This window comes from Armatimonadota bacterium, from assembly GCA_016125185.1.
GTDB lineage: Bacteria > Armatimonadota > Fimbriimonadia > Fimbriimonadales > Fimbriimonadaceae > Fimbriimonas.
Map to the genome: position 1 here is coordinate 1 of WGMG01000006.1, position 57,671 is coordinate 57,671.

Here is a 57,671-nt window from a genome sequence, read left to right on the forward strand (position 1 = left end):
CCTGCCATTCCCATTTCGTTCGAACCTTTTCGACGCCAAAACCCTCTAACTAATGGGGAATGGCGAACCCATTTTGCCGAAACTCTGGTTCCCACTCCCACGTTATACTGAGTAACGACATGAGCGACGGCGGCTATAGCAGGATCGAGAAAGACTTTCTCGGCAACGAGCGAATGGTCCACTACGATGGGAGTGGAAACATGATCGGCGCATCCGATGTCGTGCGCGAACCCGACGGCACCATCCGCATCCCCAACGATCCTGTTGACGCCATACCTACCGCTGCGGCAGCGCCGACTCCCGCCACCGATCCGACCGCCCACATCCCCAACGACGCCGGAAAAGACATGGCCAAGACGCCCAAGACCATGCCGACCAGCCAGGCGGTCACCTACTTTATTGCCGTCTTCGTCGTCACCATGCTCCTCGGCCTTGGCATCATGTCGGCCATCAAGGCTCGCGGCGGGAACTCCGGTGGAACTACCTCAGCCGTCACGCACGACATGCCGACTGTGAATAGCACGACGCCCCCGACGTATGCCGATCCGTACCCGCATCGGAGTGACGATCTTCCTCAGGATCCAAAGCCTCGCAACGACGAGCAGCCCGACTACGATCCTGCCATGCCAGACCGCGGACCTCAAAACGACGGCCGCCCTCGCATCAACCCCGAAGACGGTCCCAAGCCGAGCGACGACACGAATTCCGTCGAGCCAAGCGATGCCAAGCCGGCCAAGACCAACGAAACGCCTCCAGCCAAGAACGGCGACGGAAGCGATCCCATCGACCTAAGGGGCGACAACGACCCCAAGCCCGATCCGTCCGCCAAGCCCATCGACATCCACTAAACTAACTAACATGATCAGCGCACTCCCTCTTCTCGTCGTCGCTTCGTTGGTGCAAACCGCGAAGAAGTCCGAGGTAAGGTTGGTCGATCTGACTCCCGTTACCCAAATCGCCCAGTCCACCGTCTTCCAACTCTCTCGCGAGTTCTCTATTGGCGGCATCGTTCTGGCCGAGGGAATCCAACTCCTCCCCCAAGGCGATGGACCCGAGCGAACCGGTCGGTTGGTCTACTCCGTGCCCAAGGGCTCCGAATTCTTCAAAGGCAAGTTCGGCATCGCCGATTCCGACGCCGGTCATACGGGTGAGTCCAAGCTCCAAATCGTCCTCGACGGTGAAACCGCCCAAGAACTGAGTGCGTCCACCGGCGACAAGCCCACCGATTTCCAAGTCACCGTCAAAGACTCGAAGTCGATCATGCTCGTCTTCAAAGGCACGTCGGCCATTGCCGATGCCGTTTTCACTCCCGAGACTGAAACCGCCAAGCCGACTCCGAAACAACCTCAGCCCGCCGAGCCGGTCGAGACCCCCAAACAGGCTCCGGGCGAACTCGTTCGCATGAATCTAACTGCGCCGCAAAACGGCGAGGTCGCCAAAAACGACGTCACGTTCAAGTGGGATCCGGTCGACGGCGCCATCAGTTATGGCGTCGAAATCGTGATGATCACCAACGCCAATCCCAAAAAGATTCCCAGCCGCTTCATGCGCGCTTTCTCGGCCAGCGGGGAGTCTTTCGAATGGAATTTCAGCGACGATGTTCTCTCGGGGGAATACCAGGTTAGCGTCATCGCATTTGGCAAGAACGGGGTCCTCTCCAAGTTCAGCAACTCCCGACGCTTCAAAGTGACCCGGAAATAGCGGGCTCTTTTGGCAATCCCAGGGCGTTTCGGTACAATATGAGACCTATGCGCAAGCACTTGCTGGGCGTTCTTCTTGTTGCCGCGTCGTTCGTTGCGGGTTGCGGTCAAACACAACAGTACGGCGGAATTCCGCGAACCAAGTCGTACCACAATGTCATAAGCCTGAGTCCAAGCACCAGCGAACTGATGTCTCAGTTCCAAATTCCGCTTATCGGTCGCTCGAAAGCGGATAACTGGCCCGCCGGTCTCAAGTCGGTCCCTATCGTCGGCGATCTCAAGCCCGACTATGAGGCGATCCAGCGCTTGCATCCCGACCTCATTCTTCTCGACCGCGATCTGTACAGCAGTACGGAAGTCGAAAAGCTCAAAGCGATTTCCGAGGTGCAGGAAATCGGCTCATATACCGTCGACGACTATATCAAAGAAGTGTATGAGTTGGGCAATAAGCTCGGCAACGAAGACGTCATTTCCGAATACGTCGACAAGGTCGACAGGCAGCGCCAAACCGCCTTGGGCGACAAGTTCAAAGACCCGATCACCGCCGCGCTGATCATCCCGGACTCCACCGGCCACGAAATGATCGCTGGCGCCAAGACGTTCCAGGCCGACCTCATCAAGATCATGGGAGCCACTCCGCTCGGTCCCGATTCGAAGCTCTTCGAACCGCTCAATCCAGAGTCGCTCATGACGATGAATCCCGACTTCATCATCGTTGCCGGAGAAATCAAGGATTTCACCGCCGACGCCCGTTTCGCCAATCTAAAGGCCGTCAAGGAGAAGAAGCTGTTTGGGCTTCCCCAGGACATCATTCTTCGCCGAGGTGCCCGCGTGGACCAGGCCATCTACCAGGGTCACAAGGCCCTTTCGCTACTGATTAGAGGAGATTAACTATTGCATCAAAGAGCTGAGATAGGAGTATTTGGAGGATCAGGCTTTTACAGCCTGCTACAGAACGTTGAGGAGGTCAAGGTGGATACACCGTATGGCGCTCCAAGCGACTCGGTCTTTTTGGCCACCGTCAGCGGAAGGAAGGTCGCCTTCCTGCCCCGCCACGGACGCCACCACACCCTGCCCCCGCACAAGGTGAATTACCGAGCCAACGTCTGGGCCATGCGCTCCCTCGGCTGTCAAGCAATCATTAGTCCCTGCGCCGCCGGTTCACTTCAAAAGCATGTCGAACCCACGCACTTCGTGGTCTGCGATCAGTTCGTAGACCGCACCAAAGGGCGACTGGACACCTTCTACGACGGGCCGATCGTCACCCACGTCTCGCCCGCCGACATGTACGATAAGGAGCTTCGTCGAATCGCTGTCGAAACTATCCGTGAAAATGGCATCACCTGCCACGATGGCGGCACCGTCGTCGTAATCCAGGGCCCGCGCTTCAGCACCAAGTCCGAATCCAAGTGGTTCCACGATCAAGGCTGGGAAGTCATCAACATGACCCAATACCCTGAGGCTTATCTCTGCCACGAGCTCGGCATGGGCGTCGTCAACATTTCGCTCATCACCGACTACGATAGTGGCGTCCACGCCGGAACCGAAGCGGTCAACGCTACCGATGTGCTGGAGGTCTTCAAGGCGAACTCCGAAAAGATCAAAAAGGTTGTCTTGGACATGATCGGCAAGATGCCGCAGGACCTCAGTACCATCGGCCACCGACAAGCGCTCCAATACACCCGAGGCGACGGCCACGCAATGTCCGAAAATGACGTCCGTCTCTTCGAACTTCTAGAGTAGTCTAGTAAACATATGCTCGCTTCGTTGATTGCTTTCAGCGCTTTGGTCAAGGTGCAGAACCCGCAGTTTCCCAAGCCCGATACCGACTATCCGGCCGCGCTTCAGGATTCCACGGTGTTCCCGTACCTAACCGACGACGACAAGAAGCAACAGTGGAAGCCGTTCATCGTCGGGCCGGATTGGTCCAACCTGGCGGTGCCCGCTCCTGCTCCCGATGCGACCAAGCTCAAGGTCCTGCTCGTCGTCGCCGAGCGGGACTTTTCTGACCCTCGGTACTCCAACATCATGGAGACGCGCGACAAGACCCGCCTGCTCGAAGCCGTCGCTCGTCTCAAGTCTATGTACTTGGCCGCCACCAACGGCTCGCTCGTACTCGACATCGTTCCGCGCTTCTATCCCGACGCGATCTTCGACATCAAAGAGTTCAAGAACCTCATCGAAGACGAGTACAACGAGTCCAAATTTGTGGTTGACGACAACGTCGAGCGAGGACCGTTTGCCGCCACCTTGGCGATCTCCAGCTCCCACGTCGACCAAGCCGATGGACAGGCTGACGATTTCACCATCAAAGGCTTTGCCGATCTCGGCGGCTCCAGCGACGACGTCTTCCTCGAAAAGTCGCTCTTCGACCTGACCCAACAGAGTATCCAAAAGCGACTCGAAAGCCACCTCTCGCTCTTCGAAAATCACTTGTTCGGTGAGAACACGGCGCTCAACATTTCGGACCCGCTGGCCGGACTCGAAAAGGACTACTGGCGACTCTTCAATCCTGACTTCCGTCAGGACGGCACGCTGCTCACCCAATGGGCGACCGCCAACGCTCTCGCGCCGCATAGAGATCCGAAGGGCCCTGCACCCGTCCCATCGTCGGCTGTCGAGTCGCCTGGCAAACTAACCCTCGCGGATGGTGTCCTCACCTACGGCGAATACAGCCTCCTTCGCGCCGGCAGTTTTGCTCTCCCGATGTCGGCCAAATTCAGCACCGCCAAGAGCCTAAAGTTCGACATCAAGGCCACCACCAAGAATCCCATCGCCGTGCAAATTTGGTCCGATGGAACTCACAACGCGGGCACCGAAGTGGTCCTCGGCTCGGGCGCAGGCATGGTGCCCATCACTTCCGACGACAAGTGGCAGACCGTCACAATCGACCTTCACCCCGACCAGAAATCAGTGTTCGGCGTTACGTTCGGAGTGCCGCACAACCTCCTTGGTACGTCGCGCCTCGAAACCGAATTGACGAAGTACGACTTCCGAAACTTTACGTTAACCGATGAGCCTGGCCAAAAGAGTGGGGAACTAACCGACTACCACATCCCCGTCTGGAGCGACGAAGAATCTCTTCGAACCATCCTTACAACTGGCACTCGCGCCGGCAAGCGCTTCGTCCTTCGCGACCTCGATCGAATCAAGACGATGAAAGGGGTCGTTCCCGAACTCCAAAAGCTTGCTTCCGACGTAGATTCGGGCATCGCCTACGACGCCACCCGGGCCTATTTCACGACGGTGCTGAGCAACAATCCGACCGACGCCGAAGTGGCCTCCCTCAGCAGCTTCTTTCACGCCCCACCCACCGAGACTGCCCGCGAAGCCGCGCTCAGTTGTGTTCCGCTACACCCCACGTTTGCCGCCTTCTCCGACGTCACCGGCTGCACCGTCCGCCTCAACTGGCATGTCCGCAAGCTCGCGATGGCTGCGCTTGGCGCCCTCGACCGAGCCAACGTCAAAGAAAAGATCGGCTGCGAGCAAACCCTGCTGGTCTCCACCCGCCAAGAGATGGCGACTCTTCGCCTAGCCGCGCTGAAGGAGCTCGATCCTAAGCGTCCGCAGGACCTCGACCGCCTCGTCTCGATCATGGTCAACGACCCCTGCGAGTCGGTGCGTCTTTATTGCCTCGGAGTCGTCGCCAACTCGGGTCTCGCCACCAAGCAGACCGTCCTTGGCTGTCTCGCCGATGACAGCCCGACCCTTCGTGAGAAGATTCCCGCCGCCCTCGGCGCCAAGAGCCCTTACCTTCGCGAAGCACTCGACAAAATGGTTGTCGACGCCGACCCATACGTCCGCGTCTCCGCCCTCCGCTCCTTGGCCGCCGCTGGCGATGTCAAGGAAGGCGAAATCCAAAACGTCTTCACCGACGCCCACCCCGCAGTTCAAATAGAAGTCCTCGAAGGCGCGAAAAAAGGCGCGTGGAAAATCCCCGCCGATGCCCTCGATAAGCTCAAAGCCAGCCCGATTCCGTACATCGCCGCCACGGCAAAGGAAATGAAATGAAAATCGTCCTCGGATCAGACCACGCCGGCATCGAACTTCGCCGCTGGCTAGTCTCCCACCTCCGCGCCGACGGCCACGAATGCACCGAGGTCGGAGCCCCCGACGAGTCCTCCTACGACTACCCGGACGCCTCGGACGAACTGGCAAAAGTGCTGAACTCGACCGATACCGACTACGGAATCATCATCTGCGGGACGGGGATTGGAGTAAGCATCCGCGCAAATCGTTATCCATATCTTCGCTGTGCCTTATGCACGACGGAGTACATGGCCTCGATGGCGCGAGAGCACAATGATGCCAATGTTCTCGCGTTGGGGGCGCGAGTGTTGGGAACGGAACAGGCGTTGGCCATCGTTAAGACTTTTATCGCCACCAAGGCAAGCGAAATACCTAGGCATCAAGCGCGGGTTCGGAAGCTAAGCGCGCCAATTTAGCGTATTCTTGTAATACCAACCAATTCTTATGAAAAGCATCACATCGGCTGGGGTCGTGATAGGTCTTCTATTCGTCACGATCGCCGGTCTGAAGGTCCGCGAGCGTCAGGAGATTTCCAACGGTGGGTACGGAAGCCTGCGTGACCTTTTTGCGTCCCGCGACACGCAGGTCGATATCGCCGAGGGCGACTACTACGAGGGCATCTCCGATCTCCTCAAAACAAAATATGTCGATCCGATCAAAGACGACCAAAAGCTTCTCACCGGCGCGATTCGAGGCATGGTTACCGGCCTCAACGACGCCGACAGTCAGTTTTATAATCCCAACGAGTTCAAAGCCTATAAGGATGCCCGCGCTGGCGAGTACACCGGCGTCGGCGTTTGGCTTGACTATAAGATGGTCAAAAACCAGATCAAGGTCGCTGGTGTCGATGACGATCTAGAACTGCCGCGCCTGATGGTCGTCTCCGTCGCTCCCGGCTCGTCGGCCGACAAAGCCGGGGTGAAAGTCGGCGACTTGGTCAGCGAAGTCGACGATCACTGGGTCGTCAACTCCGAAGACATTCTCAAGTACCGCAAGGCCCAAAGCGACTACCTCAACAAGAAAATCGACTTCAAAACCATCAACGATATGCGCAAGCAGATCAAGATGAAGCTCGACAAAAGCATGAGCGCAGTCCACGCCAAAGAGCATCTGATCACGGGCACGACCGGCAGCATCAAGGTTACGTTCGAGCACGGCGATAAGACCATCGACACAACCCTGGAGAAGGGAACTTACGACATTCCGTCGCTGAAGGAAGAGAACGGCTCGTTCGTCCTCCTCTTCACATCCGGCGCTCCCGAAGCCCTGAAGAGCTACATTTCCGGCAAATCCAACGTCACCATCGATCTTCGCCACAATGTCCTCGGTGACTTCGAAACAATGCGCAAGTGCCTCAGCGTGATCGCTCCCGCAGGAGCGTACGGCTACTTCGAAAACCACAACAGTAGCACGCCCATCATCCTGAAGACCGACACCGGCAACGCCAAGCCGCCGAAGATCAAGCTTCTCGTCGATCCATCGACCCGAGATGCTGCCGAAGTCTTCGCCCTCGCGCTCTCCGCTAAAGGCTACGCAAGCCTAAGCGGAACCGAAATGGGCAACAGCCGCAAGCATCACGAAATCTGTCAGCTAGCCGACGGCAGTGGCTACACGCTCGCGACCGGCCTGTTCAAGACCGGCACCCCGAAGCCGTCCGACGACAAGCTCGCCGCCAACGACGGAGCCAAGAGCCCGCTCAACGATAACATCGCCGCAAAGGCAGGAGCCGCCCAATGAAAATCGCCAAACTGATCGCTTTCGGCGTCGCCCTTCCAGCCTGTTTCTCGTTCGGCTACTTCTGGCAGGACATCAAAAACGGCCAATTTTCCATTGGCCAGCGAGACCGCCTGCTGGGCATCAAAACCAACGGCACCGGCCTCTCCGATGAGGAAGTCTTCGAGCGCAACTACGCCCGCATCTATGCCGATTACATCAAGCACCTCGACAAGACCGAGTTGAAGTATTCCGCCATGACCGGTCTCGTGTCCTCGCTCGGCGACCCGCACACCAACTTCTTCGTCCCCAAGGTCAACTCCGAGTTCCGCGATGAGACCCAGGGCAAGTTCTACGGCATCGGCGCACGCCTGCTCCCCGATCCGCTCGGCGTCAAGGTCGTCTCCGTCTTCACCGACGGCCCGGCCGACAAGGCCGGCATCAAAGGTGGCGACGTAGTCATCGCCGTAAACGGCAAGGATGTTGGCGGAATGAACTCGGACGACATCGTCCTCCTCATCAAAGGTGAAGAGAACACGACGGTACGCCTGCGCGTCGTTCGCCCGAACGTCAAAGACCCGATCGACTTCTCAATGAAGCGCGAAAAGGTCGTCCCGCCCAACGTCGAAAGCAAGTACATCGCCGACCAAAACATCGGCTATATCAAGATTCTCAACTTCGCCCTCGAGGTGCCCGAGCAGTTCGATCGTGAGCTTAAAGCCGTCGAATCGCACAACATCAAGGGCCTCATCATCGACCTTCGCGACAACCCGGGTGGCGCGCTTGAAGCCGCCGTCTCGGTCCTTAGCCATTGGGTCGATGGCGATGTCATCGTCAAGCTCCGCGACCGGGCAGGCAACGAAGTGCCCACCAACGCGGAAACTGGCGAACTGCATGAATTCAAGTATCCGGTCGTCGTCCTCGTCAACGAGGATTCGGCCAGTGCTGCCGAGATCATGGCCGGTGTCCTCAAAGACTACGGCAAGGCCAAGCTGGTCGGCACCCACACGTACGGTAAATTCTCGGTCCAGACGGTGTACGGCCAACGCGACGGTGCAGGCATCAAGCTGACGATCGCTCGGTACTACCTGCCGAAGTCGGGCGCACTCACTCGCAAAGTAGACGAGGAAGGCGCTTACATCAGCGGCGGAATCCAACCCGATGTGCAGGTTGATCTCAACCCCGATGTCGAATTCGATCCGACGACGATGGACAAAGACGCCCAATTCGCAAAAGCTGTGGACGTCATCAACGGCAAACCAAACTAATTACGTGCCCTCAGTGGCTAGGCACAGGATCAAAATTTGAATGTGTCTCCAGAGCTACTGAGGGTTAAACATAGTGGGTGGCACGGTCAGCGACATCTGGGAAACCTGCTTCGCGGCCCCTGGGAGGGTGGGCTTCACGAAGTTCCCGCCGAGCAAGGCGGAGGAAATGTCTACGATTCCGAGAGGCGAAGCCGAATCGGAAAACGAAGTGAATCGGGACCGCCCACCAACGTTCGACAAATAGTGGTCAGCCGACCGGGAGTTGTGAGTGTCTCGCTCACATAATTCTTTCGACGTGGTACTGGTAAAGACGCCTGCTTGTCCTTCGTAGTCCAAGGGACGAGGACGAAGGAGCGAGAAGTTGGGATTTACCAGTGCACCCACCGTTGGCGACAACCCAAATTCCCTTCCTCACTAAGGGAGGAAGGGTGCAGGGATGGAGGGGACCAGTCACCTACAAACCCCAAATCAAAGATTCCAACTCCCAAAAAGGGGTGGCACGGTCAGCGACATGCGCGAAACCTGCTTCGCGGCCCCTGGGAGGGTGGGCTTCCAGCCCACCAGCACTCGATAAAGGGAGGTCAGCCGATTGGACTGCTCGCTTCACGAAGTTCCCGCCGAAGGGGGTAATGAGCAAAGCGAATTGGGACCGCTCACGAAACCCCTACGCGTTTCGCGACTTCGGATCGAAATACGCTCGCAACCCATCACCAATAAAGTTCAAGGCAAACACCGTCAAGCTCAAAACCAAACACGGCGCAATGATCTCCGTCGGATACGAGTTCAACTGTACCCGCGCGTTGTTGATCAAACCGCCCCAGCTCGGCGTCGGCATCTGGACGCCGATGCCCAAAAAGCTCAGCGTGCTCTCGGCCAAAATCGTGCCCGCCAGATCAATCATCGAAACCGCCAGCAAGATCCCCGAGATCTGCGGCAACAGATGCTTCATCACCAGATAGGGCGTCGAAGCGCCCGTAGCCCGCGCCGCCACCACGAATTCACGTTCCTTGATGCTCGCCAGGGTTGTCTTCGTCAACCGCGCCATCGATGGCCATCCCGTCACCGACAAAGCCACGATAACCGGTAACCATCCAGGCCCAAGAATCCCGATGATCAAAATCGCTAACAGGATGTCGGGAAACGCAAACATGCCGTCCGTCAACCGCATCACGGGAACCGCAATCCACCGCGGCGCGAACGTGCTCACGACGCCCATAAAGACGCCAAACGTTAGGTTGATCGTCTGCACCGCAAACCCGATCAACAAACTAACTCGCGCACCATAAGCGATGCGCTGGAGGAAGGATCGGCCGATCTCGTCCGTCCCGAGCGGGGCATGCGGCGTCCCATAAGGCATATGCGGACTCCCCACCGGATCCAGGACCGGCTCTTTCATCCCCGTCGGGATCATCGGCCCGAAAATCGCAAACAGGATCAACAGGGACATGAACACGATCCCGGCCCAAACCAACGGATCTTTCAGCTTCTTTCGTTGCATGGGTCTAAACCTGAGCCTCCCGAATGCGTGGGTCGAGAATCGGTAGCAACAGGTCCACAATCGTGTTGACCAGCACGAACATCGCACCCGTCACCAACACGCACGCCTGAACTACCGGCACGTCGTTGCTCAAAATCGCCTCGATGGTTCGACTGCCGATGCCCGGCATGATGAAGAATCTCTCCACCACAAAAGAGCCGGTCAGCAAGAACCCGAACGTCGTGCCGATCGTCGTTACCACCGGCAGAATCGCATTGCGAAGCGCGTACTTGGTGTAAAGCCGAAATGGCGGAACACCTTTCGCAATGCCGGTTCGAATGAACTCCTGCCGCAACGTCTCCACCATCGCGGCCCGTGTCAGTCGCGTCAGCATCGCCATCGGCCGCAGAGAAAGCACGATGACCGGCAACAGCAGATACATCCACTCCGGCGCGCGCAGTTCCACATCCCAACCCACCGGCAACCGGTCCAATTTGACCGCGAAAATGTACACCAAGATCGGCGCCAACACAAAATTAGGCAGAGTAACCCCTAAAGTCGAAATCGTGAGGATGCTCCGATCCGCAAAGCGGTTCTCGCGTATCGCCGCGATCGTCCCCAGCGTAATGCCGATCGTCGAGGCCAGAATGATCGCCAAGATCGCGACCTTAGCTGTCATCGGAACCGTGCGCTTCAAAATGTCGGCCACCGGCTCATGCACGCCTTGGTAGCTCTTACCCCAGTCCCCGTGCGCGATGTCGGAAAGATAGATGCCATACCGCGTCATCAGCGGCTTATTCAGACCCATCTGTTCGCGGATTCGCTGGTACTGGGCCTCCGTAGCCTTCTCGCCCGCGATATACCGGGCGGGATCGCCCGGTGCCATCGCCGAGGCAACAAACGTGACGAAGGAGATGATCAAGAGGCTTACCGCGCCAAATGCGAGGCGTAGAAAAAGAGCCTTGATCAATTGCACGAGGAGATTTTAGCCGATCAGTTACTCTTAATGATCCGGGCAGAGGCGATGCGGTCGCCTTTTTCGATGCTGGTTACCACATCCATGCCACTCGTCACCTTGCCGAACACCGTGTACTTGCCGTCCAAAAACTTGGCCGGCGTCAGCAGAATGTAGAACTGGCTGTCACCGAGGATATTCTCTTCGGGAATCGAGGCCAATCCCACCGCCCATTGGTCGTTCGGCAGTCCACTCTCTTCCTTCGGAATTCCCACGCCTGAACCGCCCCGATACTGCTTATCGGTGATCGGTGCGTTGCGCGTATCTGGGTCGCCGACCTGGACCAAAAACGGTCGCGGCTTCTTCTCGGCTCGGTGGAACTTCAGCCCATCGTAAAAGCCTTGCTTCACCAAATCCATGATGTGGGCGCAGGTCTTCGGTGCGGCCGCGTTGTTCAGCGTGATGATGAACTCGCCTCTGCCGTCGATCTTAAACAGCACCTGCGCCTGTGCCCAAGCTGCCGCTTGAATCACAAACGCAAAAACGATCAACGTCAAAAACCGAATTACTTTCATTGGCTTCTAATACTATTCTGACGTATGAACCCGAAGATCGTTTTCGTCAGTCTTCCAACGCCCGGCCATATCCGTCGATCCGAACCTTGCCGCTCAGGATCATAATGCCGTCCACCACCGACCATAAATACAGCGTAAAGCAGGTGATCGGAGTCAAAATAAGCTGGATCGTGCCCAGCGCCGCATACCCGAGGTACATGCGCCCAAGTCCTGGGCACAGCAGTTGCAGAATCCCCGCCAAAGTCCGACTTTTGTCGCTCTTCGGCAAAACCAGCGTGCGGTTCACACCGTACGTCTGCATAGAAACCGACCGGTAGCCGGGAATCGAGGCCCCTTCTTGGGGCGGTGTCGGGGAACTAACCGGCGGAGTCGAACCCGGAATCGGAGGCGGACTCGCAAACGGCTCCATGATCTTGAAGGAGTTCAGAAGCTCGGTCACGTGTCCCGCCGGAAGCCAGTCCGTCATGCCCGGTTTCCAAACGTAGGTGGACTTTTCGATCACGCCACCCTCGATCAGTTCTTCCATCTGTTCGAGTGTGAGCGGACCTAGCTGTCCAAAAGAGCCTACGTAGTACCAGGCGGCGGCTTCGCTCATGTTTCCTTCGTGAATTCGATATTTACGGTAGGTTGTACCCTTTCGGCTACTCCCTAGGTCTAAGGGCGGTACCCTATTACAAATAATGTCCGTTCGTGTCCGTTTTGCTCCCAGTCCTACGGGTTTGCTCCACGTGGGAGCTCTCCGCACCGTTTTGTTCGACTACCTTTTTGCCCGCAACAAGGGCGGTCAATGTATCTTACGCATAGAGGATACCGACAGAACACGATACAACCCGGATAGCGAGCACGAATTCGTCGAAACTCTTCGCTGGGTCGGCATCGAGTTCGACGAAGGGCCCCATATCGGCGGGCCAAAAGGACCGTATCGGCAGTCCGAGCGCAAAGAGGCTGGCATCTACGCCGAGTGGATCAAGGTTCTCGAAGAGAAGGGCCACGCCTACAAGGCGTTCGACACCTCCGAAGAGCTCGACCAGATGCGCGAGTTCCAGCAGATCAACAAACGGCAGATCGGTTACTTCGGTGGCGACTGGCGCGACGCCGATGCCGCTAAGGTCGAATCCGCCATCGCAGAAGGGAAGCCGTACGTTATTCGCATGAGGATCCCGCGCGATCGCAAAATCGTCGTGCAAGACGTTATTCGCGGCCGAATCGAGTTCGACTCCAACGTCCTCCCCGATCCCGTGCTTATCAAGGCAGACGGCATGCCAACCTACCACTTCGCCGCCATGGTGGACGATCACCTGATGGAAATCACCCATATCCTCCGCGGCGAGGAGTGGATTCCGACGTCGCCCATCCACGCGCTCCTCTTCGAGAACTTCGGCTGGGAGCCGCCGATTTTCGTCCACTGCCCGGTCATCGTCGGCGCCGATGGCAAAAAGCTCAGCAAGCGCCACGGCGCAACCCGCGTGCTCGACTACATGGCGCAGGGCTATCTCAAGTCGGCGCTCAAGAATTTCATCGCCCTCATCGGCTGGTCCCCTGGCAACGACGAAGAGGTCATGTCCGAGGAAGATCTGATCCGCTCGTTCAGCCTGGACGGCCTTCAGCCTTCGCCCGGTCGCTTCGACATGGAGAAGCTTCGCTGGCTAAACGGCGTGCGCATCCGCTCGATGTCACCCGAAGAGGTTCTCGCCGAGATGGAAGCGCTTTATAGCGAGTCCTATACCAAGCAGTATTGGGATGCCTTCCTCGATGAGGACACGCCCCCCAATCAGCCCAAGAAGGATGGCAAAAAAATCTGGGCGCAGTTCGAAAACCTCATCCTCTTTGCCCGCAAAGACCGCGAATACGCCCTCAAGTGCATCAAAGAAGAGCAGGAGCGTGTCACTAACCTCATCGAATTCGGGGAGGCATGCGAATTCTTCATCGTCGAAGAGCCGCCGATGGACCAGAAGGCCGTTGACAAATGGTTTGGCCAGCCCCACGTCCGACCGTTGCTGGAGCATATCAAGGCCACCTGTGGAACCGAACAGCTCACCGTTGACGAGTACCGCGAACGCCTCACCCAGTTCCAACTGGACAACGGGTTCGAAAAGCTCGGCCCCATCGTGCACCCGACACGTGTCGCCCTAACCGGAAAAACCGCCGGCCCCGGCCTCTTCGAACTCATGTCCGTCCTCGGCCCCGACCGAATCACCCAACGAGTCAACCGCGCCCTCTCCATGCTGTAAGACCCATATGGAGTGCGCGAACTTGTTCGCGCTATTACCAGCGAAGCCTGCTTCGCTGGTAATAGTAATGTGTGCGACTCGCCCGCCACGAACGGCTGTTGAGGTTGGGCCATTTGGGAGTTGTGAGCGTCACGAGGTTCCCGCTGAAAGGAAATGAGCGAAGCGAATCGGGATCGCTCACAAAACAAGCACCGGCACTCTGTTTGCGAACTTAGGGAATCAGCCGTGGCACTGGCAAAGACGTCTGCGAAGCTGGGTTTTACCGGTGTTCCCACCGTTGGTGACAAACCATATTCCCTTCCTCACCAAGGGAGGAAGGGTGCAGGGATGGAGGGGACCAGTCACTTAAAGACCTAGAATCCACGGTTTCAACTCCGAAAAGGGGTGGCGCTGTCTGCGACATCTGTGAAGCTTGTTTCGCGGCCCCTGGGAGGGTGGGCTTCACGAAGTTCCCGCCAGAGGGAAATGAACGAAGTGAATCGGGGCAGCCCACCGACAATCGGTGAAGGAGGTTTGTCGATTGGGAGCTGTGAGCGTCTCGCTCACAAAACAAGCACCGGCACTCTGTTTGCGAACTTAGGGAATGAGCCGTGACACTGGTAAAGACGTCTGTACCGGTGTTTCCGAATAAGTGACATCCAACCATAAGGCCGGAAAACAGATTCCCAACTCCCCACAAGCAACCCAATAACCCAACCCCTTCCACACAAACAGCCTTGCCACCTAAGCCCCGAAAACGGTAACTTAACAACCGATGGCGAAGGTCGGTTTTGTCGGACTCGGTGTGATGGGCGGACCAATGGCGGGCCACCTCCTCAAAGCCGGACACCAACTCACCGTCTGGAACCGAACGCCCGGCAAAGCCGACGAGCTCGCCGCCCAGGGCGCGACCGAGGCAAAATCCCTCCAAGAGCTCGCCGAAAACTGCGAAATCATCTTTTCTTGCGTGGGTCGTAGCGAAGACGTCGCCGAGGTCGTCCGCGCGATGGCCCCCCACGCCAAACCAGGAACCACCTTCGTCGATCACTCGACCATCGAACCGTCGATGGCCAAAACCCTGCACGAGGAACTCAAGCTGAAGAACCTGAACTTCGTGGACGCCCCGATCACCGGCGGCTCGATGGGCGCGAAGAACGGAACCCTCACCATCTTCTGCGGCGGAGACCACGACGTCGTCGCCCACGCCATGACCATTATGCTCCCCTACACCAAGCGCGCCGAGCGCGTCGGTGAGGCCGGTCAGGGACAGGTGATGAAGCTCGCCAACCAGATCGCCGTTGGCGGCGCGCTGATCGGCTTGTGCGAATGCCTCGCCTTCGCCGAGAAAGCTGGCCTCGACATCCAGCAGGCCCACAGCATGATCGGAAGCGGCGCGGGCGGAAGCTGGGCATTCGAAAATTACGGACGCATGATCCTCAATCGTGACTGGACACCCGGATTCTCGGTCAAGAATCAGCGCAAGGATTTTGGCTACTGTGAGGCCGCTGCCGGGCAGATGAACGCCGATATTCCTCTGACCGAGCTCGTGAATCGCCTCCTCGGCGTCCTCCAGAGCCAGGGCCGCGAGGAAGACACCACCGCCGCCCTCTTCGAGGTGTACACCCAGTCATGACCCTCGCCGTCTCGATGCAGGGAATTTCCAAGCGGTACGGGACGGTGCAGGCACTCGATGACGTCACATTCGAGGTCGAACAAGGAACCATCCACGCCCTCGTCGGCGAAAACGGAGCCGGGAAAACCACCCTCATGCGCGCCCTCTACGGTGCGATGCAACCCGATGCGGGCGCCATCACCATCAAAGGTAGAACCGCCGATCTTCACTCATCCGCCGACGCCATCAAGGCCGGGGTCGGCATGGTCAGCCAGCACTACGGCATCATCGGTGAGCTCTCCAACCTAGAAAACCTAGTCCTCGGCGCCGAAGGTTCACCGATCCTCGACAAGGCATCGATGACGACAAGGGCCACCGAACTCGCGTCCAAGATGGGTTTCGAATTCGACTGGTCCGCCGAGTCGTCCACACTCAGTCCTGCCGGTGGACAAAAGCTTGAAATCCTTAAACTCTTGTGGCGCAGCAGCAGAATCATGATCCTCGACGAGCCGACGGCGATGCTCTCGCCGCAGGACTCTGACGCCCTGTACACAAGCCTCAAGCAACTCGCCTACGAAGGCGCGACCGTCATCGTCGTCACTCACCGAATCGCTGAAGTCTTCGACCATTGCCGACGCGTCACCGTTCTTCGCGGCGGCAAAAAGATCGCCGATCACGAAGTCGCCGACGTCACGCCCGAGCAACTAGCCCAAGAAATCGTCGGCGGGGAAGTCATCGAGCGACCCGAACCCAAAGCCTCGACCAAGAACAACGTCCGCCTCCACATCGACCAACTATCGGTCAAAGGCTCCAAGGGCCAAATCGCCGTCAAAGAAGTCAGCCTCAAGGTCAAAGCCGGACAACTCGTCGGCATCGCCGGGGTCGACGGCAACGGCCAGCGCGAACTCTTTCAAGCCCTCATCGGCGTCGTCAAACCCGTCTCTGGCAACTTCACGTTCGATGGCAACCAATGGGATTCCGAGCCGAGCCAAACCCGCATCGCCGAGGGCCTTCGCATCATCCCCGAAGACCGCCACGACGAAGGCGTGGTCGAAGATTGGTCGCTCTACGAAAACAGCGCCCTGGGCCTCCAACGCCTCCCCGAATTCCGCAGGCTCACCCGAGCCATGCGCGAGGAAGCGGTCGTCATGGCCGAAATGTTCAACACCAAGCACGGAAAGCTATCCGATGCGATGGGGAGCCTCAGCGGCGGCAACCAACAGCGCTTCGTTGCTGGACGCGCCCTCCGCATCAGCCCCCAAATGATCCTGGCTTTCCAGCCCGCCCGCGGCCTCGACCTCAACTCGACCACCAAGGTCTACCAAGAAATCCGCCGAGCCTGCGATCAGGGCGCGTGCGCCATCGTGGTCAGCTTTGACCTCGACGAACTCCTCGACTTCTGTGACCGCATTGTCGTCATGTGCCATGGCCACCTCTCCGAGCCCATGTCTCACGAAGCCCGTGACCGCAACGCCATCGGCCGCCTCATGGTAGGTGCGGCGTGAAGGTCCGAATCCCGATCCTCTTCGCCTGCTCCATCGTGGTGATCATCCTTTCGCTGGTGGTCGTTAAGGCCAACATCGGCGAGACGGTCGCGACCATCTTCACCGGCTCCCTCGGCAATGCCCTCAAAATCAGTGGGACCATCAAAGAGATGACCCCGCTCCTCATCCTCGGTGCGGCCGTCTACCTCGCCCTGAAGGCTGGTCTCTTCAACATTGGCGCTGAGGGCCAGTACCTCGTGGGAGCCTGCTTCGGAAGCTACGCCATGATCGCCATCGGCGGCCCCGTCGGCGTCGCCGTCGGATGCATCGTCGGTATTGTCGGCGGAGCGCTGTGGGCCCTCCCTGCGGGTGTCATCAAGGCTTATCGCAACGGTCACGAGGTCATCACGACCATCATGCTCAATTCCATCGCGCTCTACATGACCCGCGCGATCGTCGCCGGACCGATGAAAGGAGCCGATCAGCACACCGCCTCGACCTCGGTCATGCCCGCCAACACCCAGCTCACGCCCCTCCTCACCATCGGCAAGCTGGAAATCCCTCAGTCGTTCGTCGTCGGAATCCTCATCGTCATTGCCATCGGCTATTGGCTCAACAAAACCGTGTCGGGCTACGAGCTAAAGGCTGCCGGTGCAAACCCGACTGCCGCCCAGTTCGCCGGCGTCAAAACCAAGCAGGTCACTGTCAAGGCCATGATGCTCAGCGGTGCGCTCGCAGGTCTCGCCGGTGCCCTCCAGGTCGCCCAATTCGAACACCGCTTTTACGACGGCTTCGCCACCGGATACGGCTTCGACGCCCTCGGTGTCGCCCTCCTCGCGGGTTCGAATCCCTTCTACCTTTTCCTCAGCGCGTTCTTTTTTGGTGCCCTCAACAAGGGCGGAACCGCCATCGCCATCCTCGGCGTCGACAAAGGCATCACCATGGTCGTCCTCGCTGTGGTCATCCTCATGTTCGCGTCGGTCCGCTATGGCCGCAAGCAGGTGAATCATGGTTGATTTCCTCCTTCAAACCGTCACCATGTCCGCGCCGCTCATCCTCATGGCGATGGCAGGATACATGAGCGAACGGTCCGGCGTCATCAACATCGGGCTCGAAGGCAAAATGCTCACTGCCTGCTTTGTCTGTGCCGCCTTCGCACCGCGTTTCGGAGCAATCGGCGGAGTCGCCCTCGCCATCGTCGCCGGAATCATCATCAGCCTCCTCCACTGGACGCTCACCCAGGTCTACCGCATCGACCATATCATCTCCGGCATGGCCATCAACCTCCTGGCCTCCGGTGGAACCGCCTTCCTCGTCGGCTCCGGCATCGGCAAAGACATCCTCAGTGACGCCCAACGACTCCCGCTCCCACTCTATTACGGCCTCGCTATCGTCTCGCCGATCATCCTCTACGCCGTAGCCAATCGCACTCGCTTTGGCCTTCGGCACAAAAGCGTCGGAAGCGATCCCGACAAAGCCCGTTTGCTCGGTATCAACCCCCAAACCGTCCGCTTCGGCGCGCTGATCTGCACCGGCATCTTCTCCGGCATCGCTGGCTCGCTCCTCGTCACCGAGACCTCTGCCTTCACCAAGGACATGACATCCGGTCGCGGCTACATCGCCCTCGCCGCCCTCATCCTCGGCGGCTGGCGACCCATCCCCGCCGCCCTCTCCTGTCTGCTCTTCGGTTTTGCAACCGCCGTCCAGATTCAGATGAGCGGCAAGCCGCTCTTCGGAATGGAAATTCCGTCCGAAATCTGGAAAATGTTGCCGTATATTGTAACGTTGTTGGCTCTCGCGGGGCTCCTGGGGCGAAACCGCACTCCCGCCGGGTTAGGGAAGCATTAAATGAGTATTGTTCAGATCATTGCGTTATTGCTGAGTCCGGTTCCTCTTCCTCCCACTTCCGAAGCCGCTTCCATCGCCAATAAGCTCGAAGCTGCCCATAACAAAATGACGACCGCTGCGGTCTTCGTTAGTGACGGCCTATCCGCCGCTATTCCGTCCAAGCTCTACATGTCGCCGTCCTATTGCGTCCTGGCCATGCCCAACCAGCAGATCGTTGAGCTCCGCACCACCGAGGTCAAATTCTTCGACCAGCTTTTCAACCAGGTCGCCTCGATGAAGCCGCAAAAGCCGCTGAAGATTCCCGAGTCGTCCTCTTCCGTCGCCATTGTCCAGCGCGAGCCTCTCGCCTGGCTGGTGGACTCGGTCCAGCGAAACCAATTCTTCACCGAGGTCAAACGCGACCCTCGTTGGTCAGTTGGTGCGGGCAAGCTCGTCCTCAACGACGCCAAAAAGAAGATTCATTCCGAAGTTGTATTCGACTCCAAATACCACGTCACCCAAATCAAGATGTCGCTCAACAACAAGACGTTGACCGACTGGCGCTATCGCTACGTGGCCGGCAACGAAATCCCTGGCATTCCCAAGACGGCCAGGGAGGTCAAGGGCCTCTCGCCTCGGCCCGCCATCCCCGCTAAGACCCAAGCGCCTGCCGTCGAAACCGCCCAAAAGCTTTGGCGTTCCGTCAGTCGCCTCGAAAATCGAACCGTCATCCAGGCCAACAACGACGGCACCTACGAACTCACCTTCCACCCCGGCGAGATCAAAGAAACCGGCCCCGAAGGCTCATGGACTCTCCGAGGCACCACCCTCGATATCAAGCCGAATAAGGGCAAGAGCCTAACCCTCAAAGGCGAAAGTGGTAAGTTTCTCGAAGGTCTCCGCTCGGCTGGCATTACCGCCTCGCCGTTCGCCTGGTATATCCTCAACCGAAAACTGCCTTACCTAGACGTTTTCGATGGATGCCAAACCCTCGAACTGGAAGGCACCGGCAGCTTCGAAGGAAAAACGATGTCGATCCTCTCCGTCAAGCGCCCCGGTTCGCGCGTCCGACTCTACGTCGATCCCACTACCGGCGACCTTGATATGGTCAGTAGCGACGCCGTCGACGCCAAAACCGGCGAAGTGATTAGCAGTTCGCGGATGAAGATTACTTACCGATAACCCGCGTATCGCGGAGGTGGATGCGCTCAGCGATCGCCAGCGCCGCCTCGATGGCTTTGTCTGGCGCGGTCGGCAGCAGAATTTTCGGGTCTTCCGCTGTCACGTCCGGGTCGATCGGGTGTCCCTCTAATCGCTCCGAAGATGGCGTCAGATAGTCCGCCACCGGTATTTGGAGTGCAAACCCGTTCGTCGCGCTCGTAAACGTCGAGAACAGCACCGCTCCCGCCGACTTCGAACCGATCACCGTACACGATAGGTTGGACATATCGACCACGACCTTGCCGTCCTTATCGACCGTTTTCTTGCCGTACAAATCGCGCATCGCTGCCGTAAAGATTTCGCTCGCGCTACCGGTACCGGCGTTGATCAAAATGATCAGGTTGCCCTTGTAAAGGTTGTCCTCTTTGCGCGGCGTCATGATCATCGTATTCGCAAACGGCGTCAACTCGGCCAACTCCTTCGGGTCCCGCTTCTCCTCTTTCTTAAACTGCGTCACACTGTTTCGGTCGAGCATAAAGCCAAGCTTCAGCTTCGGGTCCACAAAGTATCCCGCCAGGTGCAATAGGTTGAATACCGAACCGCCTCCGTTGAACCGCAGGTCCACCACCAGGTTCTTGGCTTTCATGGCTTGGTCCATAAACCCGTCGATCGCCTTCGGATCGTAAGCCTGGTCGAAGGTGTTGACCTTCAGGTATCCGGTCGAGTCGTTCAGCATGCGAAACTCATCCTTCCGCACCGTCGAAAATGGTCGCCGAGTGATTGTGTACTCGAACAGCTTCCCGTCCGCTTTGCGGATTTTCAGCTTCACTTTCGACCCGTTTTCACCTGTCAAAACCGTGGTCGGCGTAATCTTCTTGCCGTCGATCTCCAGCATTGTATCGCCCGGCTCCAAGCCTGCGTCGCTCGCCGGACTCTTTTCGACCACACGAATGATGATCCGCCCGTTGCCGTCCGGGGACGGCTGACTGCTCACCCCGATCCCAACGGTCTGGCCGGTGTTTCGGATGTTCGCATCGCGCGGCGTCGCCAGCACGATATGGCTGAATCCGAACTTTTGTAAAGCTTCGTTCACCGCCGCCTTGAACTCATCATCGTTCTTCGCCGCGTCGATTTTCGGCCGCTCGGTCTTCAGAAACTCTTCCCATTTCTTAAAGTCGGTGCCCGGAATAAAGGCCGCGTTCTCAATCGTCGAGGAAAGCCTCTGCAATATCTCGTCGCGAACCTCCGGTTTGCCATCGATGGTTTGGGCGTAGCCAAGCGCCGCCAGGGCCAGCGAAAGTCCGACGAGAAGGGATTTCTTCATGTTAATAACCTTTGATACGCAAAACTACTCGGCTTTGACTTCAACTTCAATGCCGATTTGCCGGATGATCCGGGCGACCGTCTCACACTCTTCCTTATCGGCAAAATGAACGTTGGATTTACCCAAATGGTCGATTTCCCACGTCTCGATCTCCGCCTCTTCCAGGGTGCAGTGGGTCGCCACCAACAGGATCATGACCACCTCTTCGTAGGTGTTGAACTCGTTGTTGTAGACGATCACCATCCAAGACTCGTTCTCGACGCTTTCGTTTCCCGCGAGATCGGGCCGCTCGATGGTCTCCGTCGAATTCAGGATCAGTCGTCCCATTCCGGTTGGACGGCGCTCTTCACGCCGATATTTTCCATGGCCTGCGCCACGGCGGTACAGTCTGCCTCGGTCGAAAAGTGAACCGGCGCTTTGCCATAAGCCTGCGCTTCCCACGCTTCCATTTCGGCTTCTTGGACGTCGCATTTGGTAGCGACCATCAGCGTCAAAACAACCAACTCCAGCGGAGTCTCATCGTTGTCGAAGATAAGAGTCATCCACCGGCCGCTCGTGCCGCTATCGGTAATTTCAGGTTGCTGAAGCGTTTGGCTCATGCTTTCGGATGCTGAGAAGGGTTCCCAAGAGAAGGATACCTATACCAATTATAACGCCAATAAAGTTCGTCCGTCCCGAGTAGTCGATCCGAATCGTGCTCTGTTGGCCGTCAGTCTTAATCAATCGCCAGCCATCCTTGTCCTCGACTGTGGTGTTCGGCGTCGAGGTTTTCATGCCTGGGAAATAGCGGTCACGAACGAGAATCTCCGTCGCGCCAGGTGCTGGCTTGATCGTTTGGTGATCGTAACCATCATCGATGATATCCCCACCGTTGATTCGCGAATCGGATGTAGGAATTCCGCTCATTGAGTCAGTGGACACTGGATGTTTGACCCCAAGGTCCACTAATGCTTTGGTGGAGGCGACGGTGAGATCATCCAAACTCTTCGCCCGCAATAGCGCCATGTTTCCATTCTCAGGCGGGAAGGGATCGCCGACCGTCTTCAACTTCTCCACGAACTTGGCATCGAGGATTGAGTCGTAGCCGTACAGATCGTGAACCCGCGCCAGACTCGCGATGTTGGGCGGCATCGTCGCCTTTGGCGTCGTGACCATGCTCCAACTCTGCGAGGCAAAGACCTTCCGCTCCTGGCTGGGAATATTCAGGTTCGGCACCTCCAACGGCTTCCCGCTCAAGGGATGCTGCCCCAACAGCGTCAAAGCCGCCATCCCCGCCGGAAGAGCCGCCATCTTCGGCAGCTTCTTCGAAGCATACAACGCTAAAACAACGGCCGAAAGCAGGGCCGAAATCGCAATTCCCGGCAGGTATGGCTTGGTGGTCAAGCCGATGATCTTGCCGAGCGAGTCGTCGCCCGGCTGCCCCAGCATCCCGCCCAGCATGTTCATCAAGTTAAAACCGAGGCCCAAAAGAACGAGCGGGATCAAACCCATCGCCAGCCATTTCTTCGATCCATCGCCCTTCGCCTCTAGCCGGTCATAACCGATCGCCCCGAGCAAGCAGAGCCCCAATACGATCAAGATGTGCGCTCGCCCTGGTGAGCCCGTCGCCGACCAGCCTGGGAAGTAGAAGAACAATAGCTGGTTCATAGGCGAGCCAAACGCGAGCAAAACCCCAAGCACGACCAACGAGACCGGCACCGCTACACTCGCCGACTCTTCGTCTTTCCCTCGTCGTGCAAACAAAGCGAACAGCGCGAGCGAAAGCGCGATCGGCGTCACCCACAGTGCGCACTCCGCCGGATTTGCGCCCGGCTTCACAAACATCGACCAATAACCGTTTGGTACGCCCGACCCCTCGATCTCGCTGGCCTTGATCGACGGATCACCCAACAGCTTCGGATTAACGAGGCTCAGCGCCTCGTAAGGGGCTAAAACCCCCTTGCTGTAGCCCTGATACCCCTGCTCGGTCGGCGTGTTGCGCCGATGGCTCGTCGCCGAATTCTTGAGCACGATGCCGAGTTGGGGCGCCGATGCCGCCACGCCGACGAATAACGCCAATAGCGTCGCCAATACCGACACCTTTCGCACCGAAATCGCCGTCCAAGCCCAAACCACGAACGCCGCGAACATACCGTAGAAAGCAAACTGCAGGTGCCCGGCGTAGATCATCATCGCCGTGGCCAACGCCGTCAAAAAGAATCCTAGACGTCGGTTCGGCATCGTAATCCCCGCCAGCACCCAGGGAATCCACGCCACCGTCGTCGGCACGCTCGCCAGCGGTGCCCAGGCGACCATGAACTGCGACAAGGCAAATGCCGTCGCCCCCAAAAGCGCTCCGCCTTCCGACACCTTCAGGTTGCGCAAAAAGGCGAACAGACCCCAAGCGGCCAGAAACAGATGCAGGACTCCAAGCAGGAGAATCTTAAATCCCGTCGATCCCGGCAGAAATGCGAACACCATGTGCGGCAGATAGAACCCACCCGACTGTGAGTTCGCCGTCAGCGGTTGACCCGCTAGCTGATATGGGTTCAAAATCGGAGCCTGCCCATGCCGCCAGGAATCGAAAACCAAGTCCCGCCAAGGCAGAAACTGAAGCACACCATCTGCTTGAAGCACGTCCCAGCCGTAGTCCGGCTTCGGCGCATCCGGCGTGACCATCGTCTGAATATGCTCGGTCGGCCCCAACTCCTGCCCCGAAACCAGAGCCACCGAGTAGGGAAGAAACGCCACCACCAAAAGAAGAAGAAATATCTGCCAGCGTTTCATGCGCGCATTGCTGAGGTTACCGCTTGCAGGGATGGAGGGACACCGTGAAACGCGGAAAAGAGGTCAGCCCATGTGGACTGCTAGACTTGTCCTCGCCAACTGGGAGGGTGGGCATCTTGCCCACCGGCAACCGATGAACAGAGGTCAGCCCTCTGGGAGTTGCGAGCGTCACGAAGTTCCCTTCCTCCCTCGGGAAGAGCCCTTGAAAATCTACGCCGCAAAGGCGTGGATTTTTGAGGTTAGGGCGCAGGGATGGAGGGACACCGTGAAACGCGGAAAAGAGGTCAGCCCACGTGGACCGCGAGATTTGCCTCGACAACTGGGAGGGTGGGCATCTTGCCCACCGACAACCGATGAACGGAGGGCAGCCGATTGGGAGTTGCGAGAATCGTGAAGTTCCCTTCCTCCCATGGGAAGAGCCCTTGAAAATCTACGCCGCAAAGGCGTGGATTTTTGAGGTTAGGGCGCAGGGATGGAGGGGCACTGCGAAAAGCGGAACGATGGTCAGCCGACTGGGAGTTGCGAGCGTCTCGCTCGCAGAACAAAGAAATCTAGAATCAACTCAGCAGTAAATAACCTGCTGAAGAGCCTTCGAGTGCGTCGGATCCTTTGCCAAAATAAACTTCAGATTCGAGCAGGCCTCCTCGTACATCCCCAGCATCATCTGCGTCATCGCAAAGTCATACCGGACATCGAGGTTCTCAGGATACTGTCGAGCAAGGGCCTCAAGCGCCGCCAGAGAGCCTTCGAAGTCACCCTCGAAACCCAACACCAGCGCCATCTGATGACGAGCGTTCACATGACCTGGATCGGCGGACAACACCTTGCGAAAGCACTCTTTCGCTTCTGGGTAGTTCCCCTCGCATCGCAGCTCGAACCCTCGTTGGTACAGTCCCTCAATTTCCATCGAATAGCCAAAAGCCCAAGTCACACTTTAGCTTGCTGGTAGCGTCCACGTCAAGTAGGGTGCTTGGGCTTTCTGTTGAACTTTCGTAACAAATAGTTACTTTACGCGGGTCCCGGCTCAAGTCGCGGAGGCTTCAGCGACTGGCCCGATCCCACTTCTGAATCCTTTACGGGTTCCACCGCTCCAGAAGTTTCAGGAACCGGCTTTATCGGCGGAAGTTCGCGACCTTCCATGACCGCCAGGAACTCGTCGCGATCCAAAGTCTCGCGCTCCAAGAGTGCTTTCACGATCTCGTCGAGCTGCTTTCGGTGCGTGTTTACGATGTCCACCGCACGCTGATAGCAGCGGTCCACAATCGCGCGAACCTCTTCGTCGATCTGCTTGGCGATGTCCTCGCTATAGTCGCGCTCTTCGTAGTAGTCGCGACCCAAGAAAGGATTCTCCTTGCTTCGACCGATCGCCAGGGTACCGAGCTTCTCGCTCATGCCGTACTTGGTGATCATCGCCCGAGCGATCGCCGTCACGCGCTGAAGGTCGCCGGATGCGCCCGTCCAGACTCGCCCAAAGGCAGTCTCTTCGGCCACACGTCCACCCAGGAGCGTCGTGATGTCGTCGATCAATTCTTCCTTGCTGACCAGGTACTTGTCCGCTTCCGGCAGGCTCCAGGTCGATCCCAGCGACATGCCGCGCGGCAAAACCGTAACCTTGTGAACCGGATCGCTGTGTTCCAGCAACTCGCCGATCAAAGCGTGTCCGGCTTCGTGGTAAGCGATCACTTCGCGCTCTTCGCCGTTCATGATTCGGCTCTTTCGCTGAGGACCTGCAATCACTCGGTCCAAAGCCTCTTCGAGGTCGATCATGCCGATCTTGCTTCGGTTGCGTCGAGCCGCCAACAGCGCGCCCTCGTTCAGGGTGTTTGCCAGGTCGGCGCCCGTAAACCCGGGGGTTCGCTTGCTCAGCGTTTCCAGGTTGACTTCGCCCTCAAGCGGCTTGCCCTTGGAGTGAATCTTCAAGATTTCGAAGCGTCCCTTCTGATCGGGAGCATCGACCACGATCTGTCGGTCGAATCGTCCCGGGCGCAGAAGCGCTGGGTCCAAAACGTCGGGTCGGTTCGTCGCTGCGATCAAAATAACGCCGGAGTTCGGGTCAAAGCCGTCCATCTCGACCAGAAGCTGGTTGAGAGTCTGCTCGCGCTCATCGTGGCCACCGCCGAGGCCTGCGCCTCGCTGGCGTCCGACCGCGTCGATTTCGTCCACGAAGATCAGCGAAGGGCGATGCGCCTTGGCCGTCTCAAAAAGGTCTCGAACTCGCGCCGCACCCACACCGACGAACATCTCAACGAAGTCCGAACCGGAAATGTGGAAGAACGGCACGCCTGCCTCACCCGCGATAGCGCGTGCGAGGTGCGTCTTACCGACGCCTGGGGGGCCCGTCAGCAAGATTCCCTTCGGAATCTTGGCGCCGAGCGCCGCATACTTCTTGGTGTTTTTCAAGAAGTCGACGACTTCAAAAAGCTCTTGCTTGGCCTCGTCGATGCCCGCCACGTCGTCAAACGTGACCTTGGGGCCGCTTTCGCCGACTCGCCGAGCCTTGCTCTTGCCAAAGTTCATCGCCTGTGAGCCCGATGCTTGGGCCGCGCGGATGAAGAAGAACCAGAGGATCGCAACGATGATCAGCGTCGGAGCAAAGACTCCGATGATGTTGACGATGGCGCTGCTCGCGCCGGGGCCAACGACGTTCAAAGGAATGTGGGCGTTGTTTAGCTTGTCGAGGAGTTCGCGTGCGTTCGGGTTAGTCACCTCGAGGTAGGTGCACTTATAGTCCTCGCCGGTGGTCGCCAGCTTGCCGGTGATCTCGTTCTGCTGCCAGGTGGCGTCGAGAACTGCACCAGAATCCACCTTCTGCATCAGCTCATACGGCTTCAACTCGGCGATGTGAGTTTTAAAGCCCATACCCTTGGGCGCCAGGATGCTCAAAACGATGAAGCCAACCAAAAATAAGGTGGCAACAATGATGATGGCGTTTCGACTGTTATTTCTCAATCTTTCTCCAGAATGGGGTCTAGCAGTATCTACGCTTACCCCATGCTTGACGTTACGATGAACGTTCTTTTACTGTATCGGTTCAAATTTCAACTCAACTACCGTTGAGCAATCGTCGCCTCTATACATTCTGTGCGATAAACAGACTCCTGGCAACCAAATTGGTCCAAGAAAATCGCAAATGAGAGGCAATCTAACTCTAGCCGCCGCAGTGAGCTTTGCTTCCGATAACAAGTCGCTAACTTTCCGAGTTCCTTCGAATCCCAAAGGCTGCATGCTATCGCCCTGCTGAGTAGACCGGAAGTACAGATCGCCGCGAATCTGAGACTTGGGAATCTGAACGTGAAGCGCGGCTCGCTGAACCGGCAGAGAGGCCGATGGCCGCTCAATCGCCATGATTTTCCATCCAAACTCCTCGCTCTCGGTTTCTCCCGGACAAGTGATTCCAAATCGAAACGGTTCCGTGGGTCGGAGGACCCGGAAATGGACCTTCTCTCCGTCCCATTCGCACACCACTTCGCCCCCATCCGCCGTCAGTGATCCTCGTTCGGACCGAATCTCCTCCGCCAACAATTCTGTCTGGTCGTAGTCGATGGGTGCCCCCAAAGACTGAAAGGCTAGCCGCGCCGCCCGCTTGAACAAGACCGCCGGTAGGGAAGTCAGATGCGCCTTCGAGAAAGCGACCTCCACGTCGCGAGTCAGGAACGCCAATTCCCCGTTCATAACCACTTCGGATTGCTCCAGCGCCGCCGCCGCTGCACCGTTCAAGAAACGATCTTCTTCTTCCAAGATCGAAGCGCACCGCGCCATCGCCGCCTCGTAACGAGGATTCAACACCGCGAACTCAGGCGTCACGCGCTGGCGGATGCGCACGCGCGAAAAATCGAGGTTGTCGTTGCCTGGGTCGTTGTGAAACCAAAATCCCTGAGCCTCGCAGTAAGCCGTCGTCTCTTCGCGGCCGAAAGACAGCAGAGGACGCACGATATTCCCCCTTCGTGCCGGAATTCCCGTCAGGCCTTGCGGACCCGTGCCCCGCGCCAGGTTGAACAAAATCGTCTCCACGTGGTCGGACCGTGTGTGCGCCGTCGCAATCAGGTCGCACTCCAATCGCCTCGCCGCCTGCTCCAAAAAGTTGTAGCGCGCCATTCGGCCCGCTTCCTCGATGCCCATCCGCAGGTCCGTCGCCATGCGGGGTACGTCCGCCTTGCCCGAAACAAATGGAATATCGAGCTCCTGGCAGAACGCCTCGCAAAGCTTCATCTCCTTGTCCGCCTCCGGCCGCTGGCCGTGGTGCAGGTGCGCCGCGATCACGTCGTAACCCGAAATCTTCAATAGATGCAGGAGGCACGTGCTGTCGGCTCCGCCGCTGTAGCCGACAAGGATCTTCGCGTCTGGAGCAAGAAGACCACTCTCAAAAAGGTGTCGCTGAAACTGCTCCTGCACACAATTCAGCGTACCTTTCCGCCTTAGTTGCGTAGAAGCCCTTGGTGAAACGAGCTCTCTGTTGGATTCGACGCGACCTGCGCCTCCACGACCATCGCGCGCTCTACGAGGCAACCCAAGCGTTCGACGAAGTCGTCGTCGCCTTCGTCCTCGACACCACCATCCTCGACCGCATCCCCGACAAACGCAACCGTCGAGTCACGTTCACCCTCGAATCCCTGCGCGAACTCGACGCCAAACTTCGTGCCCACGGATCCCAATTGCTGGTCCTCCACGGCGACCCCCGTGCCGAAATTCCTCGCGCCGCCAAGAGCCTCGCATGCCAAGCCGTCATCGCCGCCCACGACTTCGAACCCGCCGCCACCAACCGAGACGAACAAGTCAAAAAAGAGCTAAAAAGTATAGGTTTATATTTCTATACCTATAAAGATCAAGTCATCTTCGAACGAGGCGAAATCCTCTCGCAAGCCGGCGCACCGTTCCGCGTCTTCACCCCCTATTCCAAGGCCTGGTTGTGCCATTTTGTGCCAAAACGCGACGCCGCCGACTACCAACCAAACCTCCAAAAGCTCCTCTCCCAATCGCAAATAGCGCCCCACTCCCAAGACCTCTCCTACGACCTCATTGGCTACCAAAAGGCCGATCTCTGGCTCGCCCCTGGCGAAGACTCTGGACAAACGGCCCTCAAGCAATTCGAGCGAAAAATCGATGGCTATAAAGACCATCGCGATTTCCCCGCCGATGATGGAGTCAGCTACCTCTCAGTACATTTTCGCTTCGGCACCGTCTCCATCCGCGAAGCCGTCCGCGCCGCCCTCGCCAAAGACTCCGAGGGAACTCGCAAGTGGCTGATGGAACTCATCTGGCGCGAGTTCTACCAAGACATCCTCGGCAACTTTCCCGAAGTCGTCGAGACGACCTTCGATCCTCAATATCGAAGCCTCGAATGGCCTGGTTCGGATGAGCATTTCCATCTCTGGTGCCAAGGCATGACCGGCTACCCCATCGTTGATGCCGCCATGCGATGCCTCAACCAAACCGGCTGGATGCACAACCGCCTCCGCATGATCGTCGCCTCATTCCTCACCAAGGACCTGCTGGTCGACTACAAAAAAGGGGAAGCCTACTTCGCTGCCCAACTCCTCGACTACGAACTCGCCTCCAACAATGGTGGCTGGCAGTGGGCCTCCAGCGTGGGGTGCGATGCCCAGCCATACTTCCGCATCTTCAACCCTTACCTCCAGAGTCGAAAGTTCGATCCCAAAGGCGATTTCATCCGCCAATGGGTCCCAGAGTTGAAGGATCTTGATAACGAAGCCATTCACTGCCCGAACCCGATGGATCAAGCAATGATGGACTACCCCGCACCGATTGTCGAGCACGATGAAATGAGAAAGAGAGCGATCGCGTTGTTCGAGTCGTACCGAAAGGCTTAGGCCGAATTTCGCATCGATTCCTGGCCCGCATCGTCAACGCGAACGCAGTTTCGTCCCGCCTCTTTAGCGGCGTACAAAGCCGAGTCAGCCCGGTCGATAAACGTCGCCGGATCGTAGCCCACCGAAGCCACTCCGAAGCTCGCCGTGACGCTGCGGTAAGGAAGTTCGATCTCTTCGATCTCCTTTCTCAAGCGTTCGGCTAGCTTGATCGCGCACCATAGGTCGGTGTCCGCGCACAGCACGATGAACTCCTCGCCGCCCCAACGAGCCGGTAGGTCAGATTCGCGACAGGTCATCGCCAACACGTCGGCAACTTTCTGAAGGACGATATCCCCCGCCTTGTGCCCGAAGTCATCGTTGAACTTCTTGAAATGATCGACGTCCAGCATGATCGCCGTGAGCTGTCGTCCCGCCTTGTGAGCATGCTGAATCGAGTGCGAAAGTCGCTCCACAAAAAGGCGTCGATTTGCGATCCCGGTCAGCGCGTCGGTTCGACTTTCCATTTCCAAACGTTGGTTTGCCTCGGCCAAAAAGTCGGTGTGCTGAACCAGGCTCTGCGTGTACTCCTGATTCAAGAGGTCGCTCAGCTTTCGTTCGGTGATGTCCTGTATTTGCGATACAAAACGCGACGGACTGCCATCGGTGTTACGGATGAGTGAAACGCAAAGCAGAATCCAAATGAGCTGCCCATCCTTGCGGTAGTACCGCTTCTCCATCGTGTACGTGGAAATCTCGCCAGCAAGCATGGCGTAAACATGATCGAGATCTCGGTCCAGATCGTCCGGGTGGGTTATTGCTTGAAAATCAATTTGCAGCAATTCCTCCTTCGGGTAACCCACGATTTGGCAGAGGGCCGGATTGACATACATCCACTTTCCATCAAGCCCGACCTGGGCCATTCCAATCGGCGCATTCTCGAATAATTGTTCAAGGTCGTCGTTGGCTTGTCGAAGCTGATCGGCCGCTTCCCGAAGGCCCGTAACATCCTGAGAGGTGAGAAGCACTTTCTTCACGGTTCCGTCGAAGGAACGCTCCAGAACGCATTCCCGGTAAGCAATCCAACGCCAGTTTCCATCCCCATTGCATATTCGATGTTCGAATTCGTAAATCTCGCCGTCGAGCAGCTTCCGCACATCTGAAAATTGCTGAAGAGTCTTGGCCCAGTCATCGGGGTGGACCATCTTCTTAAGCAGCGGTAACCCTCCGTCGAGAATCTGCTCTTCAGTGAGTCCCAGCGATTCGTGTCCAAAGCGGTTCGAATAGACCATTCTTCGGCGATTGAGGTCAAAGACGTAAGTTGCACTCGCCGAAGAATCCGACAAACCTTCAAGGAACCTTCGCTCTTCAAGTTGCCGCTTCGCCAAGTTGGAGACACGCTCCAAAAGCACGAGACAAAGAAAAGTGAGTCCCGTAACCGCAAATCCGACGAGCAAGATCAACAGGCCGAATTGGGAGGTCCAGGCGTTGGTAAGGTTTAGCGGTTGGACATAGACTTTCCAATCAAGTTTCCATCGTTCGACGTCGCTTTCTCCACTGACGGGGAAACCCTCCTTCAAAGGTTCCTTTTTGTAGATGACCGAATCGCCTTCGACGATTTGGTACGTGTACTTGTCGCCAAGCTCGCTCGGGATTGCCCTGGAGAACCGGTCGACCAAGCAAACTCCTGCGATCAAGCCGTTGTACTTGCCGTTGCGGTAGGTTGGTGCATAGATCAGAATTCCCTTCCCACCCTGTCTCAGATTCACCGATTGGGAGACGCTAACTGAACCGGACCGTTTTGCCCTTTGCGCAGCCAAAAGCCTCCGACCAGTCATCGAAAGGTTCTGGTTTAGGACCTGCTCGTTGCCGGTCAGGGGTTCGACCCATCGAATAAACCCATCCTCATCCAGCCATTCCACGGCCTTGAATTCGGGGTAATCCTGCAAATAGGCTCTCGCGTCCTGAGACCAGTACTGGTGCTCGGACTCGATTCCCATGCTCATTCGAGAAGCCATGTGCGAAATGGCATTGGCATCCGCGTTGATTCGAGCCTCGATGTAGCTGCGAATTTGGTTTGCGCTTCGCTGATCTTCCACCTGAAGGTGTGTGATCTCCTGGGCGACCTGCGCCGAATACAGCACAAAAGTTCCCAGAAGGAAGCTGAGGGCTGCCGGATAGGGAAGCCAGTTCAATCTCCATTCATACGTGCGACACCGCAGAATCGCAGTGACCGCCAAGGCCATGTTGAGAAGCATGAAGGCTAGCGAGGCAAGCGGCGGAAACTGATTTCGTGCAGCAAATTCAGGTGTCAGGTTGATTCCCGAGAGGTCGCATGTAAACAGGATAAGACTGCTGACCGACACAAAAGTTGAGATCGATCCGACCGCGATCGTCCAAGCTTTCGTCCACTTTCCAATTGGCTTGAACGCGATCAGCAGACCGATCAAAAGACACAGAAGCGCGGCGCAAAGGGCGAATGGTGCAAGGAATAGGTGAACACCCTGAGGAGGCGCACCTGGTGGCGGCATAAATCCTCCGCCAGGGCCTGCCGGTGGTAGTGGCGGAGGAAGGGTCCAAAATACGAGCGAGGCCAGGGCCAGAATGATCGCGGGAACCGAAAGGATGGAAGAGACTGAACGGCGTGACCGGAGAGAAAAAAGGAGCGAGATGGAAAGGCAGAAAAGGCACAACGATACGCTCAAATGCATTGGATTCAGTGCATTGAGGTGAAACAGGCTACTCGCTGTCGAAACGAGCCCAAAGACGCCACTGGCAACGACGAAAGAGTTCGTGAGTTGACGGGCGCCCAACCGTTGGTTCTTCGAAGTTCTGATTTTGGAGCCTTCCGCATGGAATGATCGGCGAATTGGGCACCCAAATGAAGGACTCGGGGCATGAAAGTTATGCCCCGTCGTAGAATTAGACTCCTTAGCCTAAAGATTGAGCTTTGAGCCAGCCGAACGGCCTAGCAAACGGCCTGTTCGGTGTCGGCGTCGAACACATGGATGCGATCGAGGTTGATGCAGAATTCCGACTCGGTCATCGGCTTCAACTTCGTCTCCTTGTCGATCGATGCCACGAGCCGCAGATCGCCAATCGTCAGATAGGCAACGTACTCGTGGCCGAGTGGCTCCATGACATCGACGGTCGCTTTGATCGTGTTCTCGTGCGAGGGGGTCACGTTCGAAGGAACGCTCTTGTCGTAAATCTCTTCGGGTCGAATGCCGAGGATGACCTTCTTGCCTTCGTAGTTTCGAATCGCATCCTGAACCGGAGCGGGGAGTACGAAAGCGCCTGCATCGATTTTTCCGCCGATGATCGAGGCGTCGATGAAGTTCATGGGAGGCGAACCGATGAATCCGGCGACGAACTTGTTGGCCGGATGGGCATAGACGGTTTCCGGCTTGTCGCATTGCTGGAGAACACCGTCCCGCATGATGGCCATTCGCTCGCCCATGGTCATCGCTTCAACCTGGTCGTGCGTGACGTAAATCGTGGTGATACCGAGCTTGCGGTGAAGAGAGATCAGTTCGTAACGTGTCTGAACGCGGAGTTTGGCGTCAAGGTTCGAAAGCGGCTCGTCCATCAGGAAGACCTTTGGCTTTCGCACGATGGCGCGGGCCAAGGCGACGCGCTGTCGCTGGCCGCCAGAAAGCTCCTTCGGCTTACGTCCGAGGTACTTCTCGATATCGAGCATTCGCGCCGCTTCCTTCACGCGGTTGTCGATATCTTCCTTGATCTTTTTCGCCTCGGCGGCGTGAGAAACCTGCCACATGAAGCCTTTCAACTCACGCAGGCGGAGGCCGAACGCGATGTTGTCATATACGTTCATGTGGGGGTACAGCGCGTAGTTTTGGAACACCATCGCGATGTCGCGATCCTTCGGAGGAACGTCGTTGACGCGAACCTCGCCGATCATGATATCGCCGTCGCTAGCCTCTTCGAGCCCCGCGATCATCCGCAAAGCGGTCGTTTTTCCGCAACCCGATGGTCCAACGAGGACCATAAATTCTTTGTCTTTGATTTCGAGGTTGAGGTTGTCGACGGCTTTGACGTCTTTGCCAAATACTTTGCTGATGTTACGGAACGCGACTCCTGCCAATGATTTCTCCTAATTTCTGATGGAAGTGTGACGGATTATAACCCGATACGGAAGCATTGTGGTAGCTTCGAATGGGGCCGAGGTCAAATTCCTTTATGATTCGAAGAGCTTTTACGTTGATTGAGTTGCTTGTCGTCATCGCGATCATCGCCATCTTGGCGGCGATCCTATTCCCGGTCTTCGCCCAAGCGAAGGAAGCGGCCAAGAAGACGGCCTGCTTGTCGAATCTCAAGAACATCGGACTCGCGATGACCATCTACGAAGGCGACTTCGACGACGGCTTTCCGAACACCAATGTGACCGGCCTTTGGGCTGGCCGTCGGTTCCGTTGGCCTATCATGCCGTACCTGGCCATCGCCCAGAAGCAGACCAGTTCGACAAGCTACGACGCAACGTCTAAGTCGGGTCTGCTGTACTGTCCGTCCGATCCCACCAAGAATTCCTTCGATTACACCTCTTACAGCTACGTCAGTTCGCTCTATAGACCGTGGAGCTTCCTGCAGACCGTCACCGACTTGTTCCAACTAGCGGGCGACGGACCCTGCCCGGACGGCACCTGCACGACCATCACCTCGACGTCCGTCGAATATCCGTCCAAAAAGGTCATGGTCTTCGAGTGGATCAACTCGCACAAGTACGGCGAGCACGGTCCGGTCGGCGTATGGGGCAAGAACACGGGCTTTTCGGTTGGACCTGGTGCCTTCGAGGGTCAGCGAAATATGGTCTTTGTGGACAGCCATGCCAAGTTCATCAACGCCTCGGCGATGTCCGTGAACCAGATGAGTTGTCCCGATCCGAACCTGACACCGTTGGGCGCTCAAGGTAGCGACCTCAAGTAGTTCGCTCGCGCGATGCCATCAAATCTGTCGTACAGTAGTTTTACTGTGGGAGTTTTGATGGCAGTTGTTGCCGCCTTTGCAAACGGAGCAGTACAGGCGGTCGACCCAATCGAAATCGTCGATCAGAAGGATGCGCCATTCGTTCTTCGTTCGGACCAAGTCGATGTGTTTCCCAAGCAATTTGTCATTGGCTCGCGTGAAGGTCAAAAGCCCGGATTTTTTCTCATCCGTGAAAGCCGATTCGACGCGAAGCTTTATGACCAAGCAAAGACCGACCTGAAGGACGTGACCATCATCCGCATTGTGCGGAAGGAGAAGGACGGAAAGCTTTCCGGCTGGGATTTGGCGGGCAAGAGCCAGGCCGTCGATGAAGCTAGTGTTCCCGCCCCAGTTCGAAGCTCGTTGAAAGAGGGAATCTTAGCTGTAGAGATAGGCGGAGCCTATCGGAGCGAGGGCGGGAGTTCCGTGCTCCTGACCCAGCCCGCCGACGCGCACATGATCGTCAACGGCTCGACTCGCCGGGCTTGGACGACGTTTTCGTCAACCGACAAGTTTGTGGACATCCTCGTTCGGGTCGAAGGACGGCGGGAGGTCGGAGCGTTTAGCGCCAAGCCTGGCGAACCGACGTCCATTGACGGCTCTCAATTCCAGGTGCTGCCCGAGCAAGTTCCACTCACTGCCGACAAACAAGAAGGACGCAAGGTGCATCAATTGGGTAAGTCGCTATTCGACTATAACCTCAAAATCGATGTGGATTGGGACGCTCTCCAAGCAGCGAACCCAAACGTGCTCGAACTCAGTTCGTCTTCCGAAAGTAAGTCGCTCGGTGGCGATCCGCCAACCCTTCTCGTCTCCAGCACCACACCGATCAAATTCTGGAAACAGATCATCGTGATCCGCCACTCAACGTTGGCTGGCTATTTTGGACATGTGCCAGCCGCTCCGATAGCGACTTCGGATCGGTCATAATCTAGGGACTACCATGTCCAAAGACATTCGGCGCATCGTTGCCACCGACTGTGGCTCTACGACCACGAAAGCGATCCTCATCGAAAAGAACGACAAAGGCGAGTATCGTCTCGTTGCCCGCGGCGAGGCCCCGACGACCGTCGAACGACCCTTCGAAGACGTGACCATCGGCGTTCTGAACTCGATCACCGAACTCGAAGAGATCACCGAGCAGACGGTTCCCGAAGGATTCGAGAAAGGTCGCCGAAAGCTCCTGAAGGAGAGCAAGGTCCACAGTCTCACGAAGGAAGACAAGCCAATCGCCGACTCTTCCGGGACGCTCGACGGCGCCGAATACTATGTTTCGACTTCATCCGCCGGTGGCGGACTCCAGATGATGGTCGCTGGAGTCGTGAAGGCGATGAGTGCCGAATCGGCCGAGCGAGCCGCCTTGGGCGCGGGTGCAATCTTGATGGATACCCTCGCGGTCGATGATGGACGAAAGGAATTCCAAAAGGTCGAGCGTCTTCGCCAGCTTCGCCCCGACATCATTCTCATGTCGGGCGGAACCGACGGTGGAAACGTGGACCGACTGATCGAAATGGCGGAAGTCATTCGCCGTGCCGACCCCAAGCCTCGCTTTGGCGATATGAAGCTTCCGGTCATCTTCGCGGGTAACAACGCCGCGCAGGACAAGGTGAAAACGGTCCTTGGCGAGACGATCGAAACCAAGATCGTCGATAACCTTCGCCCTACGCTGGATTCCGAAAACCTCGGTCCAGCTCGCGAAGAAATCCATGAGATGTTCCTCGAGCACGTCATGCAACAGGCACCGGGCTACTCCAAGCTCCTCGATTGGGCCAGCTTCGAGGTCATGGCGACACCGAACGCGGTGGGCAAACTGCTGAAGGAGTACGCAGTTCAGGAGGGCATCAACGTTCTCGGCGTGGACATCGGTGGCGCGACCACTGACGTTTTCTCAGTTTTCGAATCTTCACCCGGCGGTGAGCGCATCTACAACCGAACGGTATCGGCCAACCTCGGCATGAGCTACTCGATCTGTAACGTGCTGAAGGAGGCGGGCGTCGAGAACATCGCCCGTTGGCTCCCGTTCGAGATTGATCCAGCCGAGGTCCGTAACCGACTGCGAAACAAGATGATTCGTCCGACGACGATCCCGCAAACGTACGAAGACCTGCTCATCGAACACGCGGTTTCCCGCGAAGCCCTTCGCCTTGCGTTCCTACACCACAAGTCGCTCGCCCGAAACCTCACCGGTTCCGCCCAGCAGCGCGACGTCGGCCAAATCTTCAACCAGCAGGAAAGCGGTCAGACCCTCGTCAATATGATGAAACTGGACATGATCATCGGGTCCGGCGGGGTGCTTTCTCACGCTCCGAACCGAGCGCAGGCCGCGCTGATGATGATGGACGCCTACCAGCCAGAAGGAATCACGATGTTGACGGTCGACTCGATCTTCATGATGCCGCACCTCGGCGTGCTGTCCGAGCACCTGTACGAAGCGGCGAAGGAAGTCTTCGAGCGCGACTGTATCGTTCGAATTGGAACCTGTATCGCGCCAGTCGGCCAAGGCAAAGATGGTGAGCATTGCGTCCGTATCGCCGGTGCGGGAATCGACGAATCGGTTCCGTTTGGAGTCATCAAGATCATTCCTTACACCACTTTGCAGGGCGACACGATTACGGTCGAACCGGGGCGCAATTTCGACGTCGGCGCGGGCAAGGGCAAGCCGGTCATCGTTCGCCGATTCGACACCGCGCGCGGCAATCGAGACCAAACCACGAACCTGATCGAAGGAACGATCGGCCTGGTGGTCGATACCCGCGGACGATCGTTCGATATAGACTTGAACACACCGGGGCGAATCCAAAAACTGCGTTCCTACCTCAGCGCGTTCAACCTACCTCTGCCGAAGTAAGGCTTCCGTCCCTCCCAGGATCGGCGTATCCTAGGGAGGGGCATGACCAAACGCGCAAAAATCATCCTGGGCACGGTTTTGGGTCTTGTTGTCTACGCCTGCATCTTTGGATTCATTAGTGTCCTTAATTTCGTCGATTCGAAGGCGTACTATCAAACGCCCAAGGTATTTACAACCGACGGGGCGAGACTCTTTGTAGGCGACCAGAATAAGAGATTTACTTACCACCAAATATTTGCAGATCGGCAAATACGGATCGACGGAGCCGAGGTCTATGCCTGGTTAGAGGGTTCTGCGATCCACGTATGGATCCAAGGCGTGCAAACCGACCACGAACTCAATCGACCGGATTACCCAGTTTGGTCGCCAACTAAGCAGGAGTTCTATTTCGTGGATAGCGAGAAAGGCGACATGACCATGTCGCGAATTTGGAAATGGTCGAAAGCCACCGGCTTCATTCCCATCTCCAAACCGGAGCGCAATCTATTCTACTTACGGGTTGCCCGAGACGGATTGCATCTGACGGCTATGCAATACCTTTGGGACCAGCGCCAAGAAAACGCCCTCGTCGTCTGCAACGTAAGCGGCGAACGCATGCGGAAATACAGTTACGGCTACTACAACTTTAGCGCAGACATGATCGGGGAGGATGATTTCTTGGTCAACACGCATTACCAAGGACAAGCGCTTACCTTCGAAGGTGATTCGATCCACACCTACCGCTGGTCTCCCAGGAAGAAGCAACTTACGCCGTTTGCCGTCAATGGTCGGCCCGTATCGGATACTATTGCCTTCGGTGGCAAGATTTACGCCTTGTTTCAGGAACCGAGTTATCACTACTATCCGTGGATGGTCGCTCGCGAGACGGACAGGGTCTCGGTGGTTCCTTTGACTTCTGATCTCAGCCGACCCAGCGGGCCGACTCAGCTTCTGAGCGGCTACTAACTATGAAGATCGGCGAATATCAGCATCTGCGTGTGATCGGGGAATCCGAGCATGGACTCTATTTGGGCGATGGTGCATCCAAGGTGTTGCTCCCCAATAACCAGTGCCCCGACGATCTATTGATTCGAGATTCTATCGAGGTCTTCATCTACACCGACTCCGAAGACCGTCCCGTTGCCACGACGGATCGACCGTACGGAATCGTGGGCGATTTCGTGGTTCTGCGGTGCGTGGGTACTACGCGCCACGGGTCCTTTCTTAACTGGGGCTTGGCCAAGGACCTTTTTTGTCCGATTCGCGAACAACACTTTCCGATGTTGGAGGGAGCCGGCTACTTGGTTCGCATTTATTTGGACCCGGTGTCGAACCGAGTCGCGTGTTCGACGCGGATCGAGCGGTATCTTTCGACCGACGGAAGCGAGTTTGAACCGGGGCAAAAGGTTTCGATCATGGTGGCCGATTTCACCGACGACTTCATTGCTGTGATCGTCGAGGGACGGGTCAAGGCGTCGATCTTCCCCGACGAGTGGCATGAATCGCTGGAACTGGGCGAGGTTCGAGACGCTTATATCAAGCGGATTCGCGGGGATGGAAAAGTAGCGATCTCGCTTCGGCCTCAGGGCTATCAGGCGGTGATTGGCGAACGCGACCGCATTCTGTCGGCTCTTCGAGAGAACGGTGGCTCGCTACCGGTTTCGGACAAGTCCTCGCCGGAGGAGATTCATCGTCGATTTGGCTTGAGTAAAGGTGCGTTCAAAAAGCTGATAGGGGGTCTGATGAAAGAGGGGCTGATCGACATCGAACCGCAGTCCATTCGCCTCAAGTCCTAATGAGGGATCGCACTTCCTGGGAGGTCGAGTCTCCATACCGACCGTACGACCGCTGGTTCTCCGTTGCGTAGCGGCTCTGGTCGAGTATGTGGATGAGGATATTGCGCCGCGTCAGTTCGGAGATCGGCCCGTAGCCTTCGAGGGTGACACTCAAGAACTTGGCCGGAATATAGCGCAGATCGACGCTTCGATTGGCCCATCCGGCATCGCCCCAGTCAATGATGGCGGTTAGCTTTCCATCCTCGACGAGGATATTGTCTGGATGGAGGTCTTGGTGACAGAAGACATATGGTTCGGTCGTATCGAACGTCCAATTCGGTGGCATATCAAGGTCATTTGTTTCGATGGTCCAGGCGGGATCAAGAAGATTTTGGGGATCGTCGACGACGGTCACTCGGTCGTGAAACGAACGGATCGCCCGCCCCAAGTCACGAAAGAATTCGTCCGGATTAGGCAGATCAGTTATCTGCGAGAGTGGAATCCCGGGCACGCGCTGATAGATGGTAACGAGACGGGGCACGATATCCATATCTGAGTCGAAGACAACTAAGTCAGGCGTTCGGATGTGTTGGTCGGTCAATGCAGGGACAGCCACGGTCTCGGTCCAAACATCGGATTCGTAGTTCTGATTTTTGTTGATGCGGACGACGAACTCGCCTGCAAACCAGACCTCGTTGACGACTCCCTCGAACTCACTTCTAAATGGCATTCCAGACGGAAGGCCGTGTTTAGCTAGTAGGTCATCGACTATCTGGGATGAAAACTCAGGCATTGGTCCCTTTGAGTATTGCACCCTTGCGGTTGAGGCAAGATGTGTAATGCGGAGATGACCCTCGCGGCGCAACCAAGGCGAAATCCTTGTGCCCGCTCAGCAAAATTGTTGCCCTATCGAACGGTTTCGAACCAGCCGCAGATGGGGTGCCTTGAGTCATTTGGATCGATTTGCAGTCGAACGTAATATCCTGCGCATGGACGTACAGCATAACCAAATCCACTTTGAGACACGATGTCTAGTGGTCCAGATGATGGTGTCCATCTGTCACTCTCCTTCTCGGTCATCACGAGCTCAAGGCCTTCCCCAAAGTCCTGAAACTTTTGATTAAGGAAGTCGATGTCGCTCTTCTTCTTGGAGTCCCGCCTAATCCAAGTGACATTTTTTGTAATACGCGGCTCATCATTGTCAGTTTTGGGCCGAATCAATCCGTGACTTTCAATCCGAAGTTTTGCCTTGCAGTAGGTTCGAATTTTTTCGAAGTCCTGATACTCAAAGGATCTCAGCATGCGCTGATACTTCTTCGGAGCATGAAGAATAATGGAGTACCCTTCCGGGCCGTCTTGGTGTGTCGCCAAAATAATGAAAGCAATCGTAACCATCTCGCTTGGTCCAATTATAAGTCAAACATTTCACGAGCAAAGGGTGGATATGCGATCGCACCAAAGAATTTCAGCCATCGCCCTCCGCCTCAACAAGCAGGTACCCTTATAGGTTCAAATGTTCGACAAATACGTGCCCGCCGAGTTCGAAGCTAAGTGGCGCGAAAGGTGGCTAAAGGCAGACTTGTTCTTGACCCGAGAGGATGCTGGCCGCCCGAAGTTCTACGGCCTCGATTTCTTCCCCTACCCAAGCGGCGCGGGCCTAAGTGTCGGACATGCACGCAACTACGTTCCCACCGACGTCACCTGTCGCCTGAAGTTCATGCAGGGCTACAACGTTCTGCACCCGATGGGCTTCGACGCGTTCGGCTTGCCCGCAGAGAATGAGGCGATTAAGCGGAAGAGCCACCCGGCGCCGATGATCGAGAACTATGCCGCCAACTATAAGCGGCAGATGGACCTGATCGGCATCGGCTTTGACTGGTCACGGTCGTTCAAAAGTTCCGACCCGAGCTACTACAAGTGGACGCAGTGGATTTTCGAAATCCTGTATCAGCGCGGCTTGGCGTTCCGAAAGCTTGGCGCGGTGAACTGGGATCCGGTCGATAAGACGGTGTTGGCCGACGAGGAGGTCATCGCGGGCAGGGCGGAGCGGTCGGGTGCGATCGTCGAGAAGAAGTGGATTCCGCAGTGGTACTTCAAGATCACCGATTATGCCCAACAGTTGATCGACGACCTCGATCTCATCGACTGGCCGGACGGCATCAAGGCGATGCAACGAAACTGGATCGGGCGAAGCGAGGGATGCCAATTCACGTTCGCCGTGGCCGGGACGGGGAAGAAGGAAGAGGTCTACGACCTGGATTCGGAAGAGCGCGGGTTTGAGCGGGCTCTGCACTTCGATGTATTCACCACGCGAATCGACACGATTTTCGGCGTGACTTTCTGCGTCCTTGCCCCCGAGCATGCGATCCTCGAGCTTCTGCCCGTGACCGAAGAAGATCGGGCGCGGATCAAGGAGTATCAGGAGCAGGCGAAGCTGCTGAGCGACATTGATCGAACCGCGGAGAACCGCGAAAAAACGGGCGTGTTCACCGGAGCCTATGCCGTGCATCCCTTCACAGGCAAGCATGTTCCGATTTGGATTGCCGACTACGTTCTGGCCACCTATGGCACGGGCGCCATTATGGCGGTGCCGGGGCACGATCAGCGCGACTTTGACTTTGCTTCGAAGTTCGGAATCGACATCGTACCGGTCATCATCGGCGAAGGCGGACTGGATGAGGTCCAGACCTTCTTTGGCGAAGGAAAGGCGTTCGAAACCAAGGAAGGAACGCTTGTTAATTCCAGCTATTACGACGGCCAGACGGTGGCCGACGCCCAGCACAATTTGGGCGTGAGGCTGGAGACGGACGGAATCGGCAACCGCAAGATTCAGTACAAGCTCCGCGATTGGCTGATCTCTCGCCAGCGGTATTGGGGTTGCCCGATTCCGGTAATTCATACCAAGGACGGCGAGGAGCAGTTGGTGCCTCTCGCCGACTTGCCGGTCGAGCTTCCGTACGTCGAAAGCTACGAGCCATCGGGCGATGGATCTTCACCGCTTGCGCACATCCCCGAGTTTGTGAACTGCACGGATCGCGACGGGCGTCTGGCGCGGCGCGAAACGGACACGATGGGCGGCTTTGCCTGTTCGTCGTGGTACTTCCTTCGCTTCTGCGACCCCGAGAACTATGAGAAGGCGTGGGACCAGGAGCGGGTGAACTACTGGATGCCGGTGGACGTGTACGTCGGCGGCGCCGAGCATGCGGTCATGCATTTGCTGTATGCCCGGTTCTGGACCAAGGTCTTGTTCGACGCAGGATATGTGACCGTTCGCGAGCCGTTTTCGACCTTGAAGAATCAGGGCCAGGTTTTGGCGTCGACCCCCTACCGAAAGCCTCGAGAAGGTGAACGCCTTGAGGTTGGCGAAGAGGGAATCTTGGTCTCGTTCGATGAGGCCAGACTGTTGCCGGAAGAAGATTTGACCTGGCGATGGGTACGCATGTCGAAGTCGAAAGGAAACGTCGTCACGCCGGATGAGGCGGTCGAAAACTACGGTGCCGACGCGCTTCGCATGTACCTGCTGTTCGTGGCTCCGTTCCATGCCGACGTGCAATGGTCGAACGAAGGCATGCAGGGCATGGTCCGGTTCCTGTCGCGCATCTTCAAATTCGCATCCGAAATCAAACCGTACTTTGTCGCCGATTGGAAGGATGTGGTGTCTTTCGAAGAGTTCGACGACACAGGTAAAGCCGTGCGGCGAAGCACCCACAAGACGATTCGCAACTGCACCAAGGATCTGGAAGACTTCGGCTACAACACGTATGTTTCGTGGCTGATGAAGTATCTGAACGAGTTGAACGAGCAGTTGGACCGGGCGCGAACGCGGCTTGGAACAGATCGCTCGTTGGCATTGGCGTTTTCGGAGGCTCTGGAGTCGCTGATCTTGATGATCTCGCCCGGCGCGCCGCACTCGGCCGACGAAATTTGGGAGTCACTGGGTCAGGAAGGGTTCACTTACCATCGCGAATGGCCGAGTCACGACGAGGAGTTGGCCAAGGACAGCGAGGTCACAATCGCGGTTCAGGTTAACGGGAAACTGCGCGATACTTTGCAGGTTGCCGCAGACGCAGGCGAAGACGAGATCAAGGCCATGGCGTTCGAAAGTGTCAAGGTTAAAGCCTACACGGACGGTAAAGAAGTGAAGAAGGTCATCGTGATTCCCAAGAGATTGGTTAACATCGTAGTGGCAGGTTAAGGATGAAGAACTGGTTGATTGCCGTTGGAGTTGTGGTCGGGCTGGGAGCCGTAATGTTTCTTTCTGACCGGCCGGTTAAGGGGCCTGGAGATACCGATATCCTTCGAAGTCCGAACGACTACCAAAATACGATGAATCAGGCCAAGATTCTGGCCCTGCCCATCCTGCAGAAAGCGCAAAACGGCGAAGAGGTGTCGAAGGCTGACCAGGATAAGCTCCGCCAGGCGCTGAAGCTGTTCGAATCGATGAACAATTACGAGCCGCGACGTGTGGATACCCAGTTTGGTGCGGGCCGAATCCTCATGATCCTTGGCGAAAAGGAGCGGGCAGTAGAGAAGTTGCAGCAGGCCGTGAACGATCGCGACACCGATCCGAACGCCAAAGAACCCGGCGTCCAACAGACGGTTTTTGAAGCGGAAGCTCGACTCTCCGAACTGATGCTTGACCTAGCTGCCGAAGAGATCGCGAATTCCAATTCGTTCTCACAATCGGGCGACAAAGTTGGGGCCGAGGCGGCAAAAAAGAAGTCCGAACTTTACTACCAAAAGGCTCTCGACTACGCGAATGCGGCGGTGGCTGCTGTGCCGAATTCCTACCTTTACTTGGTGGATCGCGGCAACGTGTACCTCGCCGTCGGCAAAAAGGATTTGGCCAAGAAAGACTTTGAGGCCGCCAACGCTCTCGCGCCGGGCGACCCCCGAGTCAAAATGGCGATGAAGCTGATCGAGCCTTAGGGTTTGGGCGGGACCGGTGGATTACCGCCCGCTTTTGCCGCCGCAGCCTTGATTCCGTCCATCGCCTTCATTCGATCTTGCAGGCTCTGGGGCAGTTGGTCCTTCGTGTACGCCTTCGAGTTATCCACCGAGACATCGTAGAGGGTGGCTATGTACGAGGCGTTGCGCCCAAGCCGGAAGAACAGAATGTACGAGGTTTGCTTCGCCAGGTGGTACTCGTCGAAGTTTCGCTTGAGGGCGGCACCGAAGCCAGGAATATCGCTATTCATCATGCTCAACATCTCGGGCATCGTGATCATGCTATTGCCGGTCGATTTGTCGGTTGCTTTGACGCTATCGAGCGCCATTGTTTTGAGTTGGATAGAGCCAACTACCGGAATGCCGTCGGGAAGCAGAACCGTTCGTTCGCTATCCATGGCCGACTCTCCCATGCCGAGCATCGACATCAGTGGACCTGCCATCGACATTCCAAGGCCGGTCATGCCGGCCATATCGTTTGTATCCTCACTGTCCGCGCCAAAGGCTTTCGCCATCTCGTCGTCAAACTTCATTGGCGGCATGGTTCCGTTGTAGACCATCCGGCTGAGGATGGTTCGCTGTGGCGGTGTCAGAGCCGCAAGCGAAACCGGTCGCTTGGCGGCAAGACTCTCCTTTTGGAAGTCTGTAAGCGTCGCGTATAGCTTCAGCGAATCGAAACCGATCGACGTAAGGGCCGAGGCGGAGCCGAGGTCGGAGGTGTGGAATACGGCTGTGACGAGGGGAAGAGCAAGGAGTTCCGAACCCCGCGCTGAATCCTGGGCGGTAGCGAAGGTCGCGCAGTCGTCGAGGTTAACATAACCCTTGGTTTGACCAGCCTTGATCAAGTTGGAAAGGGCGTCACGTTTGCAGAAGGCAGAGCGCAGTTCAAGTGGCGATGACGCTTGCATGAGTTGCCAACTGCCGTCTTCGGCGATCTTCTCAGTTAGGCTTCGGTCGATCGAGTCCATGACCCCTTCGATCGTCTGGTCCGGCTTGATAAGCTGTTCGGCCAGCGTTTGAATGACGTCGTCCGATGGCAGGGCGACTACGTTTTTGCCTTGTGATGCCTCATAGTCGAGGATTGGGCCAAGCAGATACGCCAGCGGTTCGTTCTTCTTTGGGTCGGCCATCAGGGACTGAATGGATGCGGGAATTCCATGAGGAGTCGGGACTTGGGTTTGGCTGAAGATACTGTCTTCGCCGACGAACATCGACATCGCGCCAGCGAAGCCACTCTGCGCTTTCATCAGCATGCCCATGAACGGGTCGATCTTCTTGCCGTCCTCAAGGGCCTGGGCGTAGTTCCGAGCGGCCACCGCCACGTCTAGCTTGGTTTCCCCCTTCACCTTCGGGCGGGCATCCTCGGGGTTCACGATGGGCAGTTGGACGGTGCGGCTGTAGACGCCGACGCCGTCACCGGTGTACGCGGCGATCTCCACCGACAGCGTCTTTCGCTGGCTAATCTGGAAGATCGCTTGGAAGGTCTGAATTTGGTTCACCAGTTCGGGATGGCGAAGTGGCTTGCCGCCGAACATCATGGACATGTCAAAGCCCTGGTTCTGGTCGTTGCCAGCTTTGGCCTTCGGTTCTTCCGCCGCGAGCTTCTTGATGTGGTCACGAATGGCGTTGATCGCTTTGCCGGGCATCAGCGCTTGCATCTGCGTTGGAGTGCTGCTGAGGACGACTCGTCGGCCCTCGACGATGGAGCTTAGGTCTTTCGATCCGATGACCTTCAGCAGGTTCATCGTGCCCTCGTCGGCGTCAAACATATGGCCGAAAATCTCACCCATCATCTTGGAAATAGCTTTGGGGTCGTTTTGGGCTCCCTTGGCAAGCTCCTCGATATCGGCTGGCTTCCTCTTTTCGGGGGCGGGCTGGTTGATGGTCGCTTCGATGGCGGCGATGAGGTCGGGATCGCCGGCCTTTTCTTGGTCATGGCGGAGGTCTTGCGGCGCAATTAGATAGTAGTTGTCGTCTTTCTTTTCCCACTCCGCCCCAGACACTGATGCCAGCTTGTCCAGAAGGTCTTTGACCGACACATCCTTGACATTAATGTAGACCGGGTAAGCCTTCAGGTCGCCGAACGCGGCCATGGGGATGTGAGTTTCGGCCGAAATCCTAGCAACGACATCGCCTAGCGGTTCGAAGTCGCTTTTGAATGTAATCGTCGATTGCTGGAATCCCAGAACGGTGGCTAAAGCAAGTGACAGCATGTTTGTCTTAGTTATACGCGGTTTGGCCATATCGGCTTCAAGAATTCGGTATTTTGAGACCTATGTTGCGGCTGACCGTTGATTCACTGGATCGTCTCGATAAGTTCTTGGCCGCGCGATTTCCCGACCACTCCCGATCCAAGATTGCCAAGCACATCGAGGAGGGGAAGGTGCTGGTGAATGGGAACGGCGAGAAGTCGTCGTTCAAGCTTCGGATTGGCGATGTTGTCGAGATGGAGGAGTTGAGCGAGACGGAGGCTCACGACCTTACTCCGTTCGCGATGGAAATCGAGATCGTGTACGAAGACGATGACATGCTGATCGTCAATAAGCCGCGCGGCTTGGCGGCACACCCGGCGGCGTCTCTGCGGGAGCCTTCGTTGGTGAATGTCCTGTTAGCGCGGGGCGGGGAGCTCAGCACGATTGGTGGCGAGTTCCGACCGGGCATCGTGCATCGGCTCGACAAGGATACGACCGGCCTGATGGTGGTGGCGAAGAACGACTTTGCCCACGCCGCGCTGGCGGCGATGATCGAAAAGAAAGAGGCTCATCGGCGTTACTTTGCCGTGGTGGCAGGGGAGGTGGATCGGGACGTCTTCACGGTTGACGCACCGATAGCGCGCAACCCAGCCAACCGACAGCAGATGACGGTCGACGTGCATGGCAAGCGAGCGGTGACGCATGTGAAGAAGGTGGCGCGGTTGGTGCAGGGGACGCTGGTCGCGTGCCGACTGGAGACGGGGCGCACCCACCAAATTCGAGTCCATTTGCGGGCGCTTGGGCACCCGGTGCTGGGCGATTCCCTGTATGCGCCGAAGGAGCAGAGCGTTGGACCAATGCAACTGCATGCCGCGTATTTGGCAGTGGTTCAGCCACGGACGGGCGAACCAGTGGCAGCGTATGCGATGCCGCCGGAAGATTTTTCGGGTCGGGAGTTCGCCGCTCGGGATGTGATCGAGGGGTTTGAATAGAGTCCAGGTTGGAGTAACTGGAGTAAATTCGCTAAACTCATTTCAATATGAACCTATACGTTGGAGTGACCGACTACGATTGGTTTCGCCAACTTAGATCGGACCAGCCAAGCGAAGTGAACTTTTGGTTACCTAGCCCAAATCAAGGATTTCGATATCTTAATCCCGGCCAACCATTTCTCTTTAAACTTCACTCTCCAAGAAACTACATTGTTGGCGGTGGGTATTTTGCGTGCTTTTCGGTGTTGCCTGTCTCTTTAGCTTGGGATGCTTTCGGCAGGAAAAATGGTGTTGAAAGTAAAGCAGAACTTTTATCGAGAATCACAAAGTACAGAAGCAAAAGCGAACGACTTTCCGATCCGGAGATAGGTTGCATAGTCTTAACGGAACCATTCTTTTTCGATGAGGAAAATTGGATTGATCAACCGAGTGATTGGAGCCCAAACATCGTGCGCGGGAAAGGATACGGCATGTACCATGGTATTGGGGGCCAAATTTGGGATCAGATTCTGGGACGAGCCACGATGGTTGTAAGAGAGCAATCAAGGAACCAAAGGGAAATGTTTGGCAACTCTTACTTACAGAAGGCCCGCCTTGGTCAGGGCGCGTTCCGAGTCTTGACCCTTCAAAATTATAGTGGCCGATGTTGTATTACCGGCGAAAACACAGCTCCAGTACTACAGGCCGCCCATATACAGGCTGTTCACAAGGATGGAGACCATCGACTTCAAAACGGCCTACTGATGCGTGCCGACATCCATATTCTTTTCGACCGTGGGCTCATTGGAATGGACGAGGACTATAGAATTCGGATTAGCCCTCAAATTCGCGAACAATACCTGAATGGGCGGGTCTATTACGAACACGATGGACAGTTAATGAGGTCAATCCCGAAAGATGAAGAATTACGTCCAGATCGAGACTTACTAAAGGTAAGAATGGATGAAATGTTTGTGGCCTAGTACTCAAAAATCCACCGGGCGCAGGTAGTACTCGTTGATGGCCGTGTTGCTCAGCATTGCCACGGTTGGAAGTTTTCGCTTCCAGTGCGTACTGCTGACGCGTCGCCACACGATGTCGACTTCGGCTTCGGGAAAGCCCATTGCGATTAGTGCCGAGCGAGTGTAGCCCTGCACGACGTAGTGCAGAATGCGGTCGGCCTTCAGGTACGAAATGCCGAAGTCACTCTCGTCGGTTTGCCCCTTCACCAGATCGGCGGTCGCGGGCTTTTTCACGATGATCGATGGGACACCGAGGGCTTCGGCGAGATCCCAAACTTGCGTTTTGAAAAGGTCGCCAATCGGGTTGATCGGAGGGGCATCGTCGGCGTGCCACGTGTAATAGCCGAACAGTCGCTCGCTTTTGTTGCCGGTGCCGATGGGAATGCCTCCGACCTCGGCGCTTTGGTCGAAAAGGACGATCATACGGCTCCGCGCACAGATGTTGCCCAGCCGCTGGGAGTTGATGTCGTGGTCGAACTTCGCGTATCCATCAACCATGTCTGTGATCGGGATCGTTTCGCAGTGGATGCCGAGGTCATCGATGACCAACTGAGCATGGTCAAGACTCTCCTGACTCGAAATCTTGTAGGGCATGCGGAAAGCGTAGGTGTTCTCCGGTCCAAACGCTCGGGCGCAGAGATACGCCACCACAGCTGAATCCACGCCACCGGACAGGCCCAATACGACCTTCTTCATTTGCCGTCGCCGAATCACCTCGTCTTGCAGAAATGCCGTCAGCCAGTTTGCCACCTGCTCGGCGTTGATGGCCAGCGGATTGGGGTCGAGATCGGCGATCTTTGGCGCGCGGATGACGGGTAGCGGCATTGACTTCAGTTTACAGTTTGGAGTCGGGAGTTTGCCGTTTTATGGCGCGGGTGGGTCGCTGCGCTTGAGGACCAAATCGCGCTGGATATAGAGCGGCACACCAGGTGTGTCCTGCTCGATGAGGGCGTACGCCTTTTGAATGTTCTTAGTCGTGTCGATGCCGCGCTGGGCTTCTTCGATAAGCAAATCCACCTGGGGATTGTTGTAGCCGGAGTGGTTTTCACTGCTCTTGGAGTGGAAAAGCATCGGAATGGTGTTGAGCGGGCCATCGAAGTCCGGTTGCCACCCGGTGAAAAGGATCGGGATTTCGCCTTTGGCATTCTTCTCCAGCATGGCGCCGCTGGGCATCGCTCGGCCCTGGACGTCCATTCCCGCGCTCCGCAATGTTGTCACCACCGCCTCCACACTCGGGTTCTGCATGCCAATCTCAGCATACGTGATCTCGAAATGGGCTTTCGAGACGATCTTGGGGTTCGTGATGCCCGACGAGGGCAATGGGTCGGTGCCCGAAAGGGCGAGGAAGTTGCTCGCTGGGGTGACGACCCCGCCAAGAACCTTGGCGAAATCTGTGTTAGCGTGGACGATGCTGCCAACCTGATAGCGAAGCTCCTTGGTGAGTTCGAGCTTCGTTTTCGGATTGAATTGGAGGTAGACCAGGGTGGTCGGACCACCTTTGTCGAGGTTGGCGTGCTTGCCCACGACGCCCGCCTCGTGGGCGGCGAACATCGCATAGTCGGCTTGGTTGGTGTCGAAGAGGTTCAGTCGGTTTGCAGAGTCGCCAGCGAATCGGAAGCGGAGGATTTGCCCGGTTTTGGTTTGCTTGAGCTTCCATTCGCGACCCGTTTCGACGCTTTCGAAGGTCCAGTTGCCCGCACCATAGCCCGGGTTGGTGTCGGTAATGGGCTTTCGGAGAGCGACCGTTTTGTGGTTGACGACGCCGAAAGCGGTGTTCTTCAGCTTGTTGATGAAGCTGGCGTCGATGTGGCTGAGTTGGATGACGACCGAGCCATCCGGCTGAAGCTTGACGCCCTGCAAATGCTCGGATTTTCCGTTGGTGAAGTCCTCGCTGCCGATTATTTCAGATGCGAACTGGTTACCCAGCCCGGACTGGTTTTCGGGGAGAAGGCACCGCTCAAGCGTGAAGCGAATGTCGTCGGCCGTCACTGGGTCGCCGTTGCCGAACTTCGCATCCTTAACCTTCAGGTAATAGACCGTCGGTTTGTCCTGGCCCATGTCCTCGCAGAGTTGGCCGATAGACGGATAGACATAGGAGAGAACTTTGCCAGTGGTCCAATCCTGGATCGCGGCCGGGTCGAGCGTTTTCACATCGTAGCGGGTCAGCCAAACGAATTCGTTGGATTTCCTCGGCGTGTCGGACATTTTCGAGCATCCGGCGAGGATGAGGGTGACGGCAAGAATCGCCAGGGTCCGAGTCATGTGGTTATTGTACGGTGAGGGAAGGAGAGTTCGACAGGCGATTGTCGCCTATCCCCCCGGTTCGTTCCTCACCGGCCCCTTCGCCAAGGGGCATCTCATTATTGCTAGCCGGAGTCAATCGTTTGACTATACTGCGCGAGGTTCCATCGGAATCGAATTCGACTAAACTCTAGCCGATGACTTTTGCTTTGGCTGCTATTCTCCTTTCTGCTTCCCAAGTAGACAATCTTTCGGCTTTCGCCGCAGGCTTTGCCGAGAAGGCGGGGACGCTTACCGCCAATGGCGGACTGCCGGGAATCGTGATGGCGTTTGGGCCCAACGCCGAGGTGCTGGCGGTGGCCAAAGACGGCAAGACGACCAAGCCGATCATCGCCGCCGCGACGTACGGCAAGGGGCGGGTCGCGATCCTCGGGCACGGAAGTATTCTCGCCAAGCCGGGCAACGAGGCGATGTCGCGCACGTTGTTTGCGTGGGTTCATCAGTCAAGTAAGCCGATCGGACTCTTCACCAACATTCCGCTGAGTCCGGCGTTCGGCGAACCCAAGACCTACCGAAGCAAAAGCTCGATCCCCGCCGCCATCCGCGAGTGCGGCACGCTGGTCTTCGATCAAGACCCAGGCGATGGCGACCCGAAGGTCGAGGAAATGCTCGATCAATACGTGCGGGACGGCGGTGGACTGGTGCTGGCTGGTCCGGCGTGGGGATGGCTCCAGTTGCATCCTGGACAAGAGCTTTGGAAGGATCATGGCGGTCAACGCTTGCTCTCCAAAATGGGCCTCGGATTTGCAGATGGGACGATCGATCCGGTGAAAGGGCAGATCGATTTATATCCAGCCAAACCGGCTCAGCAAGTGGGGCGTGCGATGGCGATGGTCCGAAGCAAACGCATGTTGTCGCCCGAGGAGGCAAAGCTGGTCGGCGAAACTTTGGAGACGGCCATGGGTGCATTGGCACCAGACAATCCGATCCAGAAGCAGCTCGAATCGATGCTGAACGCGGATCAAAACGACATCCGTCCGACGAAGGAAAAGCCGCTCACTGCCAGCCAATTTCAACTCAGGCTCGCGGCCCAATACTACGACAAGATGTGGCGTCAGCTTCCGCCCGAAAAGGTGACTGCTCATCCGGCGGCACAGGACTTTCCCGGACCGGTGACCACGACTGAACGCACAGACATGGAAGTGAGGATCGGCGGAAAGAAGCGTCGATGGTGGTCAACGGGCGCCTACGCCGCACCTGGAGAGGTCGTCACGGTTCGACTGCCGCAAGAACTGCGTGGCCTTGGAATTCGGCTGCGTATCGGCGGTCATCGGGACACGCTTTGGCACCTGGACAAGTGGGAGCGATTCCCGAGCATCACGCTTGAGGTGCCGATCAAGAACGGTGTTGGTAAGGCGGCCAACCCGTTTGGAGGACTGGTGTACCTCGTCTGCGACAAGGTCATCCCGTCCGGTACGGTCGAGATCGAGCATGTCGTCCAGGCACCGGTTTACTTCTTAGGGCAGACTTCGGAAAGTGAGTGGAAGAAGATTCGGACGTCGGGAGTGCCGTGGGGTGAAGTCGTAGCCAATAACTGCGTGGTGTGCGTGCCGTCGTCGGTTCTCAAGACGCTAGACGATCCTAAACCGGTTGCTGAGTATTGGGACGAGGTGGTGCAACAGGTTGAGTTTTTGTACTCCGTGCCGGAGGGCACCAACGAGGAACGCTACCAAGTCGATCGGCAGATTTCGGCGGGTTACATGCACTCCGGCTATCCGATCATGACGTGGGAGGACGTGTCGGCCAAGTTCGTCGATATCTCGATTCTACGTGGCAACGATGGCGACAAGAATTGGGGCTTTTACCATGAGATTGGGCACAACTTCCAACGGCCCTCGTGGACTTGGAGCGGATGGGGTGAGACGACCAACAACCTGTACAGCCTCTACGGCGGTGAGCATTTTAACCACGACATGAGTGGTGGGCACGGCGCGATGAAGGTGGACAAGCGCGAGGAGCGAATGAAGACGGTCCTCGCCAATCCGGGCAAGGAAGAGTATTTCGACAAGGACCCTTGGTACGGGTTGACGTTCCTGCGGGCGATCCGGGAAGAGTTCGGATGGAAGCCGTTCCAGACTATTTTTGCCGAGTTTCGCGATCTTCCGCGCGACCAACAACCGAAGTCCGAACTCGAGAAGCACGACCAGTTCTTGGTGCGCATGTCGACCATCCTGAAGCGGGACCTCAGCCGTTACCTCATGGCATGGGGGGTGCCGCTTTCGGATGATGCGAAGGCGAAGTGTCGCCAATATCCCGAGTGGATGCCGAAAGTGTAAGGTTTGCTAGTTGCCGTACTTCTTGAGGAACTGGTCGATGTAGCCGAAGCGATCCTTCTTTTCCTTGACGAGGTCCTTGGCGTACTTCACGCAGATCGCCCGATAGTTCGGGCGGTCCTTGAGGTACTGCAGAATTTGGGCTTTGGTGAGTTCATATTCGTCGAGAAAGCCGTTCTGTTTGTCAGTCTGCGAGAGCCATTTGTAAAGAATCTGATCGATTTCCCAATGGGCGACGGGCTGAAGCTCGCTGATGAACGAGCGCGGGAGCGTGTCGGGTTTACCCATGGGCCAGCGACCATAGGTGTTTCGCAGGGCTTCGACGGCTAGATCGACCGAATCGCCGGGAAAGTAATTTCGGTAGCGGCTAAAGCCGTACACCATTCGGGCGTAGGTGTCGGGCTTTTTGACATCGACCCGCAAGAGAGATTGAAGTTCGGCCGGCGTGAGCTTGCCCCAATCGGCTTGGGCCTGCTTCTGGATCGCCGGATGATCGGAAGCCGAGCAGAAAAGTGTGATCTTGCCGGGGAAGAGGATTCCGTACGAACGATTAACGATCTGCCCGAGTGCAAAGTAAGCGAGATCGCCACGGGTGACGGCATGAACATATGGCTTCGCCCCGTTGACCTGCTCCATGGTCACGACATCCCAATATTCGGCTCCCATCTGCCGCGCGAGAGGGTCGTACGCCTCGTACGCCACCACCTTCGTGTCCTTATCGCCTTGGATCATCAGCTTGGTTTGAGACTGATCGGGAAGCTGGCTGACCAGGTAAGGGACGGCGTCGGCTCCGAGCGAGACTAGGTCTTCCAGCGCCGACAATGAACTCTTGCGGGGCCCCATGGTGTCGGTGTGGAACTCGTCCACGAACTCAAATTTGTCGGCTATGTACCGGCACTGGGTAGTGATTTGGGCCCGGATGACGTCGGCCGGTTCCGCAGCCGCCTTGTCGAGAAGGCCAGCGGCTTGGTCGCGAGCCGCAAGGACGATCATGGCAAGCGCGATGGTCATGGATGTCTACAGTTTACGGCTAAACGGCGTATGCTATAGTTCGAAAACGCCATGTCAACGACGAACCGCACCAACGAATATCTGCTTCTCCTGCGCAACGCGCACTGGGGCAAGGACCTTAGTCCCCAGGACGCGCAGGATGGGCTCGTCGCTTTTGGAGTGTGGCTGGAAGACCTCCGTGCGCGAAATCTCTTGAAGGCGGGGCAGCCGCTTGGGTCCGAGGGACACTACGTCACGGTTGCGATGGATGGACCGTTTGTGGAGACCAAAGAGGCGGTTGGCGGGTACCTGCTTTTGGAGACCGAGTCGTACGAGGCGGCTTGCGAAGCGGCGAAGGCGTGCCCGGTTTTGAAGCACGGCATGGAGATCGAAGTTCGACCAATCATCCGTCAGTGCGACTTGATCGACGAATTGGGAATGTCGTCAGACGTCTTGCCGACGGTTGGCGCTCCTTCATCCTAATTCGTGTCGACCGTCGCCGAACTGACCGATAGCTTCTTCCGGCATGAGTCGGGAAAGGTGGTCGCGATGCTGGTCAAGTCGTTTGGACCGGAGCATCTGCAACTGGCGGAGGACGTGGTTCAAGAGGCGATTGGTAGGGCCCTGCGGACATGGCCATTTTATGGCGTTCCCGATAACCCGGCGGGGTGGATTACCCAGACGGCCAAGAACCTTGCGCTCGATGCATTGCGCCGGGATCAGGTGGTCAAAAAGAAGCAGGTCCAGATGTTCGGGTCGGTCCACAAGTGGTCTTCGCGAGTCGATGAAATCGACTTTGAGAACTTTGGCGAAGAGGTGGAAGACGCCTTGCTTCGCTTCATGTTTGTTTGCTGTCATCCCGAGATCGCCGAGAACACTCGGCACGTTTTGGCACTCAAAACGTTATGCGGTTTCAGTGTCCGCGAGATTTCCCACGCCTTGCTCGCCAATGATGCGACGATCGGAAAGCGGCTTACTCGGGCGAAGGAGAAGCTGGCGGAAGGCAATGTGACGACCCAGCTTCCGGTCGGCCCCGAATTGGAGCCGCGATTGAATGGGGTTTTGACGACCCTGTATCTGCTGTTCAACGAAGGATACAAGGCATCGAGCGGCGAGAATCTGGTGAGGGAGGAGCTTTGCGCGGAGGCGATCCGCCTGACGTCGATCCTCGCCGGTCTGCCGGTAGGAGATAAGCCACGGGTTCATGCGCTTTTGGCCTTGATGCTTCTCAGCGCGGCGCGGCTGAATACGCGGGTAGACGGTAACGGGAACATGCTGTTGCTAAAAGATCAGGACCGTTCGAAGTGGGATCGTGAGTTGATTGACCAAGGATTGTGGCATTTGGGCCAGTCAGCGACCGGAAACGTGCTGGATCGGCTGCACTTACAGGCGGCAATCGCGGCTGCTCATTCGGTTGCACCCAACTACGAATCGACGGACTGGGCGTCTATCTTGCTCATGTACGACGAACTGTTGGCGCTCGATCCATCGCCAGTCGTGGCGTTGAACCGGGCCGTCGCGGTGGGGATCATGCGCGGAGCGAGGTTGGGCATCGTGGCTCTGGATGAGATTGCTGGACGCGAGCAGTTGGATTCCTACTACCTCTACTTTGCGGTGCGGGCCGAGTTCGAACTGGAGCTAGGGCGGAGCGACATTGCGCGCGAGCTTTTGGAAAAGGCTTCGACTCTGACTGATACGGATGCGGAGAAGGCCTTTTTGAACCAACGTATGGCCCAAATCCAAGTTTTTTCGCAGTAATTTCTTCCCTCTGTCCGAATGCGAATCGTTCGTTCGTTGGTGATACAGAGGACCCGAGACGAGCTGAAACCCTTCTCGGGAAGGACAAAATGACAAAAGAAATGAAGCAAACGAAGACCGATCGAGAACTCACCTTGACGACGACCATCGCGGCTCCGCGAGCGAAGGTTTACGAAGCCTGGACGGAACACTTGCCCGAATGGTGGGGACCGCACGGAACCACGGTTCCCGAATACGAGATGGAATTGAGGCCGGGCGGCAGACTCCGAACAGTAATGATCATCGAGGGTAACCGGTACGATACGGACGGAGTGTTTCTCGAGGTTTCGCAAGACTGGATCATCTTCACGGACGCCTTCAAACCAGGTTGGATTCCCAATCCTGAAAAGTTCTTTGTAGGCGTATTCGAGTTCAACGATGTGCCGGAAGGCACCGAGGTTGTGGCTCGCGCCCTGCACTGGGACGAGGCCGCTCGACAGAAGCACGAAGAGATGGGCTTCTTCGGTGGATGGGGCCAGATGCTCGAACGACTGGAAGCCGTCGCGACGAAACTTTAGGCGGGAGAAGTCTCGGTCCGGGGGGCGGACCGAGACTTTGAAATTTAACCTTCTTCCTTCAGCAATCCGAGGCCGATATCGACGCCCTGCCCACCAGAAGTCTGGTGGCAATGGACAGCAATCGTGACCTTTGCCCCCGGCTTGAGCAGTTTCTTGGCCGCCGATAAAATCGTGATCGGTCCGTAGTTGGTGACGAATCCGCCCTCGCGGCCAGCCAGAACGCCATTGAAATAGACTTCGACATCCTCGTCGTGATATCCGTAGAGCACGGCCTTGGCGTAGTCCGCTTTCGGTAGCGTGACGGTGCGGCGCATCCAAATGTCGCCGGTCTTCCACTCGGTGCGGACCTCGATGCCGGGCGTGCCGTTGGTGCCAAAACCGGCCTTGCCCTTGGCCCAATCGCCGTCGTCGAAGCCGGCAGCCTCCCATCCTGGAGCTGGCATCATCGTGGTATAGGCCCAAGTCGGTTCGCTCGTCTTGCCGGAGGCGATGATGTTTTCAATGACCGGCGGTTTGGGGAGCGGCGCGTACTTACCGAGCTTGAAGGTGTCGCGCTTCGCCCAGCGACGCCACATCGAACGGTCATCGAGCATCTTGATAAAGAAGCCACCGACCACGGGGCGAGCGTGCATGCCGCCGCTCTTCGGGTTGTCGGTGATGTACGAGTCGGCGATGGGATCGCGGGTGGTCGTCTCGTTGACGTAGTCGAAAATAGGATTGACGATCGTTTCAAAGTCGCTTTGGTTAGTGGCCATCGTCGCACTCCAAATCGACCAGTCGGTCTTGGTGAGCTTGGTGCGCGAATCCAGCGGAAGGCCGTACTTCAGCATCTTGGTTTTGTAGTAGGCGATCTCCATTTCTCGAACGGAGTCGGGGAAGATGCCGAGGTTCAAGAGCTGGTCCCACACGAGGTTGTACTTCTGGCTCCATGTGCCGGGTCGGTCGAAAGCGAGTACCGAGTGGTCTCCCTCGATGGCGACCGACATCCAATGTTTGGCGTCGGCTAGGGCGAGGTCGGTGAACTTCTTGCCTTTGGCGGTTTCGCCCCGCATCTTGCACAGATCGCCGTAGGCGGCTAGGCCGAGGATGGCTTTGACGCTCAGGTTGGCATTGTGGGCGAGGTGGCCCATGAAGTCGTCGGTACAGAGCTGATTTTCGGGGTCGAGGCCG

47 protein-coding genes and 1 pseudogene (1 of these 48 running past the window's edge) are annotated in these 57,671 nt (G+C 57.0%); 28 read left to right on the forward strand and 20 right to left on the reverse strand.

From position 1 onward, the window contains the following. The first annotated feature begins 119 nt into the window (after positions 1-119). Genes GC165_07680 through GC165_07715 form a run of 8 tightly spaced genes read left to right on the forward strand, consistent with a single transcriptional unit; the run spans position 120 to position 8,710 of the window. Complete coding sequence (locus tag GC165_07680; GenBank protein ID MBI1332745.1) at positions 120-848, forward strand: hypothetical protein; 729 nt, start codon at positions 120-122, stop codon at positions 846-848. 10 nt (positions 849-858) lie between these two features. Then, positions 859-1,701 (forward strand): hypothetical protein, encoded by an 843-nt coding sequence (locus GC165_07685; GenBank protein ID MBI1332746.1) that lies wholly within the window; start codon positions 859-861, stop codon positions 1,699-1,701. Between the two features lie 38 nt (positions 1,702-1,739). Continuing rightward, entirely contained in the window at positions 1,740-2,591 is an 852-nt protein-coding gene (locus GC165_07690) for an ABC transporter substrate-binding protein (GenBank protein ID MBI1332747.1), read from the forward strand. Between the two features lie 3 nt (positions 2,592-2,594). Further along, on the forward strand, positions 2,595-3,443 hold the full coding sequence (locus GC165_07695; GenBank protein ID MBI1332748.1) for an S-methyl-5'-thioadenosine phosphorylase: 849 nt from the start codon (positions 2,595-2,597) through the stop codon (positions 3,441-3,443). 12 nt (positions 3,444-3,455) lie between these two features. Next, positions 3,456-5,711: a hypothetical protein gene (locus GC165_07700; GenBank protein MBI1332749.1), complete on the forward strand. Its 2,256-nt coding sequence runs from the start codon at positions 3,456-3,458 to the stop codon at positions 5,709-5,711. Further along, entirely contained in the window at positions 5,708-6,145 is a 438-nt protein-coding gene (rpiB, locus tag GC165_07705) for a ribose 5-phosphate isomerase B (protein MBI1332750.1), read from the forward strand. The genes GC165_07700 and rpiB overlap by 4 nt, the downstream gene beginning before the upstream one ends. Before the next feature lie 28 nt (positions 6,146-6,173). Next, the gene (locus GC165_07710; GenBank protein ID MBI1332751.1) at positions 6,174-7,466 is read left to right on the forward strand and encodes a hypothetical protein; all 1,293 of its coding nucleotides are present in this window, start codon (positions 6,174-6,176) and stop codon (positions 7,464-7,466) included. After that, a complete protein-coding gene (locus tag GC165_07715) occupies positions 7,463-8,710 on the forward strand; it encodes a PDZ domain-containing protein (protein MBI1332752.1) in 1,248 nt (415 codons plus the stop codon). The genes GC165_07710 and GC165_07715 overlap by 4 nt, the downstream gene beginning before the upstream one ends. A 664-nt stretch (positions 8,711-9,374) precedes the next feature. Here GC165_07715 and GC165_07720 read toward each other — a convergent pair. The 4 genes from GC165_07720 to GC165_07735 are packed head-to-tail and all read right to left on the reverse strand — an operon-like array spanning position 9,375 to position 12,312. Next, on the reverse strand, positions 9,375-10,208 hold the full coding sequence (locus GC165_07720; protein MBI1332753.1) for an ABC transporter permease subunit: 834 nt from the start codon (positions 10,206-10,208) through the stop codon (positions 9,375-9,377). Between the two features lie 4 nt (positions 10,209-10,212). Continuing rightward, the gene (locus tag GC165_07725; protein MBI1332754.1) at positions 10,213-11,163 is read right to left on the reverse strand and encodes an ABC transporter permease subunit; all 951 of its coding nucleotides are present in this window, start codon (positions 11,161-11,163) and stop codon (positions 10,213-10,215) included. A 17-nt stretch (positions 11,164-11,180) separates the two neighbouring features. Continuing rightward, positions 11,181-11,717 (reverse strand): hypothetical protein, encoded by a 537-nt coding sequence (locus GC165_07730; GenBank protein MBI1332755.1) that lies wholly within the window; start codon positions 11,715-11,717, stop codon positions 11,181-11,183. Between the two features lie 46 nt (positions 11,718-11,763). Next, positions 11,764-12,312, reverse strand: coding sequence for a DUF4339 domain-containing protein (locus GC165_07735; GenBank protein ID MBI1332756.1), 549 nt, complete (start codon positions 12,310-12,312; stop codon positions 11,764-11,766). 85 nt (positions 12,313-12,397) lie between these two features. On the opposite strand from GC165_07735, the gene GC165_07740 reads away from it, so the two are divergent. The 6 genes from GC165_07740 (at position 12,398) to GC165_07765 (ending at position 20,032) form a co-directional block, all read left to right on the forward strand. Continuing rightward, positions 12,398-13,948 carry a glutamate--tRNA ligase gene (locus GC165_07740; protein ID MBI1332757.1) on the forward strand — a complete coding sequence of 517 codons (1,551 nt, stop codon included), beginning with the start codon at positions 12,398-12,400 and terminating at the stop codon, positions 13,946-13,948. Positions 13,949-14,702: 754 nt separating this feature from the next. Beyond that, positions 14,703-15,560: an NAD-binding protein gene (locus GC165_07745; protein MBI1332758.1), complete on the forward strand. Its 858-nt coding sequence runs from the start codon at positions 14,703-14,705 to the stop codon at positions 15,558-15,560. Further along, complete coding sequence (locus tag GC165_07750; GenBank protein MBI1332759.1) at positions 15,557-17,044, forward strand: ATP-binding cassette domain-containing protein; 1,488 nt, start codon at positions 15,557-15,559, stop codon at positions 17,042-17,044. The genes GC165_07745 and GC165_07750 overlap by 4 nt, the downstream gene beginning before the upstream one ends. Then, on the forward strand, positions 17,041-18,039 hold the full coding sequence (locus GC165_07755) for a hypothetical protein (GenBank protein ID MBI1332760.1): 999 nt from the start codon (positions 17,041-17,043) through the stop codon (positions 18,037-18,039). Before GC165_07750 ends, GC165_07755 begins: the two co-directional genes overlap by 4 nt. Continuing rightward, positions 18,032-18,871, forward strand: a complete 840-nt coding sequence (locus GC165_07760; protein ID MBI1332761.1) for an ABC transporter permease — start codon at positions 18,032-18,034, stop codon at positions 18,869-18,871. Before GC165_07755 ends, GC165_07760 begins: the two co-directional genes overlap by 8 nt. Continuing rightward, entirely contained in the window at positions 18,872-20,032 is a 1,161-nt protein-coding gene (locus GC165_07765; protein ID MBI1332762.1) for a hypothetical protein, read from the forward strand. It abuts the gene before it with no gap. Here the strand turns inward: GC165_07765 and GC165_07770 are convergent. The 7 genes from GC165_07770 to tilS form a co-directional block, all read right to left on the reverse strand. Continuing rightward, entirely contained in the window at positions 20,019-21,335 is a 1,317-nt protein-coding gene (locus tag GC165_07770; GenBank protein MBI1332763.1) for a PDZ domain-containing protein, read from the reverse strand. The two genes, GC165_07765 and GC165_07770, sit on opposite strands and share 14 nt — an antisense overlap. Before the next feature lie 24 nt (positions 21,336-21,359). Beyond that, positions 21,360-21,806: a hypothetical protein gene (locus GC165_07775; protein MBI1332764.1), complete on the reverse strand. Its 447-nt coding sequence runs from the start codon at positions 21,804-21,806 to the stop codon at positions 21,360-21,362. After that, complete coding sequence (locus tag GC165_07780; protein ID MBI1332765.1) at positions 21,650-21,934, reverse strand: hypothetical protein; 285 nt, start codon at positions 21,932-21,934, stop codon at positions 21,650-21,652. The genes GC165_07775 and GC165_07780 overlap by 157 nt, the downstream gene beginning before the upstream one ends. Further along, positions 21,909-24,101: a hypothetical protein gene (locus tag GC165_07785; GenBank protein ID MBI1332766.1), complete on the reverse strand. Its 2,193-nt coding sequence runs from the start codon at positions 24,099-24,101 to the stop codon at positions 21,909-21,911. Before GC165_07785 ends, GC165_07780 begins: the two co-directional genes overlap by 26 nt. A 562-nt stretch (positions 24,102-24,663) precedes the next feature. Then, positions 24,664-25,008 carry a tetratricopeptide repeat protein gene (locus tag GC165_07790; GenBank protein ID MBI1332767.1) on the reverse strand — a complete coding sequence of 115 codons (345 nt, stop codon included), beginning with the start codon at positions 25,006-25,008 and terminating at the stop codon, positions 24,664-24,666. A 101-nt stretch (positions 25,009-25,109) separates the two neighbouring features. Continuing rightward, positions 25,110-26,960 carry an ATP-dependent zinc metalloprotease FtsH gene (hflB, locus tag GC165_07795; protein ID MBI1332768.1) on the reverse strand — a complete coding sequence of 617 codons (1,851 nt, stop codon included), beginning with the start codon at positions 26,958-26,960 and terminating at the stop codon, positions 25,110-25,112. A 159-nt stretch (positions 26,961-27,119) separates the two neighbouring features. Then, the gene (gene tilS, locus GC165_07800) at positions 27,120-28,607 is read right to left on the reverse strand and encodes a tRNA lysidine(34) synthetase TilS (GenBank protein MBI1332769.1); all 1,488 of its coding nucleotides are present in this window, start codon (positions 28,605-28,607) and stop codon (positions 27,120-27,122) included. On the opposite strand from tilS, the gene GC165_07805 reads away from it, so the two are divergent. Continuing rightward, positions 28,538-29,929, forward strand: a complete 1,392-nt coding sequence (locus GC165_07805) for a deoxyribodipyrimidine photo-lyase (GenBank protein ID MBI1332770.1) — start codon at positions 28,538-28,540, stop codon at positions 29,927-29,929. The two genes, tilS and GC165_07805, sit on opposite strands and share 70 nt — an antisense overlap. On the opposite strand, the gene GC165_07810 is transcribed toward GC165_07805, so the two are convergent. Together GC165_07810 and ugpC are read right to left on the reverse strand one after the other, a co-directional pair. Further along, positions 29,926-32,616, reverse strand: coding sequence for a diguanylate cyclase (locus GC165_07810; GenBank protein MBI1332771.1), 2,691 nt, complete (start codon positions 32,614-32,616; stop codon positions 29,926-29,928). The two genes, GC165_07805 and GC165_07810, sit on opposite strands and share 4 nt — an antisense overlap. A gap of 257 nt (positions 32,617-32,873) precedes the next feature. Continuing rightward, the gene (ugpC, locus tag GC165_07815) at positions 32,874-34,010 is read right to left on the reverse strand and encodes a sn-glycerol-3-phosphate ABC transporter ATP-binding protein UgpC (GenBank protein ID MBI1332772.1); all 1,137 of its coding nucleotides are present in this window, start codon (positions 34,008-34,010) and stop codon (positions 32,874-32,876) included. 95 nt (positions 34,011-34,105) lie between these two features. Between ugpC and GC165_07820 the strand changes: the two are divergent. From GC165_07820 to GC165_07840, 5 genes and pseudogenes are all read left to right on the forward strand, one after another. After that, positions 34,106-34,255, forward strand: a pseudogene (locus GC165_07820) (prepilin-type N-terminal cleavage/methylation domain-containing protein). 651 nt (positions 34,256-34,906) lie between these two features. Continuing rightward, positions 34,907-35,818, forward strand: coding sequence for a hypothetical protein (locus tag GC165_07825; GenBank protein ID MBI1332773.1), 912 nt, complete (start codon positions 34,907-34,909; stop codon positions 35,816-35,818). A 13-nt stretch (positions 35,819-35,831) separates the two neighbouring features. Then, positions 35,832-37,736 carry a methylaspartate mutase gene (locus GC165_07830; GenBank protein MBI1332774.1) on the forward strand — a complete coding sequence of 635 codons (1,905 nt, stop codon included), beginning with the start codon at positions 35,832-35,834 and terminating at the stop codon, positions 37,734-37,736. Positions 37,737-37,778: 42 nt separating this feature from the next. Beyond that, a complete protein-coding gene (locus tag GC165_07835) occupies positions 37,779-38,681 on the forward strand; it encodes a hypothetical protein (protein MBI1332775.1) in 903 nt (300 codons plus the stop codon). 2 nt (positions 38,682-38,683) lie between these two features. After that, entirely contained in the window at positions 38,684-39,511 is an 828-nt protein-coding gene (locus GC165_07840; protein MBI1332776.1) for a GntR family transcriptional regulator, read from the forward strand. On the opposite strand, the gene GC165_07845 is transcribed toward GC165_07840, so the two are convergent. After that, positions 39,501-40,283, reverse strand: coding sequence for a phosphotransferase (locus GC165_07845; protein MBI1332777.1), 783 nt, complete (start codon positions 40,281-40,283; stop codon positions 39,501-39,503). The two genes, GC165_07840 and GC165_07845, sit on opposite strands and share 11 nt — an antisense overlap. Before the next feature lie 113 nt (positions 40,284-40,396). Continuing rightward, complete coding sequence (locus GC165_07850) at positions 40,397-40,885, reverse strand: hypothetical protein (protein ID MBI1332778.1); 489 nt, start codon at positions 40,883-40,885, stop codon at positions 40,397-40,399. A 118-nt stretch (positions 40,886-41,003) separates the two neighbouring features. Between GC165_07850 and GC165_07855 the strand changes: the two genes are divergently transcribed. Further along, the gene (locus tag GC165_07855) at positions 41,004-43,685 is read left to right on the forward strand and encodes a leucine--tRNA ligase (GenBank protein ID MBI1332779.1); all 2,682 of its coding nucleotides are present in this window, start codon (positions 41,004-41,006) and stop codon (positions 43,683-43,685) included. Positions 43,686-43,687: 2 nt separating this feature from the next. Then, complete coding sequence (locus GC165_07860; protein ID MBI1332780.1) at positions 43,688-44,419, forward strand: hypothetical protein; 732 nt, start codon at positions 43,688-43,690, stop codon at positions 44,417-44,419. Here GC165_07860 and GC165_07865 read toward each other — a convergent pair. Continuing rightward, positions 44,416-46,650 (reverse strand): hypothetical protein, encoded by a 2,235-nt coding sequence (locus GC165_07865; protein MBI1332781.1) that lies wholly within the window; start codon positions 46,648-46,650, stop codon positions 44,416-44,418. The genes GC165_07860 and GC165_07865 overlap by 4 nt on opposite strands. 62 nt (positions 46,651-46,712) lie before the next feature. On the opposite strand from GC165_07865, the gene GC165_07870 reads away from it, so the two are divergent. Both GC165_07870 and GC165_07875 read left to right on the forward strand, forming a co-directional pair. After that, entirely contained in the window at positions 46,713-47,621 is a 909-nt protein-coding gene (locus tag GC165_07870) for an RluA family pseudouridine synthase (protein MBI1332782.1), read from the forward strand. A gap of 47 nt (positions 47,622-47,668) precedes the next feature. Further along, entirely contained in the window at positions 47,669-48,583 is a 915-nt protein-coding gene (locus GC165_07875; protein MBI1332783.1) for an HNH endonuclease, read from the forward strand. A 3-nt stretch (positions 48,584-48,586) separates the two neighbouring features. Here the strand turns inward: GC165_07875 and GC165_07880 are convergent, their stop codons facing one another. Continuing rightward, the gene (locus GC165_07880; protein ID MBI1332784.1) at positions 48,587-49,447 is read right to left on the reverse strand and encodes an NAD+ synthase; all 861 of its coding nucleotides are present in this window, start codon (positions 49,445-49,447) and stop codon (positions 48,587-48,589) included. Between the two features lie 39 nt (positions 49,448-49,486). After that, on the reverse strand, positions 49,487-50,884 hold the full coding sequence (locus GC165_07885) for a hypothetical protein (GenBank protein MBI1332785.1): 1,398 nt from the start codon (positions 50,882-50,884) through the stop codon (positions 49,487-49,489). Between the two features lie 176 nt (positions 50,885-51,060). Between GC165_07885 and GC165_07890 the strand changes: the two genes are divergently transcribed. Continuing rightward, positions 51,061-53,199 carry a hypothetical protein gene (locus GC165_07890; protein ID MBI1332786.1) on the forward strand — a complete coding sequence of 713 codons (2,139 nt, stop codon included), beginning with the start codon at positions 51,061-51,063 and terminating at the stop codon, positions 53,197-53,199. A 6-nt stretch (positions 53,200-53,205) separates the two neighbouring features. Here GC165_07890 and GC165_07895 read toward each other — a convergent pair whose 3' ends face one another. Next, positions 53,206-54,207, reverse strand: a complete 1,002-nt coding sequence (locus GC165_07895) for a hypothetical protein (GenBank protein MBI1332787.1) — start codon at positions 54,205-54,207, stop codon at positions 53,206-53,208. Between the two features lie 51 nt (positions 54,208-54,258). Between GC165_07895 and GC165_07900 the strand changes: the two genes are divergently transcribed. The 3 genes from GC165_07900 to GC165_07910 all read left to right on the forward strand — a co-directional run bounded on the left by GC165_07900 (position 54,259) and on the right by GC165_07910 (position 56,501). Then, positions 54,259-54,669, forward strand: coding sequence for a hypothetical protein (locus GC165_07900; protein ID MBI1332788.1), 411 nt, complete (start codon positions 54,259-54,261; stop codon positions 54,667-54,669). A 21-nt stretch (positions 54,670-54,690) separates the two neighbouring features. Further along, positions 54,691-55,944, forward strand: a complete 1,254-nt coding sequence (locus tag GC165_07905) for a sigma-70 family RNA polymerase sigma factor (GenBank protein ID MBI1332789.1) — start codon at positions 54,691-54,693, stop codon at positions 55,942-55,944. Positions 55,945-56,033: 89 nt separating this feature from the next. Beyond that, a complete protein-coding gene (locus GC165_07910; GenBank protein MBI1332790.1) occupies positions 56,034-56,501 on the forward strand; it encodes a polyketide cyclase in 468 nt (155 codons plus the stop codon). Between the two features lie 44 nt (positions 56,502-56,545). Here the strand turns inward: GC165_07910 and GC165_07915 are convergent, their stop codons facing one another. Next, a protein-coding gene (locus GC165_07915) for a DUF4965 domain-containing protein (protein ID MBI1332791.1) crosses the window boundary here: on the reverse strand, positions 56,546-57,671 show its 3' portion. It continues 1,424 nt past the right edge of the window; the window shows 1,126 of its 2,550 coding nt (coding positions 1,425-2,550); the start codon falls outside the window, past its right edge — the gene reads right to left on this strand; its stop codon occupies positions 56,546-56,548.

What these genes read in the sequence shown, in the direction of transcription:
- GC165_07885 (MBI1332785.1), bottom strand. Translation starts at nt 50,884, where the DNA reads ATGACTCGGACCCTGGCGATTCTTGCCGTCACCCTCATCCTCGCCGGA.
- GC165_07835 (MBI1332775.1), top strand. Translation starts at nt 37,779, where the DNA reads ATGACCAAACGCGCAAAAATCATCCTGGGCACGGTTTTGGGTCTTGTT.
- GC165_07890 (MBI1332786.1), top strand. Translation starts at nt 51,061, where the DNA reads ATGACTTTTGCTTTGGCTGCTATTCTCCTTTCTGCTTCCCAAGTAGAC.
- GC165_07740 (MBI1332757.1), top strand. Translation starts at nt 12,398, where the DNA reads ATGTCCGTTCGTGTCCGTTTTGCTCCCAGTCCTACGGGTTTGCTCCAC.
- GC165_07875 (MBI1332783.1), top strand. Translation starts at nt 47,669, where the DNA reads ATGAACCTATACGTTGGAGTGACCGACTACGATTGGTTTCGCCAACTT.
- GC165_07900 (MBI1332788.1), top strand. Translation starts at nt 54,259, where the DNA reads ATGTCAACGACGAACCGCACCAACGAATATCTGCTTCTCCTGCGCAAC.
- GC165_07880 (MBI1332784.1), bottom strand. Translation starts at nt 49,447, where the DNA reads ATGCCGCTACCCGTCATCCGCGCGCCAAAGATCGCCGATCTCGACCCC.
- GC165_07765 (MBI1332762.1), top strand. Translation starts at nt 18,872, where the DNA reads ATGAGTATTGTTCAGATCATTGCGTTATTGCTGAGTCCGGTTCCTCTT.
- GC165_07810 (MBI1332771.1), bottom strand. Translation starts at nt 32,616, where the DNA reads ATGCATTTGAGCGTATCGTTGTGCCTTTTCTGCCTTTCCATCTCGCTC.
- GC165_07910 (MBI1332790.1), top strand. Translation starts at nt 56,034, where the DNA reads ATGACAAAAGAAATGAAGCAAACGAAGACCGATCGAGAACTCACCTTG.
- GC165_07855 (MBI1332779.1), top strand. Translation starts at nt 41,004, where the DNA reads ATGTTCGACAAATACGTGCCCGCCGAGTTCGAAGCTAAGTGGCGCGAA.
- GC165_07690 (MBI1332747.1), top strand. Translation starts at nt 1,740, where the DNA reads ATGAGACCTATGCGCAAGCACTTGCTGGGCGTTCTTCTTGTTGCCGCG.
- GC165_07825 (MBI1332773.1), top strand. Translation starts at nt 34,907, where the DNA reads ATGGCAGTTGTTGCCGCCTTTGCAAACGGAGCAGTACAGGCGGTCGAC.
- GC165_07735 (MBI1332756.1), bottom strand. Translation starts at nt 12,312, where the DNA reads ATGAGCGAAGCCGCCGCCTGGTACTACGTAGGCTCTTTTGGACAGCTA.
- GC165_07845 (MBI1332777.1), bottom strand. Translation starts at nt 40,283, where the DNA reads ATGCCTGAGTTTTCATCCCAGATAGTCGATGACCTACTAGCTAAACAC.
- GC165_07775 (MBI1332764.1), bottom strand. Translation starts at nt 21,806, where the DNA reads ATGCGACGTCCAAGAAGCCGAAATGGAAGCGTGGGAAGCGCAGGCTTA.
- GC165_07865 (MBI1332781.1), bottom strand. Translation starts at nt 46,650, where the DNA reads ATGCTGTCACTTGCTTTAGCCACCGTTCTGGGATTCCAGCAATCGACG.
- GC165_07850 (MBI1332778.1), bottom strand. Translation starts at nt 40,885, where the DNA reads ATGGTTACGATTGCTTTCATTATTTTGGCGACACACCAAGACGGCCCG.
- GC165_07785 (MBI1332766.1), bottom strand. Translation starts at nt 24,101, where the DNA reads ATGAAACGCTGGCAGATATTTCTTCTTCTTTTGGTGGTGGCGTTTCTT.
- GC165_07780 (MBI1332765.1), bottom strand. Translation starts at nt 21,934, where the DNA reads ATGAGCCAAACGCTTCAGCAACCTGAAATTACCGATAGCGGCACGAGC.
- rpiB (MBI1332750.1), top strand. Translation starts at nt 5,708, where the DNA reads ATGAAAATCGTCCTCGGATCAGACCACGCCGGCATCGAACTTCGCCGC.
- GC165_07870 (MBI1332782.1), top strand. Translation starts at nt 46,713, where the DNA reads ATGTTGCGGCTGACCGTTGATTCACTGGATCGTCTCGATAAGTTCTTG.
- GC165_07710 (MBI1332751.1), top strand. Translation starts at nt 6,174, where the DNA reads ATGAAAAGCATCACATCGGCTGGGGTCGTGATAGGTCTTCTATTCGTC.
- GC165_07760 (MBI1332761.1), top strand. Translation starts at nt 18,032, where the DNA reads ATGGTTGATTTCCTCCTTCAAACCGTCACCATGTCCGCGCCGCTCATC.
- GC165_07750 (MBI1332759.1), top strand. Translation starts at nt 15,557, where the DNA reads ATGACCCTCGCCGTCTCGATGCAGGGAATTTCCAAGCGGTACGGGACG.
- GC165_07700 (MBI1332749.1), top strand. Translation starts at nt 3,456, where the DNA reads ATGCTCGCTTCGTTGATTGCTTTCAGCGCTTTGGTCAAGGTGCAGAAC.
- GC165_07680 (MBI1332745.1), top strand. Translation starts at nt 120, where the DNA reads ATGAGCGACGGCGGCTATAGCAGGATCGAGAAAGACTTTCTCGGCAAC.
- GC165_07685 (MBI1332746.1), top strand. Translation starts at nt 859, where the DNA reads ATGATCAGCGCACTCCCTCTTCTCGTCGTCGCTTCGTTGGTGCAAACC.
- GC165_07730 (MBI1332755.1), bottom strand. Translation starts at nt 11,717, where the DNA reads ATGAAAGTAATTCGGTTTTTGACGTTGATCGTTTTTGCGTTTGTGATT.
- GC165_07770 (MBI1332763.1), bottom strand. Translation starts at nt 21,335, where the DNA reads ATGAAGAAATCCCTTCTCGTCGGACTTTCGCTGGCCCTGGCGGCGCTT.
- GC165_07720 (MBI1332753.1), bottom strand. Translation starts at nt 10,208, where the DNA reads ATGCAACGAAAGAAGCTGAAAGATCCGTTGGTTTGGGCCGGGATCGTG.
- GC165_07790 (MBI1332767.1), bottom strand. Translation starts at nt 25,008, where the DNA reads ATGGAAATTGAGGGACTGTACCAACGAGGGTTCGAGCTGCGATGCGAG.
- GC165_07860 (MBI1332780.1), top strand. Translation starts at nt 43,688, where the DNA reads ATGAAGAACTGGTTGATTGCCGTTGGAGTTGTGGTCGGGCTGGGAGCC.
- GC165_07895 (MBI1332787.1), bottom strand. Translation starts at nt 54,207, where the DNA reads ATGACCATCGCGCTTGCCATGATCGTCCTTGCGGCTCGCGACCAAGCC.
- GC165_07745 (MBI1332758.1), top strand. Translation starts at nt 14,703, where the DNA reads ATGGCGAAGGTCGGTTTTGTCGGACTCGGTGTGATGGGCGGACCAATG.
- hflB (MBI1332768.1), bottom strand. Translation starts at nt 26,960, where the DNA reads ATGGGCTTTAAAACTCACATCGCCGAGTTGAAGCCGTATGAGCTGATG.
- GC165_07830 (MBI1332774.1), top strand. Translation starts at nt 35,832, where the DNA reads ATGTCCAAAGACATTCGGCGCATCGTTGCCACCGACTGTGGCTCTACG.
- GC165_07715 (MBI1332752.1), top strand. Translation starts at nt 7,463, where the DNA reads ATGAAAATCGCCAAACTGATCGCTTTCGGCGTCGCCCTTCCAGCCTGT.
- GC165_07840 (MBI1332776.1), top strand. Translation starts at nt 38,684, where the DNA reads ATGAAGATCGGCGAATATCAGCATCTGCGTGTGATCGGGGAATCCGAG.